Here is a 54,945-nt window from a genome sequence, read left to right on the forward strand (position 1 = left end):
TCCGCTACTCTGTGAAATCGAGAAGGACGGTTAATCGCCGACCACTTGGGTATGAGGTGAAGCTATGTTAAACCGCGAGCTCGAAGTCACCCTCAATTTAGCCTTCAAGGAGGCTCGTTCGAAACGTCATGAATTCATGACCGTCGAACATCTCCTGTTGGCCCTATTGGATAATGAGGCTGCCGCCACCGTTTTGCGTGCCTGCGGCGCAAACCTCGACAAACTCAAGCATGACCTGCAGGAGTTCATCGACTCCACCACGCCGCTGATCCCCGTACATGACGAGGATCGCGAGACCCAACCCACCCTGGGCTTCCAGCGTGTTCTGCAGCGTGCTGTCTTTCACGTACAGAGCTCGGGCAAACGCGAAGTGACTGGCGCCAACGTGCTGGTCGCAATCTTCAGTGAGCAAGAAAGCCAGGCAGTGTTCCTGCTGAAACAGCAGAGCGTTGCGCGCATTGATGTCGTCAACTACATCGCCCATGGCATTTCCAAAGTACCGGGGCACGGCGATCACTCTGAAGGTGAGCAAGATATGCAGGACGACGAGGGCGGTGAGTCTTCTTCTTCAGGCAATCCTCTGGATGCTTATGCCAGCAACCTCAACGAACTCGCGCGCCAGGGTCGCATCGATCCACTGGTAGGCCGTGAGATGGAAGTCGAGCGTGTCGCGCAGATCCTGGCGCGTCGTCGCAAAAACAATCCGCTGCTGGTGGGCGAAGCAGGCGTGGGTAAAACCGCGATTGCCGAAGGCCTGGCCAAGCGCATTGTCGACAACCAGGTACCGGACCTGCTGGCCAACAGCGTGGTGTACTCCCTTGACCTCGGCGCCTTGCTGGCCGGGACCAAATACCGCGGTGATTTCGAGAAGCGCTTCAAGGCGTTGCTCAATGAGCTGAAAAAACGTCCGCAGGCCATCCTGTTCATCGACGAGATCCACACCATCATTGGTGCGGGTGCCGCGTCGGGTGGCGTCATGGATGCCTCGAACCTGCTCAAACCGTTGCTGTCGTCCGGCGATATCCGCTGCATCGGTTCGACCACGTTCCAGGAATTCCGCGGGATCTTCGAGAAGGACCGTGCTTTGGCTCGGCGCTTCCAGAAGGTCGATGTGTCCGAGCCTTCGGTCGAAGACACCATCAGCATCCTGCGCGGCCTGAAAGGGCGTTTCGAAACGCACCACGGCATCGAATACAGCGATGAAGCGTTGCGTGCAGCAGCAGAGCTGGCCTCGCGCTACATCAATGACCGGCACATGCCGGACAAGGCCATCGACGTTATCGACGAAGCCGGTGCCTACCAGCGCCTGCAACCAATCGAGAAGCGCGTGAAACGCATCGAAGTGCCTCAGGTCGAGGACATCGTGGCGAAAATCGCGCGGATTCCGCCTAAGCACGTCACCAGCTCCGACAAAGAGCTGCTGCGTAACCTTGAGCGTGACCTGAAGCTGACCGTATTTGGCCAGGATGCCGCAATCGACTCGTTGTCGACCGCGATCAAACTGTCCCGTGCCGGCCTCAAGTCGCCTGACAAGCCTGTCGGTTCATTCCTGTTCGCCGGTCCTACCGGTGTCGGTAAAACCGAAGCGGCGCGTCAGTTGGCCAAGGCGCTGGGCATCGAACTGGTTCGCTTCGACATGTCCGAGTACATGGAGCGCCACACCGTATCGCGTCTGATCGGTGCGCCTCCAGGTTATGTCGGGTTCGATCAGGGCGGTCTGCTGACCGAAGCCATTACCAAGCAGCCTCACTGCGTGTTGTTGCTCGATGAAATCGAGAAGGCGCATCCGGAAGTCTTTAACTTGCTTCTGCAGGTCATGGACCACGGTACGCTGACCGATAACAACGGGCGCAAGGCGGATTTCCGTAACGTGATCGTCATTATGACTACCAACGCCGGTGCCGAAACTGCAGCTCGCGCTTCGATTGGTTTCACCCATCAGGATCATTCGTCTGATGCGATGGAAGTGATCAAGAAGAGCTTCACGCCAGAGTTCCGCAACCGTCTGGACACCATTATTCAGTTTGGTCGCCTCAGTCATGAGGTTATCAAAAGCGTGGTGGACAAGTTCCTTACCGAGCTTCAGGCGCAACTGGAAGACAAGCGCGTGCAGTTGGAGGTGACCGATGCGGCGCGCAGTTGGCTGGCAGCGGGTGGCTATGATTCGGCGATGGGTGCTCGACCAATGGCGCGTTTGATTCAGGATAAGATCAAGCGTCCGCTGGCGGAGGAGATTCTGTTTGGCGAACTGGCTGACCATGGTGGTGTGGTTCATATCGATCTCAAGGATGGCGAGCTGACCTTTGAGTTTGAGACCACGGCAGAAATGGCCTGACGGTTGTTGCTGTAAAGCTGAAGGCGCCGAAAGGCGTCTTTTTGCTGTGTGGGGTTTGGTGTTTGTGTGCATATCCGTTGCTGCGGTAACGGCTGATTAGGGTTTCGCCCTTACGGCGAGTCCCTTTTGGCAAACGCCCCAAAAGGAACCAAAAGGTCTCGCCCCGGCGTCCGGCCCCTCGCTTAGGCTCGGCGTTCCTTCGTTCCGGTATTCATCTGGGGGCATCGCCTACGGTCGGCTTCGCTTCGACCTCCTCTCGATGTGTGCGGCTTCGCCGCACGGCGCTACGCGCCCACCCCCAGATGAACACCTCCACTCAGCCTCCCGAAGGGGCGGGCACAGCAAGATCAAAAGCTGCAGGCGAGCTAACGCTCGGCCTGTTGAGTGGTGAGAGGCGGGTGGCGTGACCCCCTCTGTAGGAGCGAGGCTTGCCCGCGAAGGCGGCCTGATGGTCGACTCATCTCTTTCAGGGGTACTGATACCTGAGTTGCCGAAGCTACGATCTTTTGATTCGGGCCCAACCCCGGATATTACTGTGGCTGTGGCTGTGGCTGTGGCTGTGGCTGTGGCTGTGGCTGTGGCTGTGGCTGTGGCTGTGGCTGTGGCTGTGGCTGTGGCTGTGGCTTTTGACGTTGATTTTGATGTTGACCTTGATCTTGACCTTGATCTCTCGCCCCTTCGGCAGGCCGAGCGTAGGTGTTCATCAGGGGGTTAGGCGCGTAGCGCCGTGCGGCGAAGCCGCACACATCGAGAGGAGGTCGTCGCGAAGCAGACCGTAGGCGATGCCCCCTGATGGACACCGTAGCGAGGGTACATCGAGCGAAGCGAGGTGCCGTACGCCGGGGCGAAGCCTTTTGCTTACTTTTCGGCGTCTGGAAAAGTGAGTCGCTGTAAGAGCGAAACCGCCAGCCGCCATCACCGCAGCAACGGATATTCACACAACCCTCAAACCCCAATCAGCCCTCACCGCAGAAACGGATATACACACAAATCCCCAAACCGCAGACACAAAAACGCCCGGCATAACCGGGCGTTTTGTATTGACTTGATTAACGAGCGCGGTAAGTAATGCGCCCTTTGCTCAAGTCATAGGGCGTCAGCTCGACGCGCACTTTGTCACCGGTAAGAATACGAATGTAGTTCTTGCGCATCTTGCCGGAAATATGCGCGGTTACGACGTGCCCATTTTCCAACTCCTCACGAAACATGGTGTTGGGCAGGGTGTCGACGACAGTGCCTTCCATTTCGAAGCTGTCTTCTTTCGACATGCAGTAAAGCCCTCGGTATCCAATGAATGGCCCGGTGCAACTGCGCCAGGCAAAAGCGGCGTGCATTGTGCCCGAAAAATGGGGTTTACGCCAAGCGGTTTACGGATTGCCTTAGTTCAAGACAACCCAGCGCTGATTAATCAGCAGTTCGATGGGGCGATACTGGGTCTTGTAGTTCATCTTTTTGCAGTTCTTGATCCAGTAGCCGAGGTAAACCGCTTCCAGCCCCAGCCGCTGGGCTTCGCCGATTTGCCAGAGGATGGCGTAGCGTCCGAGGCTGCGATGGTCCTCGGCGGGTTCATAGAAGGTGTAGACCGCCGACAGGCCGTTGGGCAGCAAATCGGTCACCGCTACCGCGACCAACCGTCCGTCGAGACGAAACTCGTAGAACCGGGAAAACGGCAGATCACGCACCAGGAACGTCGAAAACTGATCGCGGCTTGGCGGGTACATGTCGCCGTCGGCGTGACGCTGTTCGATATAGCGTTGATAAAGATCGAAATACTCTTCGCTGAACTTGGGCCGGGCCGGGCGTACCTGCAAGTCGGCGTTGCGCTTGAAAATGCGTTTCTGCTGACGGTTGGGTGAAAACTGAGCCACGGGAATGCGCGCGGGGACGCACGCATTGCAATTCTGGCAATGAGGCCGATAGAGATGATCGCCGCTGCGACGAAAGCCCATTTCCGACAGGTCTGCGTAGACATGCACATCCATGGGCTGGCTAGGGTCGAGAAACAGGGTCGTGGCCTGCTCCTCGGGCAGATAGCTGCAAGAGTGGGGCTGAGTGGCATAGAACTTCAAACGCGCCAACTCGGTCATGATCAACCCTCGGGATAAACTTTAAATAAGTGTAAGCCACCCGCGCAAAAGTCGCTCAGCAAACCCAAGTGGCGCGATTGGGTTGATCCAGGTGTTGCGCCAGATATCCGGCAAACTCGTTGCGCGGTATCGCCCGGGCGCCGAGGCTGTGCAAGTGGTCGGTGGGCATCTGGCAATCGATCAGCACAAAGCCTGAGTCTTTCAGATGTCGCACCAATGTGGCAAAGCCATATTTGGACGCGTTGTCGGCGCGGCTGAACATCGACTCACCAAAAAACAGCTGACCCATGGCCAGGCCGTACAGCCCGCCGACCAGTTCGCCCTGGTCCCAGACTTCCACCGAATGGGCGTAGCCGCGCCGGTGCAGTTCCAGGTAGGCGTCCTGCATGGCTTCGGTGATCCAGGTGCCGTCGGCGTATTCCCGCGGTGCGGCGCAGGCGCTGATGACCGCAGCAAAATCCTGATCGAAGGTCACTTGATAGCGTTGCTGGCGCAGCAATTTGCCCAGGCTGCGAGAGACGTGCAGTTCGTCGGGAAACAGAACCGTGCGCGGATCCGGTGACCACCAGAGGATCGGCTGGCCTTCGGAAAACCAGGGGAAGCAGCCGTGGCGATACGCCTGGACCAGCCGATCGGCGGACAGATCACCGCCCGCCGCCAACAGTCCGTTGGGATCGCGCATGGCTTTTTCCAGGGGCGGAAAAGTCAGGGTGTTGCGTTGTAACCAAGTCAGCATGGCATCCGGGCTTGCAGTAGGGGAGGGCGGTGGCGGGCAGCGGGGCCCGCCGTGAAGTGGGCTTCAAACGGTCGGAATATCGTCGAGGTATTTCTCGGCGTCCAGTGCGGCCATGCAACCGGCCCCGGCAGAGGTCACGGCCTGGCGGTAAACGTGATCGGCCACGTCGCCGGCGGCGAACACGCCCGGGATTTCAGTGGCGGTGGCGTCGCCTTCATTGCCACCCCTGATCAGCAGATAGCCGTCACGCATGGGCAACTGGCCCTGAAACAGGTCGGTGTTGGGCTTGTGGCCGATGGCGATGAACACGCCGGCCAGTGGCAGTTCAGTGGTTTCGCCGGTATGGCTGTCGCGCAGCCGAGCGCCCGTCACGCCGCTGGCATCGCCCAGCACCTCGTCGAGGTTCTGGTTCCAGTGCAGGCGGATATTGCCGTTGGCGGCTTTCTCGAACAGTTTGTCCTGGAGAATCTTCTCCGAGCGCAGCTTGTCCCGTCGGTGCACCAGATGCACTTCCTTGGCGATGTTCGACAGGTACAGCGCTTCCTCAACGGCGGTGTTGCCGCCGCCGACCACGGCGACCACCTGATTGCGGTAGAAGAAGCCGTCGCACGTCGCGCAGGCCGAAACCCCTTTGCCGGCAAAGGCTTCTTCCGAAGGCAGGCCCAGGTATTGCGCCGAAGCGCCGGTGGCGATAATCAGCGCGTCGCAGGTGTAGGTGCCGCTGTCGCCGATGAGTTCGAAAGGGCGTTGCTGCAACTTGGCGGTGTGGATGTGGTCGTAAACGATCTCTGTGTCAAAGCGCTCGGCGTGTTTTTGCATGCGTTCCATCAGCACCGGGCCAGTGAGGCCTTCGACGTCGCCGGGCCAGTTGTCGACTTCGACGGTGGTGGTGAGCTGGCCACCTGCCTGTATGCCGGTAATGACCACTGGTTTGAGGTTGGCGCGGGCGGCATAAACGGCGGCGCTGTAACCGGCGGGGCCGGAACCCAGAATGATCAGGCGTGAATGCTTAGCTTCGCTCATAAAAACACCTCATAAGCCTTTGTCACAAAAGAGAATGCGTGCTCAAATTGAACCGTGTGTCATGTGCTTTTGGCTATGCTACACCCAAGGGCCGCAAGCATGGCATCGGGCGAACAAACCCGTACAATGCCTGCTTGTAACAGCGCTTGTAATAAAAAAGCAGTGCTTGCCCTGTTTTGAAACACCGGGGTGCAGTGTTAAAAGTAGTCCCAGTTGCACCTGTTAACTTTTTTACCTGCCTGGATTGGGCAGTTTTTATAGTCATTCAACAGATGGACGCGCCATAGGCGCAGGAAAAGTAGCGTTTTGAAGAAATCCACCGCAGCACCTAAACCAGCCGTCGTTCCGCTCTGGCGCCAGCATTTGCACTACCGACTCAAGGAAGGTGCATTGATCGCCATCGGCGCCTTGTGCCTGTTCCTGATGATGGCCTTGCTGACCTATGGCAAGGACGATCCGGGCTGGAGCCATAACAGCAAGATCGACGACGTGCAGAATTTCGGCGGTCCGGTGGGCTCCTACAGCGCCGATATCCTGTTCATGGTGCTGGGTTACTTCGCCTACATCTTCCCGCTGCTGCTGGCGGTCAAAATCTACCAGATCTTCCGTCAACGCCACGAACCGTGGCAGTGGAGCGGCTGGCTGTTCTCCTGGCGCCTGATCGGCCTGGTGTTCCTGGTGCTGTCGGGCGCGGCGCTGGCGCATATCCATTTCCATGCGGCGACCGGTCTTCCGGCCGGCGCAGGTGGCGCGTTGGGCGAAAGCCTCGGCGACCTGGCCCGCAATGCCCTGAACATCCAGGGCAGCACGCTGTTGTTCATCGCCCTGTTCCTGTTCGGCCTGACCGTGTTCACCGACCTGTCGTGGTTCAAGGTGATGGACCTCACTGGCAAGATCACCCTCGACCTGTTCGAACTGTTCCAGGGCGCAGCCAATCGCTGGTGGGCCGCCCGTGTCGAACGCAAGCAATTGGTCGCCCAGTTGCGTGAAGTCGACGACCGCGTGCATGACGTAGTGGCGCCGACCGTGACCGATAAACGCGAGCAGGCCAAGGTCAAGGAACGCCTGATCGAACGCGAACAAGCCCTGAGCAAGCACATGTCGGACCGCGAGAAGCAGGTTCCGCCCGTGATTGCGCCAGCGCCGTCCAAACCGGCCGCGCCGAGCAAGCGCGTGGAGAAAGAGAAACAGGCGCCGTTGTTCGTCGACAGCGCCGTGGAAGGCACCTTGCCGCCGATCTCGATTCTCGATCCTGCGGAAAAGAAACAACTCAATTACTCGCCCGAATCCCTGGCTGCGGTTGGCCATTTGCTGGAAATCAAGCTCAAGGAATTCGGCGTCGAAGTCACCGTGGATTCGATTCACCCCGGCCCGGTAATTACCCGTTACGAAATCCAGCCGGCCGCTGGCGTCAAAGTCAGCCGCATCTCCAATCTTGCGAAAGACCTGGCGCGTTCCCTGGCCGTGACCAGCGTGCGGGTGGTAGAAGTGATTCCGGGCAAGACCACCGTCGGTATCGAGATTCCCAACGAAGACCGGCAGATCGTGCGCTTCTCCGAAGTGCTGTCATCGCCTGAGTACGACAACTTCAAATCGCCGGTCACCCTGGCCCTGGGCCACGACATCGGCGGCAAGCCGGTCATCACCGACCTGGCGAAAATGCCCCACTTGCTGGTGGCCGGTACGACCGGTTCCGGTAAGTCGGTGGGTGTGAACGCGATGATCCTGTCGATCCTGTTCAAGTCTGGCCCGGAAGACGCCAAGCTGATCATGATCGACCCGAAAATGCTTGAGTTGTCGATCTACGAAGGCATTCCGCACTTGCTCTGCCCGGTGGTCACCGACATGAAGGACGCGGCCAACGCTCTGCGCTGGAGCGTGGCGGAGATGGAGCGTCGCTACAAATTGATGGCGAAGATGGGCGTGCGTAACCTGTCGGGCTTCAACCAGAAGGTCAAGGATGCGGAGGAGGCGGGTACGCCGCTGTCCGATCCGCTGTACAAGCGCGAAAGCATCCACGACGAAGCACCGCTGCTGCACAAACTGCCGACCATCGTGGTGGTCGTCGACGAATTCGCCGACATGATGATGATCGTCGGCAAGAAGGTTGAAGAGCTGATCGCGCGTATCGCCCAGAAGGCCCGTGCGGCCGGTATCCACTTGATCCTCGCGACCCAGCGTCCGTCGGTTGACGTGATCACCGGTCTGATCAAGGCCAACATTCCTACGCGCATGGCGTTCCAGGTATCGAGCAAGATCGACTCCCGGACCATCATCGACCAGGGTGGCGCCGAACAACTGCTGGGCCACGGTGACATGCTCTACATGCCGCCGGGCACCAGTCTGCCGATCCGGGTTCACGGCGCGTTCGTGTCCGATGACGAAGTTCACCGGGTGGTTGAAGCCTGGAAACTGCGCGGTGCACCGGAATACAACGACGAGATCCTGGCCGGTGTCGAAGAGCCGGGTAGCGGCTTTGAAGGCGGCAGCGGCGGCGATGAAGACAGCGAGTCCGACGCGCTCTACGACGAAGCCGTGCAGTTCGTACTGGAAAGCCGTCGCGCTTCCATCTCGGCGGTTCAGCGCAAGCTGAAAATCGGCTACAACCGCGCTGCGCGCATGATCGAAGCCATGGAAATGGCCGGGGTCGTGACGTCCATGAACACCAACGGTTCGCGCGAAGTCCTGGCCCCTGGCCCGGTGCGCGACTGATTGAACTGAAAAGCGGTGGAGCAATGACGCACCGCCGCATCCCCACGCATATCAAGAGGACTCCCATGCGTCTTATCCGCATGCTGTTGCTGCCGGTACTGGCTTTGACCACACTCTCGGCCCACGCCGATGACAAGGACGTGGCGCGCCTGACCCAATTGCTGGAAACATCCAAGACCCTGACCGCGCGTTTCTCGCAGCTGACCCTGGATGGCAGCGGCACCCAATTGCAGGAAACCGCTGGCGACATGTCGCTGCAGCGTCCGGGCCTGTTCTACTGGCACACCAATGCGCCGGCTGAACAAACCATGGTGTCCGACGGCAAGAAAGTCACCCTGTGGGACCCGGACCTGGAACAGGTCACCATCAAGACCCTCGACCTGCGCCTGACCCAGACCCCGGCCTTGCTGCTGTCCGGTGACGTGTCCAAGATCAGCCAGAGCTTCGACATCAGCGCCAAGGAAGCCGGCGGCGTGATCGACTTCACCTTGAAGCCGAAAACCAAGGACACCCTGTTCGACAGCCTGCGCCTGTCGTTCCGCAATGGCCTGGTCAATGACATGCAATTGATCGACAGCGTCGGTCAGCGCACCAACATCCTGTTCACCGGTGTGAAGGCCAACGAGCCGATCCCGGCGTCCAAGTTCAAGTTCGACATCCCCAAGGGTGCGGACGTGATCCAGGAATAAACCGCAAGCCCCTGTAGGAGCGAAGCTCGCTCGCGAAAGCGGTGTGTCAGTCGCCGTGAATATCGTCTGGAACACCGCTTTCGCGAGCAAGCTTCGCTCCTACAAGGGCTAGAGAATCAGTGAGGTTTCAGAGGTAGTGATGGACCTGTTTCGCAGTGCCCCGATTGCTCAACCCTTGGCCGCTCGCCTGCGCGCAGCCAATCTGGATGAGTACGTCGGTCAGGAACACCTGCTCGCTCGCGGCAAGCCCTTGCGTGAAGCGCTGGAGCAGGGTGCCCTGCACTCGATGATCTTCTGGGGGCCGCCGGGCGTGGGCAAAACCACCCTGGCGCGGTTGCTGGCGGAAGTCTCGGATGCGCATTTTGAAACGGTGTCGGCGGTGTTGGCCGGAGTGAAGGAAATCCGTCAGGCGGTGGAAATCGCCAAGCAGCAGGCCGGCCAGTACGGCAAGCGCACCATCCTGTTTGTCGACGAAGTGCACCGCTTCAACAAGTCCCAGCAGGACGCGTTCCTGCCGTATGTGGAAGACGGCACGCTGATTTTCATCGGCGCGACCACCGAAAACCCATCCTTCGAACTCAACAACGCCTTGCTCTCACGGGCGCGCGTCTACGTGCTCAAAAGCCTCGACGAAGCGGCCCTGCGCAAACTGGTGCACCGCGCGCTGACCGAAGAGCGTGGTCTTGGCAAACGGCAGCTGACTCTTAGCGATGAAGGCTTCCAGATGCTGCTGTCCGCTGCCGATGGTGATGGCCGGCGTCTGCTCAATCTGCTGGAAAATGCTTCCGACCTGGCCGAAGACGACAGCGAGATAGGCATTGATCTGCTGCAAAGTCTGCTCGGCGATACCCGTCGGCGTTTCGACAAGGGCGGCGAAGCGTTCTACGACCAGATTTCCGCATTGCATAAATCCGTGCGTGGCTCCAACCCCGACGGCGCGTTGTACTGGTTCGCGCGCATGATCGACGGCGGTTGCGATCCGCTGTACCTGGCTCGGCGCGTGGTGCGCATGGCCAGCGAAGACATCGGCAACGCCGACCCTCGCGCCCTGAGCCTGTGCCTGGCGGCGTGGGAAGTGCAAGAGCGCCTCGGCAGTCCCGAAGGCGAGTTGGCGGTGGCCCAGGCCATCACCTACCTGGCTTGCGCGCCGAAAAGCAACGCGGTGTACATGGGTTTCAAAGCCGCGATGCGCAGCGCCACCGAGCACGGTTCGCTGGAAGTGCCGCTGCACTTGCGCAATGCGCCGACCAAGCTGATGAAGCAATTGGGTTACGGCGATGAATATCGCTATGCGCACGATGAGCCGGACGCGTATGCCGCCGGCGAAGACTACTTCCCGGAAGAGCTCGAACCACAGCCGTTCTATCAACCGGTGCCGCGTGGCCTGGAATTGAAGATCGGCGAGAAGCTCAACCACCTCGCGCAACTTGATCGTCTGAGCCCCCGGCAGCGGAGAAAATAGTGCTTCCATTGATTGTTGCGGTTTCCGTCGGCGGGATCGCCGGCACGCTGTTGCGCTTCGCCACCGGCAACTGGATCAACGCTAATTGGCCGCGGCACTTCTATACCGCGACGCTGGCCGTTAATATCGTCGGCTGTTTGCTGATCGGCGTTCTATACGGTCTGTTTTTGATACGCCCGGAGGTGCCGATCGAGGTGCGCGCCGGGTTGATGGTCGGCTTCCTCGGGGGGCTGACGACTTTTTCATCCTTTTCACTGGATACGGTGCGCCTGCTTGAAAGCGGGCAAGTGCCGCTGGCCCTGGGCTATGCTGCCATCAGCGTATTCGGCGGGCTGCTCGCCACCTGGGCTGGCCTGTCCTTGACCAAACTTTGATAAACGAGAGACCGACATGCTCGATTCCAAACTGTTACGTAGCAACCTTCAGGACGTAGCGGACCGCCTGGCATCCCGTGGCTATACGCTGGATGTTGCGCGCATCGAAGCGCTGGAAGAACAGCGCAAGACCGTCCAGACCCGCACCGAAGCACTGCAGGCTGAACGTAATGCGCGCTCCAAATCCATCGGTCAGGCCAAGCAGCGCGGCGAAGACATCGCGCCGTTGATGGCAGACGTCGAGCGCATGGCGAACGAATTGAGCGCCGGCAAGGTTGAACTGGACCAGATCCAGACCGACCTGGACTCGATCCTGCTCGGTATCCCGAACCTGCCGCATGAATCCGTACCTATCGGCGCAGACGAAGACGGCAACGTCGAAGTGCGCCGCTGGGGCACCCCGACTGCTTTCGATTTCCCGATTCAGGACCACGTGGCCCTGGGCGAGAAGTTCGGTTGGCTGGACTTTGAAACCGCCGCCAAGCTGTCCGGCGCACGCTTTGCCTTGCTGCGTGGCCCGATCGCCCGTCTGCACCGCGCTCTGGCGCAGTTCATGATCAACCTGCACACCAGCGAACACGGTTACGAAGAGGCCTACACGCCTTATCTGGTTCAAGCGCCAGCCCTGCAAGGCACTGGCCAGTTGCCGAAATTCGAAGAAGACCTGTTCAAGATCAGCCGCGAAGGCGAAGCCGATCTGTACCTGATCCCGACCGCCGAAGTGTCGCTGACCAACATCGTTGCCGGTGAAATCGTCGATTCGAAACTGCTGCCGATCAAGTTCGTTGCCCACACCCCGTGCTTCCGCAGTGAAGCCGGTGCGTCGGGTCGCGATACGCGCGGCATGATCCGTCAGCACCAGTTCGACAAAGTCGAGATGGTCCAGATCGTTGAGCCATCGACTTCGATGGAAGCGCTGGAAAGCCTGACCGCCAACGCCGAGAAAGTCCTGCAACTGCTGGAACTGCCTTATCGCACCCTGGCGCTGTGCACCGGCGACATGGGCTTCAGCGCGGTCAAGACGTACGACCTGGAAGTGTGGATTCCGAGCCAGGACAAGTACCGCGAAATCTCGTCGTGCTCCAACTGCGGCGATTTCCAGGCGCGTCGTATGCAAGCGCGTTTCCGTAACCCGGAAACCGGCAAGCCTGAACTGGTGCACACCTTGAACGGTTCCGGCCTGGCGGTCGGTCGTACCCTGGTGGCGGTGCTGGAAAACTACCAGCAGGCCGACGGTTCGATCCGTGTGCCAGCCGTACTGAAGCCGTACATGGGTGGCCTTGAGGTCATCGGCTAAATGGACTATCTGCCGCTGTTTCATAACCTGCGCGGCAGTCGTGTGTTGGTCGTCGGCGGCGGGGAGATTGCCTTGCGCAAGTCCCGCCTGCTGGCCGAAGCCGGTGCGCTGCTGCGGGTGGTCGCACCTGAAATAGAACCGCAATTGCGCGAACTGGTGACCGGCAGCGGTGGCGAGTGCCTGTTGCGTGGCTACCTCGAAACGGATCTGGACGGTTGCGGGCTGATCATCGCCGCTACCGACGACGAACCGCTGAACGCGCAAGTCTCCGCCGACGCCCATCGGCGTTGCGTGCCGGTCAACGTGGTGGATGCGCCAGCCCTGTGCAGCGTGATCTTCCCGGCGATTGTCGACCGTTCGCCGCTGATTGTTGCGATCTCCAGCGGCGGCGATGCGCCGGTGCTGGCGCGGCTGATCCGCGCGAAAATCGAAACCTGGATTCCTTCCACCTACGGTCAACTGGCGGGTCTGGCGGCGCGTTTCCGCAATCAGGTCAAAGGCCTGTTGCCGGATGTGCAGCAGCGTCGGGCATTCTGGGAAGATGTTTTCCAAGGGCCTATTGCCGACCGGCAACTGGCCGGGCAGGGCGCGGAAGCCGAGCGCTTGCTGCTGGCGAAAATCGCTGGTGAGCCGCCGACAAAAACCGGTGAAGTGTATTTGGTCGGTGCCGGCCCGGGTGATCCGGACCTGCTGACCTTCCGCGCTTTACGTCTGATGCAACAAGCTGACGTGGTGCTCTACGACCGCTTGGTGGCTCCGGCGATTCTGGATTTGTGCCGTCGCGATGCCGAACGGGTCTACGTCGGCAAACGTCGTGCCGATCACGCCGTGCCGCAGGATCAGATCAACAAGCAATTGGTGGATCTGGCCAAGGCCGGTAAACGCGTGGTGCGATTGAAGGGCGGTGATCCGTTCATCTTCGGCCGTGGCGGTGAAGAGATCGAAGAACTGGCAGCTCATGGCATTCCGTTCCAGGTTGTGCCGGGCATTACGGCGGCCAGTGGTTGCGCGGCGTATGCCGGGATTCCGCTGACGCACCGTGATTACGCGCAATCGGTGCGATTTGTCACCGGGCATCTGAAGGACGGCTCCACCGATTTGCCTTGGGCTGACTTGGTTGCGCCAGCGCAAACCCTGGTGTTCTACATGGGCCTGGTGGGCTTGCCGATCATCTGCGAGCAGTTGATCAAGCATGGTCGCGCCTCCGATACCCCGGCGGCGTTGATTCAGCAGGGCACCACGGTCAATCAGCGGGTGTTTACCGGCACGTTGGCCGATCTTCCGCAGATGGTGGCGGAGCATGAAGTGCATGCACCGACGCTGGTGATTGTTGGAGAAGTGGTGCAACTGCGCGAGAAACTGGCGTGGTTTGAAGGCGCTCAGGCGCAGGTCTGATAGACCGAGTCGCCCCATTCGCGGGCAAGCCTCGCTCCTACAAAATCATGGTGACCTGTAGGAGCGAGGCTTGCCCGCGAAGAGGCCCTCAAAATCGAAATAAGGCTCGAATCAGACGTTGTTATTACGCCAAACCCCTTTCCCACTCAACAGCGCCCGATCATGGGCCGCTGTGAAATCCTGCGCCGGACCTTTCGGCACGACACCCGTTGGGTTGATGGTCTTGTGGCTGCCGTAGTAGTGATTCTTGATGTGCTCAAAATCCACCGTCTCGGCAATCCCCGGCCACTGGTACAACTCGCGCAACCAGTTCGACAGATTCGGATAATCGGCAATCCGCCGCAGGTTGCACTTGAAGTGCCCGTAATACACCGCGTCAAAGCGGATCAGCGTGGTGAACAACCGAATGTCCGCTTCCGTCAGGTATTCGCCAACCAAATAGCGGTTCTCGCCCAGTAACAATTCCAGTCGATCCAGCTCCGCAAACACATCATCGAACGCTTCTTCATACGCCTGCTGCGACGTGGCGAACCCGGCGCGGTATACGCCGTTGTTCACGGCCGGATAAATCCGATCATTCAAAGCATCGATCTCGCCGCGCAACGGCGCCGGGTAGAAATCCAGGTCATTGCCGGTCAAGTCATCGAACGCGCTGTTGAACATGCGGATGATCTCCGCTGATTCATTGCTGACGATGCGCTGCTGCTGTTTGTCCCACAGCACAGGCACAGTGACGCGGCCGGTGTAGTCGGCGGTGTCGGCGGTGTAGCGCTGATGCATGAAGTTGAAGTGATCGAGCTTGTCGCCGGTGGAGCCGAGGTTCTTGTCGAAGGTCCAGCCGTTTTCCAGCATCAACCAACTGACCACGGACACATCGATCAGGGATTCGAGGCCTTTGAGTTTGCGCAGGATCAGCGTGCGGTGCGCCCACGGGCAGGCGAGCGACACGTAGAGGTGATAGCGACCAGCCTCGGCGGCGAAACCACCGATACCGCTCGGGCCAGGTTGGCCATCAGCGGTCACCCAGTTGCGGCGCTGCGCCTGCTCGCGCTGGAACGCGCCGTCCTTGCTGCTTTCGTACCACTGGTCGTGCCAGCGGCCTTCAACTAACAAACCCATTTCAAGACTCCTCAACCAATAAGCGTTGGAGAGGAGTCTATGCGCATAGGTTCGATAAAATAGCGCAAAGGTTGGGCGGTTATGATCGGTTAAATCGATCTGTCCCGCGCATCCCAGTAGTGCTGGGCGGTTTCGAAGGCTTGTTCGCGGGTCTGACCGAGGCCGCGCATGGCCAGGGCTATGGTCGAAATCAGCGCCATTTGCGGGTAGCTGTCGACCACATCACCACGCCATACGGCTTTCAGATGCTCAGGATCAAGACTCGCCGGTTTGACGTGGCGCTGCGCCGACAACTGCGGCCATTCCTCGTCCCAGCTCTCGCCGCCGGTGGTGCCGTACAAATGACTGTCGGCGTCCGGGTTGATCTCGATTTCGCCGCCATCGCCCTTGACCACAATCGCAGTGTCGCCGAGCAAGCCGCTGGCATCACGATGCACGGCTTGATAGCCCGGATGGAAAATACTTTGCAGGCCACAGCGCGCGCCCAACGGATTGAGGATGCGCGTGAGGGAGTGGATCGGCGAACGCAGGCCCAAGGTATTGCGCAGGTCGATCATGCGCTGAAGCTGCGGCGCCCAATCCACCAGCGGCATAAATGCCAGACCGCCGTTATCCAGCGCTTCACCCACCTGTTGCCAGTCGCGACACAGCGGGATCTTCAATTGTTCCAGCAGTTGCTCGCTGTACAGCCGACCCGCCGTGTGCGCGCCGCCGCCGTGCATGAAAATCCGCACACCGTTTTGCGCCAGGCACTTGGCGGCCAGCAGATACCACGGCAGATGACGCTTCTTGCCGGCATACGTCGGCCAATCCAGGTCGACCTGCAAGGCCGGGGGCTGCAACCGTTCACGCAAGGCTTCGGTAAACCCGGCCATTTCCTCGGCGCTTTCTTCCTTGTGCCGCAACAGCATCAGGAAGGCGCCGAGTTGGGTGTCCTCGACCTTGTCGTCCAGCACGAAACCCATGGCTTCCCGGGCTTCGTCGCGGGTCAGGTCACGGGCGCCGCGCTTGCCTTTGCCGAGGATGCGCACGAACTGGGCGAACGGGTGCTCGGCGGGCGTTTCGAGGGTCAGTGCAGGAAAGTCGGTCATAAGCAATTCGTCGGTTTGGGCAGGCCCGCCAGTTTTGCGGCGAGTTTGGCAGGGGTGCCTTTGAACAGTCGGTTCAGGTGCAGGCTGTTGCCTTTTTCCGGGCCGAGCTTCAACGCGGTGTACTTGATCAGCGGCCGGGTCGCCGGGGACAACTGGAATTCGTCGTAGAAGCTGCGCAGCAGTGCGAGGATTTCCCAGTGCTCGGGGCTCAACTCGATGTCTTCGGCCGCAGCGAGGGCGCTGGCCACTTCGTTGGACCAGTCGCTCAGTTCGACCAGAAAGCCATCCTTGTCCAGCTCGATGGCGCGGGCGCCGACGGTCAGGGAATTCATAGCCAACTGTTGACCTTGTCGTAGTGGATCGACAGTTCGACGAAGGCCGGGTAATCGATGACTTCGGCCCAGTCCGGCACATTCAGCGCCCGGGCCTGGGCGTCTTCGGCCAGCACGAACAGTTTCAGGTTGCGAGCGATCAGCGCATTGAACGGCGCAGTGCCCGGTTGCAAGGCATACGCCGCGTCGCCGGACAGCAGCAGCGCGTCGTTGGCGCCGATCACGCGCAGGCAACTGGACAGGCGATCGTCGCCGAACGGGGAATGAGACAACACATGCAAAGTCGACATCAGAGGGTGATCACCTGGTCGTAACGGTCGATAAGGGCGGTGATTTCGGCGGCGGCCAGCACCTGGGCTTCTTCCAGCGCCAGAGCGCTCGGGTCCAGGCCACGTTCGGCGGCGCTGTCGGCGCAGACAAACAGGTCCTCGACACCAAACATCGGCAGCGCTTGCAGGTTGGCACTCAGGTCTTTCTGTTGCAGCGCCTTGGCGTCCTGTTTCGCGGCGAGCTGGAACACCCCGTCATCAAGAAACAGCAGGCCGATCGGCAAGTCGAACGCGCCGCCGGCCAGCACGATATCCAGCGCTTCCCGCGCGCTAGGGCCGGACCACGGCGCCTGACGGCTGATAATCAACAGGGATTTAGCCATCTCAAGCGCCTCCGAAACAGATCAGGCGATCGGCGTCTTGCACCGCGTCGTGCAACTGACCGAGACCGGACAATTCCCACGGCGTACCGACGGCTACTGCTTCGCGTTGATAGCGCTTGGCTTCTTCATCGTTCAACACACCACGACGCAGGGCGGCGGCGATGCACACCACGCCGTCCAGTTGATGCTCGGCGACAAATGCGCGCCATTGCTTTGGTAAATCCTGTTCATCCTGAGGCGTAACCACGCTGCCGGATGCGTTGTAGACGCCGTCCTGATAGAAAAACAGCCGGACAATCTCATGCCCGCCGGCCAGCGCAGCCTGGGCGAACAGCAAGGCACGGCGCGAGGAGGGCGCATGGGCGGCGGAAAACAGCGCGATGGCGAACTTCATGACGGACTCGATCAGCAAAACTGCGGCCATGATAAAGCTTTATCGCTGAGGCGGCGAAGGGCGTTTGCTCGTGGACCGAGTCGCCACCTTCGCGAGCAGGCTCGCTCCCACAAGGGATGTGAGGGGCACATAAAATCGGAACCCACCACAAAACCCCTGTGGGAGCGAGCCTGCTCGCGAAAGTGGAGTGTCAGGCAACCCAATCAGCGCGGCATATACCCCAACTGCCAACGCCGCGGAATCTTCAACGACAGCAACCCCACCACCCCGGCCAACAACCCGCTGACAAACAGCGCCTTGAGCCCCAGATGATGTTCCAGCACCGCACCGAGGATTGCGCCGGCGAACATACCGGTCCACGGAATCAACTGCACCCGCCAGCCATTGCGCCTTTCGCCGAGCATCCAGCGCCCCAGGCCCCGGCCAAACCGCGACAGAGCACCGGTGACGTAGGTCAGGCCGACGGGCAGGCCGTTCACTTCTTCCACGGCGGCATTGAGCATGCCCATGGCGATGATCGCCGCCAGCAGCGCCGGCAGTTGTTCGTCATACGGCCACGCGGCGGCGCCGCAGAGCAGGGTGGCGATACACAACAGCAATGGCAGCGCCCGACGCCCGCCGAGCCGGCTGACGACAATGCCCAGCGCATTGCCGACGATGAACGTTGCCACAAGAATCAACAGTCGCAGCGTCAGCCCAAAGTCGCCATCACTGATCGCCACGGCGAGGCGGGTGGTGTTGCCGCTCATGAAGGACACGAAGTCGCCGCTGGCCATGAAGCCGATGGCGTCGGTCATGCCGGCGAGCACCGACAATGTGGCGACCAGCGTCATGCCGATGCGCCCACGCCATTTCTGGATATGCAGATGACCCGGGCTGGCCCGGTGAGTCGAGGCGGATGGCAGCATCGGTGCAGGTCGTCCTCAGGCAGCGACCGAAGTGGTCACTTACTCAATCCATATAACTCGCAATACTCCAGCCAGTCCATGCCAGCCATTTCCGCCACTTCCTTGTGCACTTCCATGCGCTGCGCCTGATAGTCCTCGGCGGTGGCGGCGGTCAGTTGCAACGTCAGCTCCCAGGCAAACAAGTCCAGGCGCTCGGCCTCGGCTTCGAAGGCTTCGTGCAAGCGCTCGTCGCGGTACTGGGCCGGGGTTTCACCCTTGGCCTGGGCGAGCAGGGGGTTGAGGTTATCGAGTTCGTGGCGCAATTCCGGGCGCTCATCGAGAAACTTTTTCAGTGCCTGCTCGTGTTGCTGTTCGGTGGCTGCCATGGTCGCTCCTTGCAGGTCAGGTTACGAAGACTGCTTCTTGGCCTTGGCCGCTGCGGCCAGGCATTCGAGGGCGAACTGCTCCGGGTAGGTCATCTGGATCGGCGTGGTTTCGCCCTTGACGGTCCGTTCGCCGTCGAGAATGTAGCGAATCCGCTTGTCGGTGACGCCGATGCGCTTGGCGATCCAGGAAGGGGTCTGACCGATCTGGCTGATCAGCTTGTCCGCGTATTCGGCGGTTGGTTTGTAAAATTCGGCGTTGGGTGTCATGTGGCTTTCCAGAAAAAGAGGTGATGCGCTATTAATTGCGCGACAGGGTGCGCGAATCGTCACGCGGTGTCGCGGTATAAATGAAGTAAAGCAGAACGATACGCCGCGCCACGGTGATACAGTCCGCTTTTTCTTGATGAGCGAACACAATGCGAATTCTGATGGTGGCGCTGGCCGCAACCCTGCTGGCGGGCTGCGCGGGCTCGGTAATGGAAGACTCCCGCACCAAATCCCCGACCAAGGTCCTGAACTCGGACAAACCTGAAAAAGTCGTCGCCCAGTGCGTGCAATTCGCCTGGCAGGACGAAGCGGTATTCGGGGTAGACGCCGGGGCTTATCTGCAGCCGGGCAAGAAGGGGGGTTCGACGGTGTACACCCGGTCGGCGGAAGTGTTTGTGGACTTGAGCAGCGATGCTTCCGGGACGCAGTTGAGTTTCTACTCGCAGCACGATGATTTTGTGAGCAAGCGCCGGTTGGCTGCGTTGGCGACCTGTTTGTAACGGTTTGCGCATTCCCCCTGTGGGAGCGAGCTTGCTCGCGATAGCGGTATTTCAGTCGACATCAATAGTGAATGTCAGACCGCCATCGCGAGCAAGCTCGCTCCCACAGGGTTTTGCGGTTTAATCGAGATTGATCAGGCGCTTCTGGAAAAAGTGGCGCTTATGCCCAGGCGGGTAATCAACTATCTGCCCAAACTCGCTATACCCTAGCTTCTTGTAGAACTCCGGCGCCTGGAAACTGAAGGTATCGAGCCAGATCCCTACGCATTCCTTCTCCTGCGCCAGTTCTTCGGCCATCTGCATCAGTTTCGTGCCCAGCCCCAGTCCCCGGCCTTCTTCCGGCACCGACAACAGCTCGATAAACAGCCATTGGTAAAACACCCGGCCATAGAGTCCACCGAGGATCTCGCCGTTGTCGTCGCGCACCAGCAAGGCAACCGGCTCTGGTTTGGCGAGCCCCGCTTGCGCCGCGTTATAGGTGCGCAGCGGCGCAAGGATGGCCTCGCGCTCTTCGTTGGTGGGATCTTGCGAGCGTTCGATACGCAATCTCATGGCTATGTCCTTATGGCGGTGACCCCGGAGATTATCTGGCTCGCCGACTTTGTTCCATCCCCGAACGCCAGTGGAACCGTCGCTCGCGCGCAGATGTCTAGCCTCTAGAGCGTCAATTCAGAACGCGGCCATGAGGATAGCCAATGAACATTTTCGAAGCCTTGCGCGAAAGCCACGACCGCCAGCGCAGCTATGCGGACGCGCTGATCAAGACCAGCGGCGACACCCCGGAACGGGTCGAAGCCTACAAGCAGCTCAAAGCCGAGCTCCAGGCCCACGAGACTGCGGAGGAACGGCATTTCTACATCCCGCTGATGGAGTTCGACAACGGTGTCGACCTGAGCCGGCATGCCATCTCCGAACACCACGAGATGGACGAAATGATGGAGACCCTGGACGAGACCGAGATGTCGGATCCGACGTGGCTGGTGACGGCGAAAAAACTCTCCGAGAAGGTCCATCACCACCTGAAGGAAGAAGAGCAGAAGTTCTTCCAGATGGCCGGCAAGTTGCTCGACGACAAGCAGAAAGAATCCCTCGCCGGAAAATACGAAAAGGAATACAAGGAACAACTTTCTTGAGCTGAGAAGGGTTCCGATTGCTGCCTCGCACTGTAGGTTTTCACCTACAGGGGCTGTAGGAGTTGGCTCAAAGTACTGGCTGTATATCCAGTGTTTGCGGGAAATTACCCAAGCAGGCAGCAGCGGCAACGAGAATCCGCTCGGTGGACAAAAAAAGCAGCTCCGTTAGGTTGAAGGCCTCTCCTCGGGAAGGAGAGTTCATCAATCAACGGAGTGAAAAAAATGAACAAACCACAGACTCAACCTGAACTGCGACACGGTCGTGTCACATCCCCTTCCAGCCGCGGCGCGGTCGCTGTCGAGCTGGGACTGCTGGGTAACTGGCAGGTCAACGAAATGGAAGGCGGCAAGAACTTCCCGTCGCTGACTGCCGGCCCGTTCCCGGCGCCGTATCAAACCGACAGTGACAGCGTTACGCCTCCGGCCGATGGTTTCATCCTCAGCGGCGGCAAGACCGATGCACGTGACTGCATCAACTTCACCAACGAAGAACTGAGCAAAAAACTCAACCGACCGTTTGCCTGGCCGCTGCTGAACGTCGACCCTGGCCAGACCTTCAAGGTCACCTGGGAATACACCGCACCGCACGTCACCCGTGGTTATCGCTGGCTGATCACCAAGGATGGCTGGGATTCGAAGCAGCGCATCTCTCGCGCACAGCTTGAAGCCAAGCCGTTCGCCGAGGATTTCTACACCCAGGTCCCGTACTACAGCCATTCCGCCGAGATGAAGGCCAAGGTCAACCACGAAGTGACACTGCCGGCCAACAAAAAAGGCCATCACGTGATCGTGTTGATGTGGATCGTCGCCAACACCGGCAACGCCTTCTATCAAGCGTTCGACGTGGACTTCAAGTAAGTCCGTAGCGTTAACCCACCCCCCGTTCTGAAGGAATAGAACATGTCTAAATTCGACTTTACGTTATTGAAATCTGCCGTCAGCGACGCTGCGTCGTTGATGCCGAGCATCGCCGGCAAGAAGATCCTCATGGGTTTCTGGCACAACTGGCCTGCCGGGCCGAGCGACGGTTACCAGCGTGGCCAGTTCGCCAACATCGCGCTGCAAGATGTGCCGAAGGATTACAACGTGGTGGCCGTGGCCTTCATGAAAGGCAACGGCATCCCGACCTTCAAACCGTACAACCTGTCCGACACCGAGTTCCGTCGCCAGGTCGGAGTGCTGAACAGCCAGGGCCGCGCGGTGCTGATTTCCCTCGGTGGCGCCGATGCGCACATTGAGTTGCACAAAGGCAACGAGCAGCCACTGGCCAACGAAATCATCCGCCTGGTGGAAACCTACGGTTTCGATGGCCTGGACATCGATCTTGAACAGAGCGCGATTGATTTCGCCGACAACAAGACCGTCCTGCCTGCCGCGCTGAAACTGGTCAAGGACCACTACGCCGGTGAAGGCAAACACTTCATCATCAGCATGGCGCCGGAATTCCCGTACCTGACCACCGCTGGCAAATACGTCGGTTACCTCCAGGCCCTGGAAGGTTATTACGACTTCATCGCCCCGCAGTATTACAACCAGGGCGGTGACGGGATCTGGGTGCAAGAAGCCAACAACGGCAACGGTGCGTGGATCGCCCAGAACAATGACGCGATGAAAGAAGACTTCCTGTTCTACCTGACCGAAAGTCTGGTGAGCGGGACTCGCGGGTTCACCAGGATCCCGGCGGACAAGTTTGTCATCGGCCTGCCGGCCAACGTCGACGCGGCGGCCACCGGTTACGTGATCAACCCGGCGGCAGTGGTGAATGCCTTCAAGCGTCTGGACGCCAAAGGGCTCTCGATCAAAGGCCTGATGACCTGGTCGGTGAACTGGGACAATGGCGTCAACAAGGACCACGTGCCGTACAACTGGGAATTCAGTCGTCGCTACGGGCCGTTGATCAACGGCAAGCGGTTGTCTTCCCATGAAGAGGCGCTCGCGGCAACCGAAGTCGCTAACAAGCTGTAAAAAAGAAGCCCGGCAGAGATGCCGGGCTTTTCGGTTTTCGCCTACCATGGGGGTCCTCTCACGAAAAAAGGATGCGTTGTGATGGCGAATACAGCCGACCGGGTCAACCTCATCGACTCCCAGGTGTTGTCCCACGACTGGTACCTGCTGAAGAAAATCACCTTCGACTATCAGCGTAACAACGGCGAATGGCAGCGCCAGACCCGCGAGGTCTATGACCGTGGCAATGGCGCGGCGATTCTGCTGTTCAACCGTGAGAAGCGGACCGTGGTGCTGACGCGTCAGTTTCGGCTGCCGGTGTTCGTCAACGGTCACGATGGTTTGCTGATCGAAGTGGCCGCCGGACTGCTGGAGGGCGCCGATCCCGAAGAACGCATCCGAGCTGAAGCCGAAGAAGAAACCGGCTATCGCGTTCATCACGTGCAGAAAGTATTCGAGTCCTACATGAGCCCCGGCTCGGTGACCGAGAAGCTGCATTTTTTTATCGCCGAATACGACGCTGCGTCGAAAGTCAGTGATGGCGGCGGGCTGGAGGAAGAGACCGAAGAGATGGAAGTGCTGGAGTGGAAATTCGACGAGGCACTTGAGGCGTTTTATCGCGGGGAGATCTGCGATGCGAAGACCATCATGCTGCTGCAATATGCGGCGATGAAGAACCTCTTCGCCGTTACCTGAGAGAGCTGGGCTTTTGTGGCGAGGGGGCTTGCCCCCGTTCGGCTGCGCAGCAGTCGTCGACTTATTAATCAGGTTCTTCTGACACCCTCCGGTGGCAGGTTTTGGGGCCGCTTCGCTGCCCAACGGGAGCAAGCTCCCTCGCCACAATGGGCAGTTCAGTCAGAACAAATCACCCGTCCGGCCAACCCCCGACCACTCGCAACCTTCCAGCGTCAGCAACCGCTCCTTGGCCTCAAGCCCACCCGCAAAACCGGTCAACTTCCCCGACGCCCCGATCACCCGATGGCACGGCGCCACAATCGAGATCGGGTTCTTGCCATTCGCCGCGCCCACTGCCCGAACCGCGCTGGGACTGCCGATCTGCTCGGCAATCTGGCTGTAACTGCGGGTCTCGCCAAACGGAATGGTCAGCAGCGCCTGCCAGACCTTTTTCTGAAAGTCGGTCCCGACAAAATCCAGCTCCAGGTCGAAGCGGTTTCGCGTGCCGGCAAAGTATTCCTGCAACTGTTGAACGGTGCGCAGCAGGATCGGGTTGTCCGGCGCTTCATCCATCGGCCCGAGTCGCACCCGGTTCGGTTTGTCGTTTTCCCAGAGGATGGCCGCCAGTCTCGAACCGTTCGCGACCAGCTTCAACTCGCCAACCGGGGAGGCCATGGTGGTGAAGGTGTAGCGCATGCCGGCGAACTCCGAAAACGGCTGAATAGAGGGCAAGCATACTGCCTGATCGGGGAGGCGCAATACGTAATCCCAGCCATACTGGCTACTGCTCTTGAAGCGTTCCCTCTGTTATTGCAGAGCCTAAAAACAAAAAAGAGACCGAATCATGAAGTTCGAACCTTTTGCCAAATCGCTGATGGCGACCACATTGGCGCTCAGCTGCCTCAGTGCTTACGCAGCCTCCGTGGCCCCGGTTGCGGCCGAAAACGGCATGGTGGTCACGGCCCAGCATCTGGCCAGCCACGTCGGCGTGGATGAACTGAAGAACGGCGGTAATGCGGTGGATGCCGCGGTGGCGGTCGCCTATGCGCTGGCGGTGGTCTATCCCGCAGCGGGCAACCTGGGCGGCGGCGGTTTCATGACCATTCAACTGGCGGACGGGCGCAAGACCTTCCTCGATTTCCGCGAAAAAGCCCCGCTGGCCGCTACCGCCAATATGTACCTGGACAAGGACGGCAACGTCGTTCCGGACCTGAGCACCCGTGGCCACCTGGCCGTTGGCGTGCCGGGCACCGTGTCCGGCATGGAGCTGGCCCTGAGCAAATACGGGACCAAGCCGCGCAAGGAAGTGATAGCGCCAGCCATCAAACTGGCTGAAGACGGTTTTGAGCTGGAGCAGGGCGATGTTGATCTGCTGGAGTACGCCACCGATGTCTTCAAAAAAGACATGCGCGACTCGGGCTCGATCTTCCTGAGCAACGGCGAACCGATGCAGGTCGGGCAGAAACTGGTGCAAAAAGACCTCGCGAAGACCCTGCGGGAAATCTCCGAGAAGGGCGCCGACGGTTTCTATAAAGGTTGGGTCGCTGACGCCATCGTCACGTCCAGCCAGGCCAACAAAGGCATCATCACCCAGGCCGACCTCGACAAATACAAGACCCGCGAACTGGCCCCGGTCGAGTGCGATTACCGTGGCTACCACGTGGTCTCGGCGCCACCGCCAAGCTCCGGCGGGGTGGTGATCTGCGAGATCATGAACATCCTCGACGGCTACCCGATGAAAGACTTGGGCTACCACTCGGCCCAAGGCATGCACTATCAGATTGAAGCGATGCGTCACGCTTATGTGGACCGCAACAGCTACCTCGGCGACCCGGATTTCGTGAAGAACCCGATTGCCCATCTGCTGGACAAAAACTACGCGACCAAACTGCGCGCCGCGATTCAACCGCAAAAGGCCGGCGTGTCCCGCGAGATCAAACCCGGCGTAGCGCCGCATGAAGGCAGCAACACCACGCACTTCTCCATCGTCGACAAATGGGGCAACGCGGTGTCGATGACCTACACCCTCAACGACTGGTTCGGCGCCGGGGTCATGGCGAGTAAAACCGGGGTCATCCTCAACGATGAAATGGACGACTTTACCTCGAAAATCGGTGTGCCGAACATGTACGGCCTGGTGCAAGGCGAGGCCAACGCCATCGCGCCCGGCAAGGCGCCGCTGTCGTCCATGAGCCCGACCATCGTGACCAAGGACGGCAAAGTGGTGATGGTGGTCGGCACGCCGGGAGGCAGCCGCATCATTACCGCGACCTTGTTGACCATACTCAACGTGATCGACTACGGCATGAACATCCAGGAAGCCGTGGACGCGCCGCGTTTCCATCAGCAGTGGCTGCCGGAAGAAACCAACCTGGAGACCTTCACCACCAGCCCGGACACGGTGAAGCTGCTCGAAAGTTGGGGGCATAAGTTCGCCGGGCCGCAGGATGCCAACCATGTGGCGGCGATCCTGGTCGGCGCGCCTTCACTGGGCGGCAAACCGGTGGGCAAGAACCGCTACTACGGGGCGAATGATCCGCGCCGCAATACGGGGCTGTCGCTCGGTTATTGAAGGTTGTCATCAGAGGGGGACGGAGGTATTTTCCGTCCCCTGGCTCACTGATTAAAATCGAGGAAGGACCCCATGACCACCGCATTACTCATCATCGACGTCCAACAAGCCCTGTGCAGCGGCGAGTACGAGTGCTTTGAGGTCAAACGCGTCATCGAGAACATCAATGGCCTGAGCGCCAAGGCCAGGGAAACCGGGGTTCCTGTCGTGTTGATCCAGCACGAAGAAAAGGGCGACCTGCTGCAACACGGCTCCAAGGGCTGGCAGTTGGCCGATGGCCTGGAGACTTCATCGCAAGATTTGCGTGTGCGTAAAACCACCCGGGATTCGTTCTACCAGACCCACCTGCAAGCATTGCTGCAAGACCAGGGCACTGATCGCCTGATTATCTGCGGCCTGCAAACCGACTATTGCGTCAACGCCACCGTGCGCCAGGCCCTGAACCTGGGCTACGACGTGGTGCTCGCCGCCGACGCGCATTCCACCGTCGACAACGGTAACGTCGCGGCCGAAGAAATCATCGCCGAACACAATGCCGACCTGGCCCATTTGACGGGGCCTGTGGCGCGGATCGATGTCCTGCCGACCGCGCAAATACGCATCTAAACCGCTGCTTTCAATCAGAAAAACACCCGAGGCGACTCATGGTTGTCGCCCCGCGGCCGATCTTTAGTGATCGCGCGGGTGCGCGATCGCGCCTGCCTTCCAGAAACGAATAGTGGACTGATCACAATGACCGGAGTTGTCATGAAACACCTCAAGCTCGCCTGCCTGTTACTGGCAACCACTGCGCTGTTCGGCTGCGCAACCAGCCGCTCGGTGGTCGACATCAATACGCCGCCTGCTGCAAACGGCAATGGCCAGAAAGTGTTTATCAGCGTGTTGGACGAACGCCGTTTCGAGCTCAAGCCTGAACTCCCCGAGATCCCGTCCCTCAAGGAAGGCGAAATCACCGATAAATCCATCACCGAACGCGCCATCGCCCGTAAACGCAACGGCTACGGCAAAGGGCTGGGCGACGTGTTGCTGCCAGAAGGCACCAAACTCAGCGATCTGATCGCCAAGAGCATCGCCGCCGCCTACGGTCAGGCGGGATATCGGGTAGTGCCGAGCAGCGAAAAAACCGTCGATACCCAAGCGGTGACCGTGCATGTCATCGAATTCTGGTCGTGGATGTCCCCAGGCTTCCTGACAGTCGGCGTGAACAACAAAGTGCACTTGAAAGTGGATACCGGCACCTCGAAGCCAGTGGTCGAAATCTTCGGGCAGAATCGCGAAGGCGTTCAAGCCGTGACCGACAACGACTGGAAGGAAAGCACTGAACAGGCGCTGAAAACCGTCACTGACACCATGGCCAAGAATCTGTAAGCCTTGGAGTCAACGAAACGGGCGCCATGAGGCGCCCGTTTTCATTAACGTCTGTGCTCAAATCAAGAATGGAATCTGCCCATGCCCCTCACGTTCTCTCCTGTCATCGTCACAACGTTGCTTTTAGCCGCCTCCGGCGTTGCCCACGCCAGCAGCTTCGACTGCACCAGCGCTACCAGCCCCACCGAAAAAGCCATCTGCGCTGACGCCTACACCTCGAATCTCGACCAGAAGCTGGGTGAGCTATGGACCACGACGCTGCCGAAAGTCGCAGATCCCAAGGCGCTGAAGACCGACCAGCGCCAGTGGCTGAAACAGCGCAATCAGTGCTCGGATAACCTCAGTTGCTTGCGGCAGAAGTACCAGATGCGCATCACCGAACTCGGGCACATGACCACGCCGTTCTCGTGGGACGCCACTTGGCAGATGATTGCGTGGGGTGTTTCGACCGGTGGCGAGTTGAAGACCAAGCGTAAGGATTCGACTCACATAACGTTCGACGTCTTGGGGGCGAGTGGCGCCAACATGGGCAATCTGGACGGTATCGCCACGCTCAACGGTACGACGGCGCATTACTCCGAGGGCGATTGCGCGCTGACCTTCATCGCCATGAATGGCGTGCTCGATGTCAATCAAGAGGGCAGTGATGCCGATTGCGGGGCGGGGATGGGCGTATTTTATGCCGGACGATACGTGGCATCGGAGCAATCCCTGGCAGCGGAAAACGACTTGCTCAGCGTAGGATTAGTGCGTACTCGGCAAGAAGACGACGTGCTGCACAACTTGCTCAAGGACGACTACCAACGGTTGGTCGAGAGCAGCAGTTCGAGGACCATTGGCGACGCATCCAGCGATGTGCCAGACGCTGAAGTCGATGAAATGTGGGTACGCGGGCTCGGCGGTATCAACGCTTCCATTTTCATGCACACCACAGACTCGCGCTTCTGGCTGGTGCTGATAGTCAGCGACTCGCGGGGCAACCTCCGCGCCCGTTACTACACCAATGTCCCAAGCTGGAAAGGGCGCCTGCCCGAAACACTCAAGCGTTGGTATGACAAACGAGCGGCGGCCGGGTCGTTGCCGCTGGATCTGATGCCTTAGCCGGTTGATTGGTATCAATGGCGTGACCGAGGTGGGATTTTGTTCGTTTTTTGCCGCGTTTAAACATGTTTTTGAGTGAGTGTTTAAGGACACCCGGTGTTACGTCATAAACGGCTACAACGCCTTGCGCCTTTACCTACGCGTACGCCAGAATCCGCTGGCTTGTGCGCTTTGACCCCGGCCTCTATCGTTTACCTGCCACTGCTTATCAGTGGTCGGGTTTAGTAGCCCGGTGGTTATTAGTAAGGTGCATGAGCGCCATTCAGTCAGGTCATTCTATGCCTGCACTTGATGGTGGTTGTGCGCAGGGCGCCCTTGGGCGCGCCGGGCTTGCTGATTCCACCGGTCTACTAACCTGCGTACAGCCGCCACCCTTCTTTTAGTAGAGAACGGTTGCGGCCCCAATTTTGGAATCTGATCTATGTTCAAAGTAACGCCGAATCCCCCGCATACACGTCCAGTACCCTACGACGCGTCTCTCGATCTTGACCCCAAGAAAATGAAAGAGGCCGCCGACCGCGCACTCAACTTCTACCTGAACCCCGGGGCGACGAAAACGCAGATACCGCCCCGCAGTCCCAGCACCATCTTCACCATCGAGGCCGCGGTGGATGACGAAGCGTTGCTGGTCCAGGCCTATGACTCGTTTTCATTGGCCAGCGTCATGGCCAGCGATTTCGCCGAGCAGATGGAAGGCCCGCAACGCAAGAGGATGCTGCTGTTGTTGCAGGTGATCACAATGGGTGAGTTAGCGGTCAATCGAGTACTGGATAACCACAAGCCTGGGTAGCAGCCAGGCACATCCCTGTAGGAGCGAAGCTTGCTCGCGAAGGCGTCTCGCCTGACACACCGCGTTATCGTTCTTCGCGAGCAAGCTTTGCTCCTACGGTTAACTCGTCAGGCCTGATACACCGCGTCATCGTTCTTCGCGGGCAAGCCTCGCTCCTACACACAGATCCAAATCATGCCCAGGAACGACGCTCACCTGTGGCGAGGGGGCTTGCCCCCGTTGGGCTGCGCAGCAGCCCCCCAAAAAACTCAAGTAGCAAACAAAACCCCACCAATCGCCCCGACCCGCTCCGGCACCACACCCCCCAACACCAACCGGGTAATCGTCGCCGCTGCTTGCTGATAATCCCCATCCTCCGGCACTTGCCGCCCGGTGATATGCGCCATCTGCCAGCCGAGGTTGGTATAGGTGCGCGTCGCCGACCAGATAAACAGCATCAAATGCTCCGGATCCACCGGCGCCAGCAATCCGCGTTCGATCCAGCTGCGCAGGCAGTCGACATTGCGCTGCGCCTCGGCATACAACAAATCGCGACACTCCTCAGGCAACTGCCGTCCCCCCAGCAACAACTCGTCACTGAACACCTTGGCAATGTGCGGATGCTCGCGCGCGATGCGGATCCGCGCCGCGATGTACGCCTGCAATCCCACCACCGGATCATCGCTCTCGCGCAACACCGCCGACGCTTCCAGCAACGGCTCGACAAACCCGAGCAGCACCTTGGCGTAGAGGTTTTCCTTGCTCTGGAAGTAGTAATACAGATTCGCCTTCGGCACCCCGGCGCGCGCCGCAATGTCCCGGGTCTGGGTGGCGTCGAAACCTTTGGCGGCAAATTCCTCGCTGGCGGCGGCCAGGATCAGTTGCAGATTGCGTTGACGAATACTGGTCATGAGGCAGGAACAAAGGAGGAGGGCATGAGGGCGTCTTGAAAAATCGGTTTCGTAATATATAAAACTATACAGCGTATGGGCCAGACGCGAGTCGTCGGATTGCAGGGGCGGTTGCCCAAATCAAAAGGGCAGGCCGGCAATCGTGTCCTAAACTGAATGGGGCTTCGGCCCTGCATAGTCAAACGCCGACAGATGCACCATCCAACTGGAGGCATTCCCATGAAAATTGTCGTCATCGGCGGAACTGGCCTGATTGGCACCCAGCTCTGCAATAACCTTCGCCAGCGCGGACACGACGTCCTCGCCGGCTCACCCAGCACCGGCATCAACGCCCTGACCGGCGAAGGCCTCGACGCGGCGCTGGCCGGCGCCGAGGTGGTGGTCGACGTCGCAAACTCGCCGTCCTTCGAAGATACCGCCGTGCTGGAATTCTTCGAAACCTCCGGCCGCAACCTGTTCGCCGCCGAGAAAGCCGCCGGCGTGAAACACCACGTTGCCCTGTCCGTCGTCGGCACGGAACGCATGCTCGACAGCGGTTACTTCCGCGCCAAAATGGCCCAGGAAAAACTGATCAAGGATTCGGGCATTCCCTACTCGATCCTGCGCGCCACGCAATTCTTTGAGTTCATCGGCGCCATCGCCCAATCCGGCGAGCAGGGCAACAGCACGCGTTTGCCCTCAGCCGACCTGCAACCGATCGCTTCGGCGGATGTTGCGGCGGCACTGGCTGACATTGCCGAGCAACCACCGACGAACCAGACGCAAGAAGTGGCCGGGCCAGATCGGCTGCCGATCGCCTCGTTCGTCCAAACCTACCTGCAACACAACGATGATCCGCGAGAGGTGATTTCGGACGCCGAAGCCACCTATTTCGGCGCGCCCATCGACGACCGCTCACTGACCCCCGGCGCGAATCCGATCGTCGGCGCGACCCACTTCGACGCATGGCTCAAAGGTAATTAGTGGATAGACGGGTGGCGGTCGCCCGTACGGGATCGCCACCCATCTGCTTTTGGCCATCCAGATGAGGAAACCCTCATGCACCTCCATTCTCTCTTCGCCTTACTGCCTGTGTTGTGCGCCGGACTGGCAATGGCTGCCCCCGAGCCACCGGTCGTCAAACCCGTGATGGAACAGGCGCTGCCCGACTACCCCGGAAAAGAAGTGCTGATGATCACCGTCGAGTACCCGCCCGGCGGCGCGGACCCCGTGCATCGCCACGACGCGCATGGCTTTATCTACGTGCTCGAAGGCTCCATCGTCATGGGCGTGAAGGGCGGCAAGGAGGTCACGTTGACGCCGGGACAGAGTTTCCATGAAGGGCCGGACGATGTGCACACGGTGGGACGCAATGCCAGTCAGGACAAACCGGCGAAGTTTTTGGTTTTTCTTTTGAAGGAGAAGGGGAAACCAGCAGTAATTCCGGTGGAATGACCGAAAGTACTGCCAGGTCAATGCTTGCACTCCGCCAGCACCACCTGGCAAGTGTCCGGCGTGCCACCGGAGCGGCCGGCATAACGCATGCAATTATCCAAAGACTTCTTGCGCGCCATACTCAAGGTGTCACCCCAGGCCAGTCCGCCCTCGCCAGCAGTCGGCAGTGCTTTCGCATAGCAACTTGAGCCTATGCTTGAAGCCGAATAACGCGCCTTGGCCGATTTGCCGGCACATCCCGACATCTGCGCCAGGCTGATCGCGAGCAGGGAAAGCAGGATCCATGACGAGCATTGGCGTGCAGTGTGTCCGGTCATCCCGATTCCCCTGTGGCAAGAGGCTGAGGCAGGTTGGTGCGCGTGTTCTCTTAATATTAGACGGTGTACGGGGAGTGCCTTTCCTTTAATAGACCTGAGCTGGACGCGATTCCTGCGTCTATGGCATGGTCGAATGAATACGCCATGTCGCCAACAGGATAAGAATAATGGGGGAGGGTAACGACGTTACTTCCATGGCCACGCTTAACGCCTTCAACCGCTGTGTGCTGCACCTCGGTCGCTTGGCCCGGGAGCGTGGCGCTTCGCAGTTCATCGAAGAGGGCCTGCAAGCGTTCAGCGAACTGGTGCCGTTCGCTTCGGCGTGGTGGGGCGAGATGTCCGCCTCTGCCGCCGATGCGCCGCCCAAGAGCTGGATGCACGGGCGCATCAATCTGCCGGAGTCGTTTGCCGCCGAATGGTACAAAGGGGCCGACAGTGACAGCTTCTCCCATGACACCTTGAGTCAGCCCGGCGAGGTCGTGCGCGAAAGCGGATTCGACAATCTGAACGATGTGGTGGACGCGTTTGCGCGGCGCCACGATCTGTACCACGCAATGTGCATCACCTTCGAATTGCCCGAAAGCGGCTTGATGTTTTTCGTCTGTCTCTACCGTGGGGAACACGCGCCAGTGTTCAACGACAGCGAAGCCGATTTGTTTTCGGCGTTCTGCGATCACTTGCTGCAACTCTGGCGATTCCAGGTGCAGGACATGATTCGTTTCCACACCGGCAGCGGGGCGACTGATTTTGGCATCGCGCGACCGGACGGCAGTCTGCTGTATGTCGGCGCCAGTCTGTGCGCCGCCATCCAGCGCGAGTTGCCAGGGTGGAGCGGCTCGACGCTGCCGTTTGAGGTGATCGCGCAACTGCCGAAAGCGCCGTGCGTGATCCGTCTCGGTCGCTGCGCGTTGACGCTGAGTCCGAATGCCGAGCACGTGATTCTGTCTCTCGAAACGCAAGCGCGCGGGGCGGTGCTGGCGCCACGGGAACGCACGGCGGCGATGCTGTTCGCCGCGGGCCATTCCTACAAAGAGATCGCCAAAACCCTCGGGCTGAGCCCGGCCACCGTGCGCACTTACCTGCGCAACTGCTATTTGCAGCTCGGCGTGAAGAGCAAGGTGGAACTGGGTTCTGTCCTGCGTTCGCCGTCGCACGATACCCGTCGTACTCCTCATTAATTGCCTGACCCTCCTCATTTGTGGAGGTCCGGATTTCGACTGCGCGCTATAGGGTAGGCCCTGCCTGCCACGGGCTGGCGCGACAGTCTGTTCGGGCACTTCAAAACTATAAAAACAGAGGTGAGGCAGTTGAAACTTTCCAGGCTATTTATCGCGGTTGCCGCGACGACGGCATTCGCCAGTGTGGGGGTGGTGGGGTGTCAGACCCAGGGTTCGAGCGGCGCCGACATAGTGATGCGCAACGGCTATGTCTACACCGTCGATGGCAAGAATTCGGTACAACAGGCGATTGCCGTGACCGGCGGCAAGATCGTGTATGTCGGCAGCGATGCAGGCGTTGCTGCCTACATCGGCAAGCAGACGCAATTGATCGACCTGGCCGGGCGCATGCTGATGCCGGGCTTCATCGATGGGCACATGCATCCCGGTGATGGCGGCCGCGCGATGACCTTGTGCGACCTGAAATACCAGACCATGACCCGCAAAGTCTTTCAGGAAACCATTCAGGCCTGTCTCGATGCGGACAAGGACAAAGGCCCCGACGTGTGGCTCGAAGTCGGCAGTTGGGATCGCATGGGCATGGACGGCCTCGACGGCGACCCGGACAAATCGACCCTGGACGCGCTCAAGACCAAACGACCGATTCAAGTGCGCTCCACCGATTTCCACACCGTGTTGACCAACTCCCGAGGCCTGGAAGTGGCCGGCATCACCAAACAAACGCCCAACCCGAGTGACGGCAAGTACGTGCGTGACAAGGCCGGCAACCCGAACGGCATCTGCGAAGACGGCGCCGCCGACACCATGGCCGCCGTGGTGCCCCCGGCCACCGACGCCGAGAAACTGACCCAGACCCGCGCCGCCCTCGACGCCATGCGCCAGCAAGGCATCACCAGTTTCTTCGACGCCTTGTCCGGGCCGGAAAATGGCAAAGCCTTCACCACGCTTCAGCAGTCCGGCGAACTGACCGCCCGCGCTTTGCTGGCGATCAAACTCGACCCGGCCGCCGCCGCGGCAGACCCGACGAAAACCATCGCCGAGGCCAAGGCCCTGGCCAATACCTACGACCAGGGCGAAACCAAAGTCGCGCCGGGCGTGAGCATGCGCCACGTCAAATTGTTCATGGACGGCATCATCAATGCGCCGGCGGATACCGGGGCGATGTTGACGCCGTATCTGCACAACGCTGGCACCGACAAGGCACCGAAGTGGGCGCCGGGCAAAAACGTCGGCGAGCTGTACTTCCCGCCACAAGTGCTCAATCCGCTGCTGCTGAAAGCGGTCGAGGCCGGTTTCGATCCGCACCTTCACGCCACGGGCGACCGGGCGGTGCGCGACTCCTTGGACAGCATCGAATACGTGCGTCATCAGCTGCCGGGCAACGCATTCCGCCCGACCATTACCCACAACGAATCCGTGGACCCGGCCGACTATCCGCGCTTCAAAGCGCTGGACGTGACCGCCAACATGTCCTTCCAGTGGGCCCAGCAAGCGCCGTCTACCGTCGATGGCACCAGTGATCACCTCGGGGCCGCACGTTTTGCGCGCATGGAACCGTCGGGCAGCATCGCCCGTGCGGGTGGCCGCATCGCCTATGGCAGCGATTGGCCGGTGGACCCGCTGGATGAATTCCTTGCACTGAAGATCGGCGTCACCCGCTCGGGCGATCCGCTGAACCCGCACAGCTACGGCCCCAAGTACGCCGGCAAGGTGAATGGCGACCCGGGGCTGTCGCGCTCGGAAGTCCTGCGTGCCATCACCCAAAACGCTGCCGAGCAGTTGAAACTGGACGCGGTGGTCGGTTCGGTCGAGGTCGGCAAGTTCGCGGACTTGATCGTGCTGGACAAGAATTTCATGCAGGTGCCCGAGGATGAACTGGCGCGCAACAACGTGCTGTTGACCATGGTCGGCGGCAAAGTGGTGTGGGCCAAGGCGCCGTTCGTGGGCGTTGTACAACAACAATAAAAAAACACCACCCGCCATTAATACCGATCAGTGCGAATCGTGGTGGCAGCCGAACGCATCGCGTCATGTAGCAGCTGGCGTAGCCTGCGTTCGGCTGCGAAGCAGTCGTCAATTCAGCTCACGCGGTTTACCTGATGTACCGCGTTCCCTGGTTTCACGACTGCTTCGCAGCCGAACGCAGGCTTCGCCAGCTGCTACGCCGGACGCCGCTTCGCTTGCTCGGTATTGGCGTCTACCTTTTCTGAAGAGCACGTCGCAATGACTCAACAACGAAGTCCCTTGATCGAGACCCGTTCGATTGATTACATCCCCGAGGCCGAGCGCCATGGCAGCCTCTATAGCCAGTTCACCTTGTGGCTCGGTGCCAACCTGCAAATCACCGCCATCGTCACCGGCGCACTGGCGGTGGTGCTCGGCGGTGATGTGTTCTGGTCGCTGATTGGCTTGCTGATCGGCCAGTTGCTCGGCGGCGCGGTGGTCGCCCTGCATGCCGCGCAAGGGCCGAAGCTCGGGCTGCCGCAGATGATCTCCAGCCGGGTGCAATTCGGCGTCTACGGCGCGGCGATTCCGATTGTGCTGGTGTGCCTGATGTACCTCGGTTTCAGCGCGACCGGCGCGGTGTTGTCGGGGCAGGCGATTGCGCAGTTGATCAGTGTCAGCGACAGCACCGGCATCCTGATTTTCGCCGCGTGCATCGCGTTCCTGACGATCTTCGGCTATCGCGTGATCCACTGGGTGGGCAGGGCGGCGAGCGTGCTGGGCATCATTGCCTTCGCCTATCTGTTTACCCGGCTGATGACCGTCAACGATATCGGCCTGTTGCTGGAAAACCGCCACTTCGGCTGGAGCACTTTCTTGCTGGCGGTATCGCTTTCGGCGTCCTGGCAGATCGCGTTTGGGCCTTACGTGGCCGACTACTCGCGTTACCTGCCGAGCAAGACATCTTCGTGGAAAACCTTTGCCGCCGTCGGCCTCGGCACGGTGCTGGGCGCGCAGGCTTCCATGGTGCTCGGGGTGTTCGCGGCGGCATTGGCCGGTGCGAACTTTCGCGGTCATGAGGTGGCGACCATCGTCGGGTTGGGCAGTACCGGCGTGATGGCGTCGCTGCTGTATTTGAGCGTGGTGTTCGGCAAGGTTACAGTGTCGACGCTCAACGCCTACGGCAGCTTCATGTGCGTGGCGACGATTATCAGCGGCTTTCGCAGTCGCCTGGAAATCACCGCCCGGCAGCGCATGGTGTTTGTGCTGCTGATTGTCGCCGCGTCCACCACGTTGGCGCTGCTGGGGCAGTACTCGTTCCTGAACTCGTTCAAGTACTTCATCCTGTTTCTGCTGACGTTCTTCACGCCGTGGAGCGCGATCAACCTGGTGGATTACTACTTCATCAACAAGGAGCGTTATGACATCCCGGCGCTGTCTGACCCGACGGGGCGCTATGGTCGGTGGAACTGGCGGGGGATCGGCGTGTATGTGATCGGGGTGTTGATCCAGTTGCCGTTTGTGGACACGCATTTCTACTCAGGACCGATGGTGGCGCAGCTCGGCGGTGTGGACATTTCGTGGATTGTGGGGCTGGTGGTGCCGGGGGTGCTCTATTACGGGTTGGCGAGGAACTCGGCGATGGCGGTGTCTTCGGAGCAGCAATCGAAAGCGTGATCCTTGCACTCCTTGCTGAACGAGTAATCTGTGGCGAGGGAGCTCGCTCCCGCTGGACTGCGCAGCAAGCCCCTGCTTTTCAGGAAAGAGCGGGGCCGCTGCGCAGCCCAGCGCGAGCAAGCTCGCTCGCCACAGGACGGTGTTTTAGTCTTGAAGGCCGATGTTGTTCTTCAACCCATCGCGAAAGACGATGGAGCTATGAAGATAGCCCCGTCACTTCCTGTCACTGTCGATTTTTGCTTTCGTATCCTGATCGATGATGTTGCGCAGAGCCTCAAAAATCGGTTGGGCACTGGTGTGTTTTTTGCCGTACGCCAGATTGAACGCGTAGTCGAAGCCCGGCGGGTTCAGGCCCTGATTGTGTTGTAGCAGGGTCTCCAGTTTGTCCAGTGCCTTGACCGCCTGCGCCTCGGGGGACAACGCGTTTTCGTAGTCATCCCAGAGCGCCAATATCTCTGTTTTCAACGCGTCATCAAGGGTGCTGGTCAAGAGCAAAAGATCGCGTCGTTCATGCTCGCTCTTGTCGGGGAACGAGGCTTGGCTGACGGCCGGAATGTCGCCGTTGATGGCTTCGCCCAGGTCATGAATGACACACATCTTGAGGACTTTCAGAAGGTCTAGGCTGGCCAGTTCGTCCGCGAACACAATGGCCATCAGGCACAGGCGCCAGCTATGTTCAGCCGTACTTTCGGTGCGCCCGGAGGTGGTATGCGCACTCCTGAGTACATCCTTGAGCTTTTCTGCTTCGCGCAGGAAGTCGAGGCGTCCTTTGATTTTTTCGATATCCATACATCCGCCCAGTAGGTTGACCGGCGTTTGCCTGGCAGCATAACGTCCCGGTTACTGGCGCCAGACTAGGCCCGGCGAGGCACATCGTCCACGCATAAAATATGCGCGGCCGTGCTGTCAGAGTGTTTCCACCAGACGTGCCGCCGAGCCGTCGGAGAGGGGGATGCGCGTCCAGCGACACAGGCTATGGCGGATGGGGACGAGCGCGGAATCATTGCTGCCGGTGAGAAATTCCAGAGCGGGTGGGGCGAGGGTTTCCCGCCAACCCGACTCATCGAGCGCGGCCTCAGTGCTCAGGATTTCTGGCGTTGCGAAGCGCCAGAGCGAGTGCCCCAGAAGATCGCCCAGCGGGCTGGCAAACTCGGCGGCACGAGACGGGGAGCAGGCCAGCAGACGATGGGTCAGGTCGCAAATAAGATGAACCGGCCGCGGGCTTTCCGCGACCAGCCTGGCGAGGACGTGATCGGCGGCGGAATCGAGACGAGCGGCCAGCAACCGTTCAAGTTGCTGGTGTGCGGCGCGATCCATTGCTTGTACGCCACTCTCCCACCGGGAAATCGTCGATTGGGTGACGCTGAACATCTGCGCGGCATGGGCTTGTTTGACGCGGTGCAGCAAACGCCATCGCCGGAGCGCGATGCCGGGCAGGGCTGGCTTCAGCAATAGGTCAGGCATTTTGGGTTCCCAGGGGGCGGCGGGCGGGTTCTCCAGTTTGATGAGTGCGGGAGCGCCCTGCAAATTGGCTGGATAATGGGCGTACGTGAAACACCAGACCTGATGGCGGCCCGCTACACTCGGACCCAATCCTAAGGAGGGAACAGCATGACCATCCAGGCCCAACGCGCCGACGTCAGCCACCTCGACCCAGTCGCCCGACTCTTCGACGCCTATCGAGGTTTCTACGGCCAGCCTTCGAACCTGCAGCAGTCCCGAGACTTCATCGCCGAACGCATCGCCCAGGATGAATCCGCGATCTTCCTCGCCCTGGACGACAACGGCGACGCGCTGGGCTTCGTCCAGCTCTACCCGACGTTTTCCTCCATCGATGCCCATCGCACCTGGCTGCTCAGCGACCTCTTCACCACACCTGCTGCTCGGGGTCGCGGGGTAGGGACCTTGCTGATGAACACTGCCCGCGCGTTTGCGCTGTCGACGGGCGCGAAGGGGTTGGTCCTGGAAACGGCGACGGACAACTTTGGTGCGCAGCGGTTGTATGAGTCGTTGGGGTATGTGCGGGATACGGGGTATTACACGTATTGCCTGGATTTGAAGCAGGTTTGATTAATGTGTAGGAGCGAGGCTTGCCCGCGAAGAACGATAACGCGGTGTGTCAGGTCCGACGCCTTCGCGAGCAAGCTTTGCTCCTACAGGGGACGGCGATGGCTGCAAATCCTGTGAACAACACCCAACCAATGTGGGAGCGAGCCTGCTCGCGAAAGCGGCGTGTCAGGCGACATCGTTATTGACTGTGCCACCGCCTTCGCGAGCAGGCTCGCTCCCACAGGGGACGGTGTTGGCTGCAAATCCTGTGAACAACACCCAACCAATGTGGGAGCGAGCCTGCTCGCGAAAGCGGCGTGAACACGATGCTGATTGAATCTACTAAATCCGATAGCGCCAAATCCCCCAACCACTGGCCCCAAACGCCCCAATTCCGTAACATCCCCACCCCTCATTCCCCGCAACTCCCGCGGCCAGTTCCATCGGTCCGCTTTTCAGGTAAGTCATGAAACCACAACGTCTGCGCGCCGATGCCCTGGCCGGGCTCACTACATCCTTTGCGTTGCTGCCCGAATGCATCGCCTTCGCCCTGGTCGCTCATCTCAATCCGCTGATGGGCCTGTACGGTGCGTTCATCATTTGCACCCTGACCGCATTGTTCGGCGGGCGGCCGGGGATGGTGTCCGGTGCGGCCGGGTCGATGGCGGTGGTGATTGTGGCGTTGGTGGTGCAACACGGCGTGCAGTACTTGCTGGCCACGGTGCTGCTCGGCGGGTTGATCATGATGGCGTTCGGGTTGCTGCGATTGGGCAAGCTGGTGCGCATGGTGCCGCACCCGGTGATGCTCGGTTTCGTGAATGGCCTGGCGATCATCATTGCCCTGGCGCAACTGGAGCATTTCAAGAGTGGCGACACCTGGCTCACTGGCACGCCGCTGTATGTGATGAGCGGGTTGGTGGCGCTGACGATGGCGATTGTCTATTTGCTGCCGCGCCTGACTCGCGCGGTGCCGCCGGCATTGGTGGCGATTCTGGGGGTCGGGTTGGCGGTGTATCTGCTGGGCTTGCCGACGCGCACCTTGGGCGACATGGCGCACATTGCCGGTGGCTTGCCGAGCTTCGCGCTGCCGGACATTCCCTGGAGCCTGGACACCCTGCGCATCATCGCGCCTTACGCGATTCTGATGGCGCTGGTCGGTCTGCTGGAAACCCTGCTGACCCTGAACCTCACCGACGAAATCACCGAAAGTCGCGGCTACCCGGATCGCGAATGCGTGGCGCTGGGTGCGGCGAATATGGTGTCGGGTGCGTTCGGCGGCATGGGCGGTTGCGCGATGATCGGCCAGACCGTGATCAACCTCAGTTCCGGTGGTCGTGGCCGACTTTCAGGCGTGGTCGCCGGGGTGATGATTCTGTTGTTCGTGCTGTTTCTGTCGCCGCTGATCGAGCGTATTCCGCTGGCGGCGCTGGTCGGCGTGATGTTCGTGGTGTCGCAGCAGACTTTCGCCTGGGCCTCGCTGCGGGTAATCAACAAAGTGCCGCTCAACGATGTGCTGGTGATCATCGCCGTGACCACCATCACGGTGTTCACCGACCTGGCGACGGCCGTGCTCTGCGGCATCATCATTGCCGCGCTCAACTTCGCCTGGCAGCAGGCCCGCGAGCTGTACGCCGACACCTATCTGGAATCCGACGGCAGCAAACTCTATCGCTTGCACGGCACGTTGTTCTTCGCCTCGACCACGCCTTTTCTTGACCAGTTCGACCCCGCCAACGACCCCGCTCAAGTGACCCTCGATTGCCGTCACCTGAGCTTTGTCGACTACTCGGCCATCGCCGCGTTGAAGACGTTGCGTGAGCGCTACGACAAGGCTGGCAAGCACCTGCGGGTGTTTCACTTGTCGGAGCGCTGCAAGCAAATGCTCAAACGTGCGGGCGGGGATTACCACTGATGAGCTTCAGCGATCCCGCAGAAGCTCATCGACCACGCCCATAAACGCCTCGACCAGCAGCGAGCGTCCTTGGGTTCGCGTGAGTATCAGCAATTGTGCGCACGCTTCGGGGTCAGCCAGTGGGCGGTAGGTCACGCCCTTTTTGGCCAGGGTCTTGGTGCACTGGGGCACCAGCGCGACGCCTCTGCCGGCAGCCACCAGGGCGATGATCGAGGTGATCTGGCGGCCGGACGGACCGGGTCGCATGGGCAACCCGTTACGTCGGTACAGATGCTCGATGGACTCATTGAGCCCGGAGCCATAATCTGCCGGAAACTGAATTAACGGGTGCGCACTGAGTTCGGCCAAGGTGACTTCGTCCTGGCTGGCCAGCGGGTTGTCGCTGGACAGGGCGGCCACCAAAGGCTCACCGCCCAGCGACAAGACCTGCACCTCGGTTTGTCCGCTTTCAGGCAGCAATCGGCTCATGCCGATGTCGATGCGGCCATCGATTACTTGCGAATACAGACTGCTGGACGCACTTTCCACCAGGGTCAACTGGACATCCGGGAAGCGTTGGGCGAAGGCCTGGATGGTCTGGCTGAACAGATCCGACAGCGCAATCGAACTGGCATACCCCAGCGCCAATTGCCCGGCCGTTCCGGCAGCCAGCTTGCCGGCGATGACTTCGGTCAGGCTGGCCTGGTCCAGCACGGCGCGGGCGTACGGCAGGAAATGCCGGCCCTGTGCAGTGAGCGTGACCGTGCGGCTGGTGCGATCGAACAGGCGAAAGCCCAGCTCGGATTCCAGGGCCGAAATCTGTCGGGTCAGGGGTGGCTGGGCGAGGTGCAGGCGCAACGCTGCGCGGCCAAAGTGCAGCTCTTCGGCGACCGTCAAAAAGTAACGTAACTTGCGTAGGTCAAGCATCCTGTTCCTTGGGTATTGATCGGTCCGAATTCGGTATTGGTGTTCGGCAGGGTGCGTATTCTATAAAGACCTCCGAGGAGAAAACGAGAGGTCTCATGAATTCGCGCCTGCACAGTGCTCGCGTCGCCCTGTTCCTGTGTGGCTGTGCGGCTTTTCTCAACCTCTATTCAACCCAGAGCATCCTCCAGGAGTTTGCCCTGAGTTTTCAGGTGAGCGCCCGCCAGGCGGGATGGAGCATCACGGTCACCACCCTGGCAGTCGCCATCACCGCCCCCTTTATCAGTCGCCTGACCGGTCGATTCGAGCAACGCTCGGTGATTGTCATCGCGTCGCTGCTGTTGGCGGTGCCCGCACTGCTGACCGCGCATGCGGGCAGCTTCGCCGAATTACTGGTCTGGCGCTTCGTTGAAGGCATGCTGATCCCGGTGGTTTTCGCCACCAGCGTAGCCTACATCGGCGACCGCTGGAGCGGTGGCACCGTCACCGAAATCACCAGCCTTTATGTAGCGGGCACAGTGCTGGGCGGTTTTGCCGGGCGCTTCGTGTCGGGGATCATGACCGAGTACGTGGGCTGGCGTGAAGCCTTTGAGCTGCTGACGGCGATAAGTGTGCTGGTTGGCGTGGCCATCTATTTCCTGTTGCCGGCTAATCCAGTGTTGGTGGCCAAGGCCTCGCCTGTTCGCCTGCGAGGGTTTCGCGAGCTGTGCAGCAAACCCTTGCTGGCCGCGTATGGCGTCGGTTTCTGTGTGTTGTTCTCCCAAGTGGCGACCTTTACTTATGCGGGGCTGTACCTCAGTCAGGCGCCGTTCAACCTGGGCGCGGCGGCGCTGGGGACGATTTATGCGGTGTTCCTGTTGGCGCTGGTGGTCATCCCGATTGCCGGACGCCTGAGCAAAGCCCGGCCGCAAGCCGAATTGCTGACCGGCGCGGTTTTGCTCGGCGTCTGTGGCTCGGTCCTGACCTTGCTGCCGTCGCTGTGGCTGATCGTGCTGGGCCTGGCCCTGAGTTCGACCGGGGTGTTTCTCGCCCAGGCGTCCGCGAATGCCTTCATCACCGCAACGACCCCGCACAACAAGGGCGGGGCAGTGGGGCTGTACCTGACGGGTTATTACCTGGGCGGCAGTTTCGGCGCGGTCGTCCCCGCGATGATCTGGAGTCGTTGGGGCTGGCAAGGCTGTGTGGCGCTGATTATCGGCTTCCAGTTGTTGTCGTTGCTGATCGCCTTGACTGGCTGGAAACCCCTCAAACCCGATACACCGGTCGCGCGCGGCCGCAGCGGTGAACCTGCCTGATTCATCATCCAATAATGGAATATAAGAGGTGACCATGAGTAACGTAATAGCCCGGCACAGCCAGTTGTTGAAGATCGTCGAGCCGGTGTTGAACGACATGCCGGCCAGTGTCTTGAAGCATGCGTTGTTCGAGGCGTTCTGGAGTGAAGAAGAGGCCCTGGTGGACATCGAAGAGGCTTTCGAGCAACTCACCTCGCGTCGTCATTCACCGGTGGCACTGCGCAAGTTTTTCGCCAGTTGGTCCAAGACCAACAACTCGGCGACCAGTGTGTCCGGCCTGGCCAATCGGATTACCTTGCTGGCGCGTTCCGAACAGGGTTCGGTGGCGGCCGAGCAGCTCTATCGCGCCTGCGGCAGCCTGCAACGGATTACCGATGAAGACCTCGGCGCGTTGGGCAATACCCTGCACTCGGACCTGTTCTACAACATGGCGACGCCGTTGTGCGGCGATGACCAGTGGCTGTTGAAGGAAAATTGCCTGCCGTCGGCCCAGGCGTTCAAGGACTGGACTGACACCCGCCGCCTGCGCGATCGCGATTTGTTGCAAGGTCTGCTGACAACCCTGATCCATGAGGTCTACACCCACGGTGAAGTGGAGTTTATCCACCCGTTGTACAAGCAGTGGTTCGTCCGCGACATGGGCGTGCCAGAGTCCAAGGCCCGCGCGACGGTGGCCTGGGTGACCGTGCACACCGGCGGCACCGAGAGCAATCATTTCGCGCATGCCGTGGCGGCAGTCAGTGAGTTTGTCGATGCGATGCAGATTGCCATCGACCACAACACCGCGCGGGAGATTTTCGCTGAGTACCTGCGCCGCAAGGCCAGCGTGATGAAGGATTGCGCGCAGGTATTGCAGTGATCGGGAACTCCGCCGACCGGTGCAACCCCGGTGCGATCCTGCTTAACTATCAACGTCAACTTCGTAACTGCTCAAGCCAATGAACGATCTGAAACACGCATCAGCTTCCTTGCCGACGGTGAAATCTGCCGACGCTTCTGTACGTCGCCGATCCCTGGTGGCGGGTTGCGGCGCCCACGCCGTTCACGACGGGCTGACCGACGTGATTTATGTGCTGTTGCCAATCTGGCAGGCACAGTTCGGCTTGAGTTTCGCCCAGATCGGCCTGTTGCGCGGTGCCTATGCCGGGATGATGGCCGGCTTTCAACTGTTGGCGAGCCGGGCCGCCAAACGCTGGGGGCGCGAACGCATGTTGGTGGGCGGCACGGCACTCGCCGGCCTGGCCTATCTGCTGGCGGGGCAGGCGGGCGGGTTGACGGTGTTGTTGCTGGCGCTGCTGTTGGGCGGATTGGGCGCGAGTACCCAGCACCCGCTGGCCTCTTCGTTGATCACCGATACTCACGAGGCTGGCGGTGGGGTCAAGCAAGCGCTGTCGCAGTACAACTTCTCCGGTGACATCGGCAAAACCTTGATTCCGGGGTTGATCGGTTTGTTGCTGACGGTCATCAGCTGGCGCGCCAGCGTCACGCTGCTGGGCCTGCTCGGACTGGCCGCCGCAGGTTTGTTGTGGTGGCTGATTCCGGCGCGTTCGGAATCTTTGTCCAGCCAGGGCAAAGCCTCCAAGGCGATCACGGGCAGCGGTTCTGCCAGCGGATTGCGCGCGCTGATCCTGACCGGAACCCTGGACAGCGCGGTGCGCATGGGTTTTCTCACGTTCTTGCCCTTTCTGTTGAAAGACAAGGGCGCCGGGACGGCAGGTATCGGCCTGGCGCTGACGATGCTGTTTGTCGGCGGCGCGTTCGGCAAGTTGTTGTGCGGCTATCTGGGCGCGCGCATCGGCATGGTCAAAACCGTGTGGCTGACCGAGTTCACCACCGCGGTGTTGATCGTCATGGCGGTGTACTTGCCGTTTCTTGGCCTGATGGTGATGTTGCCGCTGCTGGGCCTGGCGCTTAATGGCACCTCGTCGGTGCTGTACGGCGCGGTGCCGGATCTGGCGGGGCCGGGGAAACGCGAGCAGGCGTTTGCGGTGTTTTACACCGGCACCATTGGCGGTGGCGCGCTGGCGCCGGTGTTGTTTGGCAGCCTCGGCGACGTCACCGGCGTCCCCATCGCGGTGATCCTGTTGGCGGCCACGTTGTTGCTGACACTGCCGCTGTCCTGGTTGGTGCAACGAGGCCTCGACGCGGATGCGCGGCTTTATCAGGGCGCGAGTTGATCGCCGGTTCCTGAGTTGATCGAGACGTTGTTGCTCGAACTTTCCTGAATACCTATTTCACTTCAGGCACGTTGCGACGGGCAGTTTGCTCAGTCGCGATGCTGCGTGGACGAAGTGCAACTCATCGGCAAAGCTCCCGAAATAACCCAAGTGATGCAGCCCCGGTATTTGTTGTTTTTCCAGTATCAATAACGACGTAAACGGTATTGGCCGGTGTTTAAACCGGTGGTCAGAATGTGAGAAGACCCGTTCGGTAAAGGTGCCCGGTTTTGGACTTGCGGGGGAACTGCATGTCACCCGGTCGCCTGGTTTTCAAATCGTTTTCGCAGGTAAAACAATGAATAACAGCAATACCTCTGCAATCCGATTGTCGTTATCCCATCGTGCGTTGAATCTCAGTGCACCGGGCACTTCCAGCATGCGCAGTAAAGCCAATGCGTTGAAGGAAAAGGGCGTCAAAGTCATCAACTTTGCGGCCGGCGAATTATCATTCGACGCTTGCCAGGAAATGAAAGCAGGCGCCATCGAAGCCATTGAAGGTGCACGCAATCGTTATACCCCGCCGATTGGCTTGCCCCAACTTCGGGAGAAACTGGCGCAACAGGTCAGTCAGCGTTGCGGTGTTTCATACGCCGCCAATGAAGTGGCTGTAACAGCGGGCGCCAAACAGGCGCTGTATAACGCGGCAATGGTGCTGCTCGATCCCGGTGACGAGGTCATCGTCGCGACGCCTTATTGGGAAACCTTTCCAACGCAAATCCTGCTGGCCGGTGGCATTCCGGTGCTAGTCGATACCAGGGCCGATGACTACCGACTGACCTGCAAGGCCGTCGAAAGAGCTTTGACCCCGCGCACTAAAATGATCGTGATCAACACGCCCAATAACCCGACGGGCACGGTCTATCAACGGGAACAGCTACTGGGGATTGCCCAACTCGCATTCGATCATCAACTCTGGGTGGTGTTCGACGAGTGTTATCGCAAACTGGTGCGCGAGCCCCACGAACATCACAACATCGTGTCGCTGTTTCCGGCGCTCAAACACCAGACCATCCTGGTTGATTCGTTCTCCAAGAGCCAGGCCGTCACCGGTTGGCGCATAGGTTATGCCTGCGCCCCGGCGCATGTGATCGCGGCCATGCATAACTTGCAAGGGCACACGACTTCCAACCCCAGCAGTCTTTCGCAATATGCCGCGTTGAACACGTTGACCGCCGATTCCCCGGACTTTGCCCGCAAGGTAAACACCTTTCTCGATCAACAACTGGTGGCGGCGTGCACGTGCCTTGGTTATGTCGACGGCATTACGTGCGCGCCACCGGAAGGTGCGTTTTATCTGTTTGTCGATGTCTCGCGTTATCTGGGTCGCTATTACCTCGGTACAAAGATCCGCGACGTCGATCACCTCGCCGATTTGTTATTGACCGAAGCGCATATCGCCGTGGTCCCCGGCTCGGGTTGCGGTGATCCCAACAGCATTCGTATTTCGTACGCCGTCGAGCGTGCAGAGTTGATCGAAGGGCTGACGCGCTTCGGGCAATTCATGTCGGAAGTCGTCGCGGATTGATGGCTGTTATTCATCTTGTTGTAGCGCAGTGACCCACTAAACAAGGAGAACAATGTGGAGAAGTTAAGCCGGAATTTCATCGAGTACGTCAATCAGGCCCTGGTTGATGTCGAGGACAGGAATCTTGTTGAAGCACTGCTGAGTGGTTTTCACAGCCATCCCGACAAGTTGGATAAATACTGCGAGACCTATGTCGAGATGACGTCCAACAACTGGACCGAGTCTTCTCTGTGCACGTTCTTTTGTGGCTGGCGCAGCCCCGACGGTGCGGCCCATGCGGTCTCCAGCATTATCGTGCGAATCCTTCAGGAGTCCGAGTCGCTGACCGACGATGCCAAGTTGAAGATGCTGGAAGCGGCGCGGCACTGTGGCGAGATCATCATTGAAGATGTGGGCCTGGGTGAAATGCACGGGCATCCGCATCATTCGAAGTTGTATTACCGCATGGCGTCGGCCATTTGCGGCTCCGATGACTGGCGTCTTCAGGACCGGTACCTGGACCCGATCACCAAAGAGTTTTCCAGTTGGGTCGGGGAAACCAGGCCACTGGCACCGAACCTCATCGAAGCCCTTGAGATGATGGCCATGACCGAGCTGTTCAACACCGGGGAATACAACTTGATGACCCCGATGTGGAAACAATGGCTGCGCGAGGTTCGGGGTTATCCGTCGGGTGAAGCCAATCGGGTCGCTGCCTTCCTCAGCGTGCATTGTGGCAGCGTCGAGGCGCGTCATTTCAAGCACGCGGCAGAGGCGTTGAAACTCTACGCCAGCGCGACTCGGCAACCGATCAACTATTCCCGTATCGAGCGTCTGTCCAAGGATTACGTAGCCAGGGCCTGCGTGCACCTCGGCAAAATGGCGTCGGTGTTGAAGAGCGAAGTACCTGCCTGGGACTGACAGGGGCGTCAGGCAACACGGGCCTCGGGCCATACCTTTCCATGCTGACGGATCCCGCCGTCAGCGGTTTTCTACAGGTTGAATAAACATGCGTGTCGAGTCTGATTCAATGGGGTCCATCGAGGTGCCTTCCGACAAGTATTGGGGTGCCCAAACCGAACGTTCCATCCACAATTTCCCGATTGGCCGGGCACGCTTTCAGTGGGGCACGCCGATGATCAAGGCGATGGGGATCCTGAAAAAATCCGCAGCGCTGGCCAATCTCAAACTGGGTGAGTTGCCCGAGTCCATCGCGTTGCCGATTGTCGCGGCGGCGGATGAAGTGATTGCCGGGCATCTCGACGATCACTTTCCCCTGGTGGTGTTCCAGACCGGCTCCGGCACCCAGTCCAACATGAATGCCAACGAAGTCATTTCCAACCGCGCCATCGAGATGGCCGGCGGTGTGATGGGCAGCAAGGCGCCGGTCCATCCCAATGACCATGTGAATCGCGGGCAATCCTCCAACGACACCTTTCCGACCGCGATGTACATGGCGGTGGTCAGCGAGGTCTTCGAAACGCTGCTGCCTGACGTCTCTCTACTGCGCGACACCCTGGCTGACAAATCGCTGCAGTTTTGCGAAGTGGTGAAAGTCGGGCGCACTCACTTGCAAGACGCGACGCCGATTACCCTGGGGCAAGAGATCGGCGGTTGGGTCGAGCAGATTGATTATGCGTTGGCGTCGATTCAGCACAATTTGGCCGGCCTCTATGACCTGGCGATTGGCGGCACGGCAGTCGGCACGGGGTTGAACGCCCACCCGTTGTTTGGTGACGAGTGTGCCAGGGTGATTGCCGAGTTGACCGGTTATCCGTTCAAATCCTGCGCGAACAAGTTCTTTGCCTTGTCGGCCCACGATGCATTGGTAAACACCTCGGCCGCAATCCGCACGCTGGCCATGGCGTTGCTCAAGATCGCCAACGATGTGCGCTGGCTGGCCAGCGGACCTCGATGCGGCATCGGCGAAATCGATATTCCGGAGAACGAACCGGGCTCGTCCATCATGCCGGGCAAGGTCAACCCGACCCAGTGCGAGGCGCTGACGATGGTCTGCACTCAAGTCTTCGGCAACGATGCGACCGTGGCTTTCGCCGGCAGCCAGGGCAATTTCCAGCTCAATGTCTATAAGCCGGTGATGGTCCACAACGTGCTGGAGAGCATCACGTTATTGGCGGACGCGTGCCGGGCCTTCAACGATAACTGCGCGGTTGGCATCGAGCCGAACCTGAGCAAAATCCACGAAAACCTCGAAAAAAACCTGATGTTGGTGACCGCACTCAATCGGCATATCGGTTACGACAAGGCGGCCGTCATCGCCAAGACCGCTCACCACAACGGCAAGTCATTGCGGGAGGTAGCAGCGGAGTTGGGCCTGGTTTCCACACAGGATTTCGACCGATACGTGGTGCCGCTGGACATGACTCATCCTTGACTATCGCGCCGTTGCTCGCCTAATTATAAAAATGGAGCCTGGATTTGTATGGATACTGAAACCCGCCGAACCCACCTGGCAACACTGTTCAACAGCAAGCGTTGCCTGCGTGTCCTCGAAGCCCACAGTCCGATATCTGCGCTATTGGCACAGCGGGCCAAACTTGAAGTGGCTCCGGGGCAAAGCGTGTCGTATGACGCCATTTGGTCGAGTTCGTTGACGGACTCGACCCAGCGCGGCTTGCCGGACATTGAAATTCTCTCGCCGAGTAACCGGTTGCACGGTATCCGCGAGATTTTTGATGTCTGCTCGATGCCGTTGATTTTCGATGCCGATACCGGCGGCAAATCCGAGCATTTTGCGATTCATATCAAAATGCTCGAGCGGGCCGGCGTCTCGGCGGTGGTCATCGAAGATAAATGCGGGCTGAAGAAGAACTCGTTGTTCGGCACTGCGGTCAACCAGGAGCAAGAGTCCATCGAAGAGTTCTGCGAAAAGATTCGGGCCGGCTGTGCCAGCCGCGACAGCCAGGGACTGATGATCATCGCGCGGTGTGAAAGCCTGATTCTCGACAAGGGCATGCAAGACGCCCTTGAGCGTTGCATGGCGTACGTCGACGCAGGCGCCGACGGCATCATGATTCACAGCCGCAAAAAGGACGGTCTGGAAATCCTCGAGTTTGCCCGGTTGTTCCGTCTGCAATGCCCGCAGGTGCCGCTGATTTGCGTGCCGACCAGCTACTCCCATCTGCGATTTGAGGTCTTGGAGAAAGCCGGATTCAACGCGGTGATTTACGCCAATCACATGTTGCGCAGCGCGTACCTGGCGATGCGGGATATTGCCGATGGCATCCTGGCCAACGGACGAACCCTGGAGATGGAACCGCGTTGCCTGGGGATCGATGAAATACTCGATCTGGTTCCTGGCACCCGTTAAGTCTTTTGGACAGCGCTTCATCCTGTGGCGAGGGGGTTTACCCCCGTTCGAGTGCGCAGCGCTCGCTTTTTTTTTCGGGTCGCTTCGCAACCCAACGGGGGTAAACCCCCTCGCCACAGCAAGCTCCCTCGCCACAGATTCAGTGTCAGGCTGTGGATTTACCGTTCGGGAAGTCCCCAGCTCTCACGCAGCTGCGCATATTCCGACTCCGGCAACTGCACCAGCAACGGCCCCTGGCGCGGGTCCAGCCAGCTCAATAGCCGATTGATATCCGCCGGATCCATCGCCGTACACCCCAACGTCCCCGACGTCGGCCCTCGCCAGATATGCAAGAAAATGCACGAACCTGCGCCAGCCACCGCCGGTGTGTTGTGCTCGATGAAAATACCGTTGCGGTACATGTCATCGTCGCGGCGCATGCGTTCGGAGCTGTTCCAGTCCTTGGTCACCGTGGCCCCATCGACCAGTTCGTTGTAGCGCCTGGACTGGCCGTCATCCACGCATTCTATGGTCGGGCTCAGCGACTGGTAGGGCAGTCGGGTGTCAGCGGTGCTGGCGTAACCGAAGGCTGTGCCCAGCTTGAACATCCCGGCCGGTGCCTTGCCGTCGCCTTCGCGTTTGACCGGTCCTGCACGTTGCTCGACAACGGTCAGGCCTTTACCCCAGGCCAGTCCGCTTTTACCGACCACCACTGCAAACGGTTCGCCGACTTTTTCAAAGGTTTGTCCGTGGCGCTCATAGCGTTGGGCGGTGCCCTGGATGTCGGTCCAGTTCTTAGTGGTGACGATGATCAACTGATGACTGCTGCTGAGTTCCATCGGGGTAATGGGAAAATCCATCACTTGGTTCAACGCCGGATTGCCGGTGTAAGTGAAGTGCCACCACTCTTTCGAGTAACCGACAAACCCTTCTTTTTGCATGGCGCTGGTGAGTCGCTGGCGATTGGCTTTGGCGGTCGCGTTGATCGCCGTGCTGTCGGCGTGTGCCGGTTCGTCGAAGCAGTCGAAACCGGTGCCCATGTCCAGCGCGCCGTCCTGCCAGCGCTGGCCATACGGGGCGGTGCAATCGACTTGCCTGGCCGAGGCTGACCCAGTGGCGGCGGGCAGGGCATTCGGGCCGGTCAGGGTCAGGTCCATCGTGCTGCCTTTGGAGTGACCCGAGACTCGGGCCACATACCCCAGGCGCCAGAAGTCTTGCTTGTCCACGCGGGGATAGAATTCGGCTTTGGTCGGATCGCCCGGCACCTTGGCGAAGTTGCCCATGTCGGCGACCGCACGGGCCGGTCGATAGCAGTCGAACACCTTCAGCCCGTAGCCCTGCGCGTGCAGTGCGGTTTGCACTCGGGCCAGGGCTTTGGCCGCGTCCACTGACAACAGGCACTCGGGCGCCTCGTACCCGTCGAGCGGGTGGCCGGTGAAGTTGTGGGCCGTGGCGTAGCGGATGTCCTGCTGAATGCTCGGGTCGATCGAGCGCAAGTAGACCATGTGCTCGGGCCGTGGCTCGGCGCTCGCCAGGCATGGCACGACGAGGCACAGGGTGGACAGGATTTTGCTCAGAGTGCCCATGGCAGGTCTCCAAAAAGTCAGGTGCGACGGGCGATGTACACGAGGCTTTGCGGTTGCCCCGGTACGTCATCGAGCTCACTGAAACGCTGCATGCCGATTTTCTCCAGCACGCCGATGGAAGCCAGATGACTCGGCCGGACCAGCGCAAACACTTGCTCGGCCTTCAGTTCTTTGAAGGCGTACGCCAGCGCAGTGGTGCCTAATTCCGTGGCAAACCCCTTGCCCCACGCTGCGGAATCAAACCGATAACCGAGGTTGAGGCGCTCGACGTCGAGGTAGTTGTACAACGCAATGCCGCCGAATCCGATGACATGCTCCGGTGCTTCCCGGGTGGCAATCGCCCATTGTCCGTAGGCGTTTTTGTCCCAGTGGCGGAGCCAGCCTTCGAGCAGGTTTTCAGCTTGATGGATGTCGGTCAGCGGTCCGGCGGGGTTGAATTGATTGGTCGCCGGGTCGCCGTAGATGGCAAACAGGCGAGCCAGGTCTTCGGCCATCGGTGGCCTTAATATCAATCGCGCGGTGGTTTGTTGCATGGTCCGGTCAGTCCTTGGTCGGCACAGAAAGCGCCTGATGGGCGAGGCGCCAGGTCAGGGCATCGGTTGGCCCCGAGTGTATCGCCAACACGGAATTGAAGCGCCCGGGCTAACGAGCTTTTTTATCGCTCCCAAACATATTTTTAATATTTTTCCTCTGCAGAGGGATGTCGCACTATCGAGCCATACCCCGCGTGGTTCGGCTTTCCCGGATGAAGGCCTGTTACACAACGATGTCGGCCCAAGAGCCCGTCACGATGGAACTGTTATTGGTCTCTGGCCAGCACTGCCCGGCTTTACCCTAATTTTAAAAAACAGCTGTGGGAGCGTTCCATGTCTTTATCTTTGCGTACCTGTGTCCCGTTTACCCTGGCCCTGTTGTGCACCAGCGTGTTCGCCGCGCCTCAGGATCTGACCGTCATATCGTTTGGCGGCGTCACCAAGCAGGCTCAGGACAAAGCCTACTTCCAACCCTTCAATGCCAGTGGCGCCGGGCGCATCGTCGCCGGTGAATACAATGGCGAGTTGTCGAAAATCAAGGCGATGGTCGATGTCGGCCATACCAGTTGGGACGTGGTCGAGGTCGAGAGCCCGGAATTGCTGCGCGGCTGTGATGCCGGTTTGTTCGAGAAACTCGACCCGGCCAGTTTTGGCGACCAGAGCCAGTTCGTGCCGGGGACGTTTACCGAGTGCGGCGTGGCCACTTACGTCTGGTCGATGGTCATGGCGTTCGACCAGAACAAGCTGACCAAGACCCCGTCCTCGTGGGCGGATTTCTGGAACGTCAACGACTTCCCGGGCAAGCGCGGATTGCGCAAAGGCGCCAAGTACACCCTGGAAATCGCGCTGCTGGCTGACGGTGTCGCGCCGGATCAACTCTACAAAGTGCTGAACACCCCAGAGGGTGTGAGCCGTGCGTTTGCCAAGCTCGACAAGATCAAGTCGAACATCCAGTGGTGGGAGGCCGGTGCCCAACCGGCGCAGTGGTTGATTGCCGGTGACGTAGTGATGAGCGCCGCCTACAACGGCCGGATCGCCTCGGCGCAGAAGGAGGGCATGAACCTGAGCATCGTCTGGCCTCAAAGCCTCTACGACCCGGAATACTGGGCCGTGGTCAAAGGCACGCCGAACAAGGCCCTGGCCGAGCGCTTCATCGCATTCGCCAGCCAGCCGCAGACCCAGAAAGTGTTCTCGGAAAACATCCCTTACGGCCCGGTTCACCGCCAGGCGCTGGCACTCTTGCCGCCGCAAGTGCAGCAGCAACTGCCGACCGCCGACGCCAACATGGCCAAGGCCCGGGCGGTGGATGCGGAGTTCTGGGTGGATCATGGCGAGGAGCTGGAAGAACGCTTTAATGCGTGGGCGGCTCGTTAACTCCGTCGTTAACCTGTAGCGAGCAAACTTACTGTGGCGAGGGGGCTTTTGTGGTGAGGGGGTTTACCCCCGTTGGGTCGCGAAGCGTCCCCCGCTTTTAAGGGGACTGCTACGCAGTCCAACGGGGGTGAACCCCCTCGCCACAAAAGCTCCCTCGCCACAGGTCGGTGTTATGCCTTGGGCGCCACCAACCGCAACGCACTCGCCACACTCCCCACCGCCGCAAATCCCGCACCAATGCTCAGCGCCAGCACCGGGCCATGGGTGCCCGACATCCCGAAACTCAACGCGACCAACGCAGCGCCGGTCGCCTGGCCGATCAGCCGGGCCATGGCGATGGTGCCGCTGGCGCCGCTGCTGCGTTCGCGTGGGGCGCTGGTCATCAGGGCTTTCTGGTTCGGGGCCTGGAAGAAGCCGAACCCAATCCCGCAGATGATCATCCGAATCACGATCCCGGTAGCACTGAGATCTGCCGGCATGATCGCCAGGGACACCATCCCTGCACTGAGAATCGCCAGGCCGATACCACCAAGCAGGCCCGGCGGATAGGTATCGGACAAACGCCCGGCCATCGGTGCGATCAGCGCCACGACGATGGACCATGGGGTCATCAGAAAACCGGTCTGAATCGGATCGCGGCCCAGGGTGGTTTCGAAGAAGAAGGGCAACGAGACGAACGCCAACCCTTGAGTCGCGAAAGAACAGAACGCTGTCAGCGTCGACAGGGCAAACATCGGGCGCTTGAGCAAATCCAGCGGAAACATCGGTGCTGGATGCCCGGCTTCGCGGCGCAACATCAACGCCCCGGCGACCAGGAACACTGCCAGGGCGATCACCACGCTACTCATTGAACCCAGTTGCGCGGCTTGGCTCAACGCGAAAATCAATGCACCGAAAGTGATGACATTGAGCACAGCGGTCAGCCGGTCAAACACCACGGCTTTGGGCTGGCTGGTCGGCAAGGAACTCCAGGCGAAGCTCAGGGCAAACAACCCAAGGGGCAGGTTGATCGCAAACAGCCAGGGCCAATTGGCCACCGACAACACCAGTGATGCGATGGTCGGGCCGGCGGCGAAGCAGGTGCCGACCACCAGCGCGTTCAACCCCAGGCCTCGGCCCATGCGTTCCGGCGGGAAGATCAAACCGATCAGTGCGGCGTTCACGCTCATGATCGCACTGGCCCCGACGCCCTGGAGCACGCGGGCAACGGTCAGGGTCGGCAGCGACCACGCGAGCGCACACAACCCCGACGCCACCACGAACAGGATGATGCCGCTGAGGAATACTTTGCGGTGCCCGATGATACCGCCCAGCGCGGCGAACGGCAGTAATGTGGCCACGGCCGCCAGTTGGTAGGCGTTGATGATCCACACGGAGGCGGCGGGGGAGGCGTTGAGGTCTGCGGCAATAGTCGGGAGCGCGGTGTTGGCGATGGCGGTGTCGAGTACCGCCAGGGCAATCGACACCAGAATCGCCACCAGCCCGCGCAACTCGCGGGA

Annotated in this window: 55 protein-coding genes and 1 pseudogene (1 of these 56 only partly in view); 33 read left to right on the plus strand and 23 right to left on the minus strand. The window is 60.0% G+C overall.

The window, feature by feature from the left end; genetic code table 11:
* The first annotated feature begins 64 nt into the window (after positions 1-64).
* Both clpA and ACIOYV_RS00010 read left to right on the plus strand, forming a co-directional pair.
* A complete protein-coding gene (gene clpA, locus ACIOYV_RS00005; protein WP_054053653.1) occupies positions 65-2,335 on the plus strand; it encodes an ATP-dependent Clp protease ATP-binding subunit ClpA in 2,271 nt (756 codons plus the stop codon).
* A 403-nt stretch (positions 2,336-2,738) separates the two neighbouring features.
* Complete coding sequence (locus tag ACIOYV_RS00010; RefSeq protein WP_401319737.1) at positions 2,739-3,050, plus strand: hypothetical protein; 312 nt, start codon at positions 2,739-2,741, stop codon at positions 3,048-3,050.
* A 334-nt stretch (positions 3,051-3,384) separates the two neighbouring features.
* Here the strand turns inward: ACIOYV_RS00010 and infA are convergent, their stop codons facing one another.
* The 4 genes from infA to trxB form a co-directional block, all read right to left on the minus strand.
* Positions 3,385-3,603, minus strand: coding sequence for a translation initiation factor IF-1 (gene infA, locus ACIOYV_RS00015; RefSeq protein WP_401319739.1), 219 nt, complete (start codon positions 3,601-3,603; stop codon positions 3,385-3,387).
* A 111-nt stretch (positions 3,604-3,714) separates the two neighbouring features.
* The gene (locus ACIOYV_RS00020) at positions 3,715-4,422 is read right to left on the minus strand and encodes an arginyltransferase (RefSeq protein WP_054053650.1); all 708 of its coding nucleotides are present in this window, start codon (positions 4,420-4,422) and stop codon (positions 3,715-3,717) included.
* 55 nt (positions 4,423-4,477) lie between these two features.
* Positions 4,478-5,158: a leucyl/phenylalanyl-tRNA--protein transferase gene (gene aat, locus ACIOYV_RS00025; protein ID WP_054614121.1), complete on the minus strand. Its 681-nt coding sequence runs from the start codon at positions 5,156-5,158 to the stop codon at positions 4,478-4,480.
* A gap of 63 nt (positions 5,159-5,221) precedes the next feature.
* Entirely contained in the window at positions 5,222-6,181 is a 960-nt protein-coding gene (gene trxB / locus ACIOYV_RS00030; protein WP_290026485.1) for a thioredoxin-disulfide reductase, read from the minus strand.
* Positions 6,182-6,487: 306 nt separating this feature from the next.
* Here trxB and ACIOYV_RS00035 point away from each other — a divergent pair, with 306 nt between their 5' ends.
* The 6 genes from ACIOYV_RS00035 to cysG all read left to right on the plus strand — a co-directional run bounded on the left by ACIOYV_RS00035 (position 6,488) and on the right by cysG (position 14,110).
* On the plus strand, positions 6,488-8,893 hold the full coding sequence (locus tag ACIOYV_RS00035) for a DNA translocase FtsK (RefSeq protein WP_083471288.1): 2,406 nt from the start codon (positions 6,488-6,490) through the stop codon (positions 8,891-8,893).
* A 65-nt stretch (positions 8,894-8,958) separates the two neighbouring features.
* Positions 8,959-9,582 carry an outer membrane lipoprotein chaperone LolA gene (gene lolA / locus ACIOYV_RS00040; protein ID WP_054053642.1) on the plus strand — a complete coding sequence of 208 codons (624 nt, stop codon included), beginning with the start codon at positions 8,959-8,961 and terminating at the stop codon, positions 9,580-9,582.
* Positions 9,583-9,721: 139 nt separating this feature from the next.
* Positions 9,722-11,044 (plus strand): replication-associated recombination protein A, encoded by a 1,323-nt coding sequence (locus ACIOYV_RS00045; RefSeq protein ID WP_054053640.1) that lies wholly within the window; start codon positions 9,722-9,724, stop codon positions 11,042-11,044.
* Positions 11,044-11,418, plus strand: coding sequence for a fluoride efflux transporter CrcB (gene crcB, locus ACIOYV_RS00050; protein ID WP_054053639.1), 375 nt, complete (start codon positions 11,044-11,046; stop codon positions 11,416-11,418). Before ACIOYV_RS00045 ends, crcB begins: the two co-directional genes overlap by 1 nt.
* Before the next feature lie 16 nt (positions 11,419-11,434).
* Positions 11,435-12,715, plus strand: a complete 1,281-nt coding sequence (gene serS, locus ACIOYV_RS00055; RefSeq protein ID WP_163913783.1) for a serine--tRNA ligase — start codon at positions 11,435-11,437, stop codon at positions 12,713-12,715.
* The gene (cysG, locus tag ACIOYV_RS00060) at positions 12,716-14,110 is read left to right on the plus strand and encodes a siroheme synthase CysG (protein WP_265039479.1); all 1,395 of its coding nucleotides are present in this window, start codon (positions 12,716-12,718) and stop codon (positions 14,108-14,110) included.
* A 111-nt stretch (positions 14,111-14,221) separates the two neighbouring features.
* Here the strand turns inward: cysG and ACIOYV_RS00065 are convergent, their stop codons facing one another.
* The 9 genes from ACIOYV_RS00065 to ACIOYV_RS00105 all read right to left on the minus strand — a co-directional run bounded on the left by ACIOYV_RS00065 (position 14,222) and on the right by ACIOYV_RS00105 (position 19,238).
* Complete coding sequence (locus tag ACIOYV_RS00065) at positions 14,222-15,229, minus strand: glutathione S-transferase family protein (protein WP_401319745.1); 1,008 nt, start codon at positions 15,227-15,229, stop codon at positions 14,222-14,224.
* 89 nt (positions 15,230-15,318) lie between these two features.
* Entirely contained in the window at positions 15,319-16,320 is a 1,002-nt protein-coding gene (locus tag ACIOYV_RS00070; RefSeq protein ID WP_401319747.1) for a glycosyl transferase family protein, read from the minus strand.
* Positions 16,317-16,652: a TusE/DsrC/DsvC family sulfur relay protein gene (locus ACIOYV_RS00075; protein ID WP_401319750.1), complete on the minus strand. Its 336-nt coding sequence runs from the start codon at positions 16,650-16,652 to the stop codon at positions 16,317-16,319. The genes ACIOYV_RS00070 and ACIOYV_RS00075 overlap by 4 nt, the downstream gene beginning before the upstream one ends.
* Positions 16,649-16,942, minus strand: a complete 294-nt coding sequence (gene tusB, locus ACIOYV_RS00080; protein WP_401319752.1) for a sulfurtransferase complex subunit TusB — start codon at positions 16,940-16,942, stop codon at positions 16,649-16,651. Before tusB ends, ACIOYV_RS00075 begins: the two co-directional genes overlap by 4 nt.
* Positions 16,942-17,304 carry a sulfurtransferase complex subunit TusC gene (gene tusC, locus ACIOYV_RS00085; protein WP_054614131.1) on the minus strand — a complete coding sequence of 121 codons (363 nt, stop codon included), beginning with the start codon at positions 17,302-17,304 and terminating at the stop codon, positions 16,942-16,944. The genes tusB and tusC overlap by 1 nt, the downstream gene beginning before the upstream one ends.
* A gap of 1 nt (position 17,305) precedes the next feature.
* Positions 17,306-17,698 carry a sulfurtransferase complex subunit TusD gene (gene tusD, locus ACIOYV_RS00090; protein WP_401322513.1) on the minus strand — a complete coding sequence of 131 codons (393 nt, stop codon included), beginning with the start codon at positions 17,696-17,698 and terminating at the stop codon, positions 17,306-17,308.
* A 203-nt stretch (positions 17,699-17,901) separates the two neighbouring features.
* On the minus strand, positions 17,902-18,606 hold the full coding sequence (locus ACIOYV_RS00095; RefSeq protein WP_163913797.1) for a YoaK family protein: 705 nt from the start codon (positions 18,604-18,606) through the stop codon (positions 17,902-17,904).
* Positions 18,607-18,641: 35 nt separating this feature from the next.
* Positions 18,642-18,971: a DUF6388 family protein gene (locus tag ACIOYV_RS00100; protein WP_054053622.1), complete on the minus strand. Its 330-nt coding sequence runs from the start codon at positions 18,969-18,971 to the stop codon at positions 18,642-18,644.
* Between the two features lie 21 nt (positions 18,972-18,992).
* On the minus strand, positions 18,993-19,238 hold the full coding sequence (locus ACIOYV_RS00105) for a hypothetical protein (protein WP_054053620.1): 246 nt from the start codon (positions 19,236-19,238) through the stop codon (positions 18,993-18,995).
* A gap of 149 nt (positions 19,239-19,387) precedes the next feature.
* Between ACIOYV_RS00105 and ACIOYV_RS00110 the strand changes: the two genes are divergently transcribed.
* Positions 19,388-19,738 carry a hypothetical protein gene (locus ACIOYV_RS00110; RefSeq protein ID WP_054614135.1) on the plus strand — a complete coding sequence of 117 codons (351 nt, stop codon included), beginning with the start codon at positions 19,388-19,390 and terminating at the stop codon, positions 19,736-19,738.
* A 120-nt stretch (positions 19,739-19,858) separates the two neighbouring features.
* On the opposite strand, the gene ACIOYV_RS00115 is transcribed toward ACIOYV_RS00110, so the two are convergent.
* Positions 19,859-20,290, minus strand: a complete 432-nt coding sequence (locus ACIOYV_RS00115) for a GNAT family N-acetyltransferase (protein WP_401319757.1) — start codon at positions 20,288-20,290, stop codon at positions 19,859-19,861.
* Positions 20,291-20,433: 143 nt separating this feature from the next.
* On the opposite strand from ACIOYV_RS00115, the gene ACIOYV_RS00120 reads away from it, so the two are divergent.
* The 4 genes and pseudogenes from ACIOYV_RS00120 (at position 20,434) to ACIOYV_RS00135 (ending at position 23,511) form a co-directional block, all read left to right on the plus strand.
* Positions 20,434-20,871 carry a hemerythrin domain-containing protein gene (locus ACIOYV_RS00120; RefSeq protein WP_054614137.1) on the plus strand — a complete coding sequence of 146 codons (438 nt, stop codon included), beginning with the start codon at positions 20,434-20,436 and terminating at the stop codon, positions 20,869-20,871.
* 222 nt (positions 20,872-21,093) lie between these two features.
* Positions 21,094-21,729 (plus strand): lytic polysaccharide monooxygenase auxiliary activity family 9 protein, encoded by a 636-nt coding sequence (locus tag ACIOYV_RS00125; protein ID WP_163913803.1) that lies wholly within the window; start codon positions 21,094-21,096, stop codon positions 21,727-21,729.
* A 42-nt stretch (positions 21,730-21,771) separates the two neighbouring features.
* Positions 21,772-22,773 (plus strand): annotated as a pseudogene (locus ACIOYV_RS00130) (chitinase); the annotation flags it as partial.
* Between the two features lie 144 nt (positions 22,774-22,917).
* A complete protein-coding gene (locus ACIOYV_RS00135) occupies positions 22,918-23,511 on the plus strand; it encodes an NUDIX domain-containing protein (protein ID WP_401319760.1) in 594 nt (197 codons plus the stop codon).
* A gap of 159 nt (positions 23,512-23,670) precedes the next feature.
* Here the strand turns inward: ACIOYV_RS00135 and ACIOYV_RS00140 are convergent, their stop codons facing one another.
* Positions 23,671-24,186, minus strand: a complete 516-nt coding sequence (locus tag ACIOYV_RS00140; protein ID WP_401322514.1) for a methylated-DNA--[protein]-cysteine S-methyltransferase — start codon at positions 24,184-24,186, stop codon at positions 23,671-23,673.
* A gap of 148 nt (positions 24,187-24,334) precedes the next feature.
* On the opposite strand from ACIOYV_RS00140, the gene ggt reads away from it, so the two are divergent.
* The 5 genes from ggt (at position 24,335) to ACIOYV_RS00165 (ending at position 29,321) form a co-directional block, all read left to right on the plus strand.
* The gene (gene ggt / locus ACIOYV_RS00145) at positions 24,335-26,062 is read left to right on the plus strand and encodes a gamma-glutamyltransferase (protein ID WP_290026503.1); all 1,728 of its coding nucleotides are present in this window, start codon (positions 24,335-24,337) and stop codon (positions 26,060-26,062) included.
* Positions 26,063-26,134: 72 nt separating this feature from the next.
* Positions 26,135-26,668 (plus strand): cysteine hydrolase family protein, encoded by a 534-nt coding sequence (locus ACIOYV_RS00150; protein ID WP_163913810.1) that lies wholly within the window; start codon positions 26,135-26,137, stop codon positions 26,666-26,668.
* Positions 26,669-26,809: 141 nt separating this feature from the next.
* Positions 26,810-27,430 (plus strand): flagellar biosynthesis protein, encoded by a 621-nt coding sequence (locus ACIOYV_RS00155; protein WP_401319764.1) that lies wholly within the window; start codon positions 26,810-26,812, stop codon positions 27,428-27,430.
* An 81-nt stretch (positions 27,431-27,511) separates the two neighbouring features.
* The gene (locus ACIOYV_RS00160) at positions 27,512-28,531 is read left to right on the plus strand and encodes a lysozyme inhibitor LprI family protein (RefSeq protein WP_401319767.1); all 1,020 of its coding nucleotides are present in this window, start codon (positions 27,512-27,514) and stop codon (positions 28,529-28,531) included.
* Positions 28,532-28,952: 421 nt separating this feature from the next.
* Complete coding sequence (locus ACIOYV_RS00165) at positions 28,953-29,321, plus strand: DUF6124 family protein (RefSeq protein ID WP_401319770.1); 369 nt, start codon at positions 28,953-28,955, stop codon at positions 29,319-29,321.
* 248 nt (positions 29,322-29,569) lie between these two features.
* On the opposite strand, the gene ACIOYV_RS00170 is transcribed toward ACIOYV_RS00165, so the two are convergent.
* Positions 29,570-30,211, minus strand: coding sequence for a TetR/AcrR family transcriptional regulator (locus tag ACIOYV_RS00170; RefSeq protein WP_401319773.1), 642 nt, complete (start codon positions 30,209-30,211; stop codon positions 29,570-29,572).
* Between the two features lie 219 nt (positions 30,212-30,430).
* On the opposite strand from ACIOYV_RS00170, the gene ACIOYV_RS00175 reads away from it, so the two are divergent.
* Complete coding sequence (locus tag ACIOYV_RS00175; RefSeq protein WP_401319776.1) at positions 30,431-31,174, plus strand: SDR family oxidoreductase; 744 nt, start codon at positions 30,431-30,433, stop codon at positions 31,172-31,174.
* Positions 31,175-31,249: 75 nt separating this feature from the next.
* Positions 31,250-31,645 carry a cupin domain-containing protein gene (locus tag ACIOYV_RS00180; protein ID WP_401319778.1) on the plus strand — a complete coding sequence of 132 codons (396 nt, stop codon included), beginning with the start codon at positions 31,250-31,252 and terminating at the stop codon, positions 31,643-31,645.
* A gap of 17 nt (positions 31,646-31,662) precedes the next feature.
* On the opposite strand, the gene ACIOYV_RS00185 is transcribed toward ACIOYV_RS00180, so the two are convergent.
* Positions 31,663-31,962 carry a hypothetical protein gene (locus tag ACIOYV_RS00185; protein WP_290026511.1) on the minus strand — a complete coding sequence of 100 codons (300 nt, stop codon included), beginning with the start codon at positions 31,960-31,962 and terminating at the stop codon, positions 31,663-31,665.
* Positions 31,963-32,129: 167 nt separating this feature from the next.
* On the opposite strand from ACIOYV_RS00185, the gene ACIOYV_RS00190 reads away from it, so the two are divergent.
* From ACIOYV_RS00190 to ACIOYV_RS00200, 3 genes are all read left to right on the plus strand, one after another.
* The gene (locus tag ACIOYV_RS00190) at positions 32,130-33,140 is read left to right on the plus strand and encodes a helix-turn-helix transcriptional regulator (RefSeq protein WP_401319781.1); all 1,011 of its coding nucleotides are present in this window, start codon (positions 32,130-32,132) and stop codon (positions 33,138-33,140) included.
* Positions 33,141-33,269: 129 nt separating this feature from the next.
* Positions 33,270-35,105: an amidohydrolase gene (locus ACIOYV_RS00195; RefSeq protein ID WP_401319784.1), complete on the plus strand. Its 1,836-nt coding sequence runs from the start codon at positions 33,270-33,272 to the stop codon at positions 35,103-35,105.
* A 258-nt stretch (positions 35,106-35,363) separates the two neighbouring features.
* Positions 35,364-36,761, plus strand: a complete 1,398-nt coding sequence (locus ACIOYV_RS00200) for a purine-cytosine permease family protein (protein ID WP_401319786.1) — start codon at positions 35,364-35,366, stop codon at positions 36,759-36,761.
* 213 nt (positions 36,762-36,974) lie between these two features.
* Here ACIOYV_RS00200 and ACIOYV_RS00205 read toward each other — a convergent pair whose 3' ends face one another.
* Together ACIOYV_RS00205 and ACIOYV_RS00210 are read right to left on the minus strand one after the other, a co-directional pair.
* The gene (locus ACIOYV_RS00205) at positions 36,975-37,550 is read right to left on the minus strand and encodes an HD family hydrolase (protein WP_401319789.1); all 576 of its coding nucleotides are present in this window, start codon (positions 37,548-37,550) and stop codon (positions 36,975-36,977) included.
* A 117-nt stretch (positions 37,551-37,667) separates the two neighbouring features.
* Complete coding sequence (locus tag ACIOYV_RS00210) at positions 37,668-38,225, minus strand: helix-turn-helix domain-containing protein (RefSeq protein ID WP_401319792.1); 558 nt, start codon at positions 38,223-38,225, stop codon at positions 37,668-37,670.
* Positions 38,226-38,372: 147 nt separating this feature from the next.
* Here ACIOYV_RS00210 and ACIOYV_RS00215 point away from each other — a divergent pair, with 147 nt between their 5' ends.
* On the plus strand, positions 38,373-38,831 hold the full coding sequence (locus ACIOYV_RS00215) for a GNAT family N-acetyltransferase (protein WP_401319794.1): 459 nt from the start codon (positions 38,373-38,375) through the stop codon (positions 38,829-38,831).
* A gap of 445 nt (positions 38,832-39,276) precedes the next feature.
* Complete coding sequence (locus ACIOYV_RS00220) at positions 39,277-40,722, plus strand: SulP family inorganic anion transporter (protein WP_401319796.1); 1,446 nt, start codon at positions 39,277-39,279, stop codon at positions 40,720-40,722.
* Positions 40,723-40,728: 6 nt separating this feature from the next.
* Here the strand turns inward: ACIOYV_RS00220 and ACIOYV_RS00225 are convergent, their stop codons facing one another.
* Positions 40,729-41,628: a LysR family transcriptional regulator gene (locus ACIOYV_RS00225; RefSeq protein ID WP_290026521.1), complete on the minus strand. Its 900-nt coding sequence runs from the start codon at positions 41,626-41,628 to the stop codon at positions 40,729-40,731.
* Positions 41,629-41,723: 95 nt separating this feature from the next.
* Between ACIOYV_RS00225 and ACIOYV_RS00230 the strand changes: the two genes are divergently transcribed.
* From ACIOYV_RS00230 to aepX, 7 genes are all read left to right on the plus strand, one after another.
* Positions 41,724-42,920 carry an MFS transporter gene (locus tag ACIOYV_RS00230; protein WP_401319799.1) on the plus strand — a complete coding sequence of 399 codons (1,197 nt, stop codon included), beginning with the start codon at positions 41,724-41,726 and terminating at the stop codon, positions 42,918-42,920.
* Positions 42,921-42,954: 34 nt separating this feature from the next.
* Complete coding sequence (locus tag ACIOYV_RS00235; protein ID WP_401319802.1) at positions 42,955-43,779, plus strand: hypothetical protein; 825 nt, start codon at positions 42,955-42,957, stop codon at positions 43,777-43,779.
* 79 nt (positions 43,780-43,858) lie between these two features.
* On the plus strand, positions 43,859-45,097 hold the full coding sequence (locus tag ACIOYV_RS00240) for an MFS transporter (RefSeq protein ID WP_401319804.1): 1,239 nt from the start codon (positions 43,859-43,861) through the stop codon (positions 45,095-45,097).
* A gap of 337 nt (positions 45,098-45,434) precedes the next feature.
* Positions 45,435-46,664, plus strand: coding sequence for a pyridoxal phosphate-dependent aminotransferase (locus ACIOYV_RS00245; RefSeq protein WP_401319806.1), 1,230 nt, complete (start codon positions 45,435-45,437; stop codon positions 46,662-46,664).
* Between the two features lie 54 nt (positions 46,665-46,718).
* On the plus strand, positions 46,719-47,564 hold the full coding sequence (locus tag ACIOYV_RS00250) for a hypothetical protein (protein WP_163913842.1): 846 nt from the start codon (positions 46,719-46,721) through the stop codon (positions 47,562-47,564).
* A gap of 88 nt (positions 47,565-47,652) precedes the next feature.
* Positions 47,653-49,038, plus strand: a complete 1,386-nt coding sequence (fumC, locus tag ACIOYV_RS00255) for a class II fumarate hydratase (protein ID WP_401319809.1) — start codon at positions 47,653-47,655, stop codon at positions 49,036-49,038.
* Between the two features lie 48 nt (positions 49,039-49,086).
* Positions 49,087-49,974 (plus strand): phosphoenolpyruvate mutase, encoded by an 888-nt coding sequence (aepX, locus tag ACIOYV_RS00260; protein ID WP_163913845.1) that lies wholly within the window; start codon positions 49,087-49,089, stop codon positions 49,972-49,974.
* Between the two features lie 158 nt (positions 49,975-50,132).
* Here the strand turns inward: aepX and ACIOYV_RS00265 are convergent, their stop codons facing one another.
* Entirely contained in the window at positions 50,133-51,539 is a 1,407-nt protein-coding gene (locus ACIOYV_RS00265) for a M15 family metallopeptidase (RefSeq protein ID WP_401319811.1), read from the minus strand.
* A gap of 17 nt (positions 51,540-51,556) precedes the next feature.
* On the minus strand, positions 51,557-52,072 hold the full coding sequence (locus tag ACIOYV_RS00270; protein ID WP_401319813.1) for a GNAT family N-acetyltransferase: 516 nt from the start codon (positions 52,070-52,072) through the stop codon (positions 51,557-51,559).
* Between the two features lie 333 nt (positions 52,073-52,405).
* Between ACIOYV_RS00270 and ACIOYV_RS00275 the strand changes: the two genes are divergently transcribed.
* Positions 52,406-53,446, plus strand: coding sequence for an ABC transporter substrate-binding protein (locus ACIOYV_RS00275; RefSeq protein ID WP_054053554.1), 1,041 nt, complete (start codon positions 52,406-52,408; stop codon positions 53,444-53,446).
* A gap of 170 nt (positions 53,447-53,616) precedes the next feature.
* On the opposite strand, the gene ACIOYV_RS00280 is transcribed toward ACIOYV_RS00275, so the two are convergent.
* Positions 53,617-54,945: the 3' portion of an MFS transporter gene (locus tag ACIOYV_RS00280; protein ID WP_401319815.1), read on the minus strand. 51 nt of this gene lie beyond the right edge of the window; only the last 1,329 of its 1,380 coding nucleotides appear in the window; its start codon lies off the right edge, out of view — the gene reads right to left on this strand; its stop codon occupies positions 53,617-53,619.

This window comes from Pseudomonas sp. NPDC087342 (assembly GCF_044744265.1).
GTDB classification, from domain to species: Bacteria; Pseudomonadota; Gammaproteobacteria; order Pseudomonadales; family Pseudomonadaceae; genus Aquipseudomonas; species Aquipseudomonas nunensis.

What these genes read in the sequence shown, in the direction of transcription:
- clpA (WP_054053653.1), top strand. Translation starts at nt 65, where the DNA reads ATGTTAAACCGCGAGCTCGAAGTCACCCTCAATTTAGCCTTCAAGGAG.
- infA (WP_401319739.1), bottom strand. Translation starts at nt 3,603, where the DNA reads ATGTCGAAAGAAGACAGCTTCGAAATGGAAGGCACTGTCGTCGACACC.
- ACIOYV_RS00020 (WP_054053650.1), bottom strand. Translation starts at nt 4,422, where the DNA reads ATGACCGAGTTGGCGCGTTTGAAGTTCTATGCCACTCAGCCCCACTCT.
- aat (WP_054614121.1), bottom strand. Translation starts at nt 5,158, where the DNA reads ATGCTGACTTGGTTACAACGCAACACCCTGACTTTTCCGCCCCTGGAA.
- trxB (WP_290026485.1), bottom strand. Translation starts at nt 6,181, where the DNA reads ATGAGCGAAGCTAAGCATTCACGCCTGATCATTCTGGGTTCCGGCCCC.
- lolA (WP_054053642.1), top strand. Translation starts at nt 8,959, where the DNA reads ATGCGTCTTATCCGCATGCTGTTGCTGCCGGTACTGGCTTTGACCACA.
- ACIOYV_RS00045 (WP_054053640.1), top strand. Translation starts at nt 9,722, where the DNA reads ATGGACCTGTTTCGCAGTGCCCCGATTGCTCAACCCTTGGCCGCTCGC.
- serS (WP_163913783.1), top strand. Translation starts at nt 11,435, where the DNA reads ATGCTCGATTCCAAACTGTTACGTAGCAACCTTCAGGACGTAGCGGAC.
- cysG (WP_265039479.1), top strand. Translation starts at nt 12,716, where the DNA reads ATGGACTATCTGCCGCTGTTTCATAACCTGCGCGGCAGTCGTGTGTTG.
- ACIOYV_RS00065 (WP_401319745.1), bottom strand. Translation starts at nt 15,229, where the DNA reads ATGGGTTTGTTAGTTGAAGGCCGCTGGCACGACCAGTGGTACGAAAGC.
- ACIOYV_RS00070 (WP_401319747.1), bottom strand. Translation starts at nt 16,320, where the DNA reads ATGACCGACTTTCCTGCACTGACCCTCGAAACGCCCGCCGAGCACCCG.
- ACIOYV_RS00075 (WP_401319750.1), bottom strand. Translation starts at nt 16,652, where the DNA reads ATGAATTCCCTGACCGTCGGCGCCCGCGCCATCGAGCTGGACAAGGAT.
- tusB (WP_401319752.1), bottom strand. Translation starts at nt 16,942, where the DNA reads ATGTCGACTTTGCATGTGTTGTCTCATTCCCCGTTCGGCGACGATCGC.
- tusC (WP_054614131.1), bottom strand. Translation starts at nt 17,304, where the DNA reads ATGGCTAAATCCCTGTTGATTATCAGCCGTCAGGCGCCGTGGTCCGGC.
- tusD (WP_401322513.1), bottom strand. Translation starts at nt 17,698, where the DNA reads ATGAAGTTCGCCATCGCGCTGTTTTCCGCCGCCCATGCGCCCTCCTCG.
- ACIOYV_RS00095 (WP_163913797.1), bottom strand. Translation starts at nt 18,606, where the DNA reads ATGCTGCCATCCGCCTCGACTCACCGGGCCAGCCCGGGTCATCTGCAT.
- ACIOYV_RS00100 (WP_054053622.1), bottom strand. Translation starts at nt 18,971, where the DNA reads ATGGCAGCCACCGAACAGCAACACGAGCAGGCACTGAAAAAGTTTCTC.
- ACIOYV_RS00105 (WP_054053620.1), bottom strand. Translation starts at nt 19,238, where the DNA reads ATGACACCCAACGCCGAATTTTACAAACCAACCGCCGAATACGCGGAC.
- ACIOYV_RS00110 (WP_054614135.1), top strand. Translation starts at nt 19,388, where the DNA reads ATGCGAATTCTGATGGTGGCGCTGGCCGCAACCCTGCTGGCGGGCTGC.
- ACIOYV_RS00115 (WP_401319757.1), bottom strand. Translation starts at nt 20,290, where the DNA reads ATGAGATTGCGTATCGAACGCTCGCAAGATCCCACCAACGAAGAGCGC.
- ACIOYV_RS00120 (WP_054614137.1), top strand. Translation starts at nt 20,434, where the DNA reads ATGAACATTTTCGAAGCCTTGCGCGAAAGCCACGACCGCCAGCGCAGC.
- ACIOYV_RS00125 (WP_163913803.1), top strand. Translation starts at nt 21,094, where the DNA reads ATGAACAAACCACAGACTCAACCTGAACTGCGACACGGTCGTGTCACA.
- ACIOYV_RS00135 (WP_401319760.1), top strand. Translation starts at nt 22,918, where the DNA reads ATGGCGAATACAGCCGACCGGGTCAACCTCATCGACTCCCAGGTGTTG.
- ACIOYV_RS00140 (WP_401322514.1), bottom strand. Translation starts at nt 24,186, where the DNA reads ATGCGCTACACCTTCACCACCATGGCCTCCCCGGTTGGCGAGTTGAAG.
- ggt (WP_290026503.1), top strand. Translation starts at nt 24,335, where the DNA reads ATGAAGTTCGAACCTTTTGCCAAATCGCTGATGGCGACCACATTGGCG.
- ACIOYV_RS00150 (WP_163913810.1), top strand. Translation starts at nt 26,135, where the DNA reads ATGACCACCGCATTACTCATCATCGACGTCCAACAAGCCCTGTGCAGC.
- ACIOYV_RS00155 (WP_401319764.1), top strand. Translation starts at nt 26,810, where the DNA reads ATGAAACACCTCAAGCTCGCCTGCCTGTTACTGGCAACCACTGCGCTG.
- ACIOYV_RS00160 (WP_401319767.1), top strand. Translation starts at nt 27,512, where the DNA reads ATGCCCCTCACGTTCTCTCCTGTCATCGTCACAACGTTGCTTTTAGCC.
- ACIOYV_RS00165 (WP_401319770.1), top strand. Translation starts at nt 28,953, where the DNA reads ATGTTCAAAGTAACGCCGAATCCCCCGCATACACGTCCAGTACCCTAC.
- ACIOYV_RS00170 (WP_401319773.1), bottom strand. Translation starts at nt 30,211, where the DNA reads ATGACCAGTATTCGTCAACGCAATCTGCAACTGATCCTGGCCGCCGCC.
- ACIOYV_RS00175 (WP_401319776.1), top strand. Translation starts at nt 30,431, where the DNA reads ATGAAAATTGTCGTCATCGGCGGAACTGGCCTGATTGGCACCCAGCTC.
- ACIOYV_RS00180 (WP_401319778.1), top strand. Translation starts at nt 31,250, where the DNA reads ATGCACCTCCATTCTCTCTTCGCCTTACTGCCTGTGTTGTGCGCCGGA.
- ACIOYV_RS00185 (WP_290026511.1), bottom strand. Translation starts at nt 31,962, where the DNA reads ATGACCGGACACACTGCACGCCAATGCTCGTCATGGATCCTGCTTTCC.
- ACIOYV_RS00190 (WP_401319781.1), top strand. Translation starts at nt 32,130, where the DNA reads ATGGGGGAGGGTAACGACGTTACTTCCATGGCCACGCTTAACGCCTTC.
- ACIOYV_RS00200 (WP_401319786.1), top strand. Translation starts at nt 35,364, where the DNA reads ATGACTCAACAACGAAGTCCCTTGATCGAGACCCGTTCGATTGATTAC.
- ACIOYV_RS00205 (WP_401319789.1), bottom strand. Translation starts at nt 37,550, where the DNA reads ATGGATATCGAAAAAATCAAAGGACGCCTCGACTTCCTGCGCGAAGCA.
- ACIOYV_RS00210 (WP_401319792.1), bottom strand. Translation starts at nt 38,225, where the DNA reads ATGCCTGACCTATTGCTGAAGCCAGCCCTGCCCGGCATCGCGCTCCGG.
- ACIOYV_RS00215 (WP_401319794.1), top strand. Translation starts at nt 38,373, where the DNA reads ATGACCATCCAGGCCCAACGCGCCGACGTCAGCCACCTCGACCCAGTC.
- ACIOYV_RS00220 (WP_401319796.1), top strand. Translation starts at nt 39,277, where the DNA reads ATGAAACCACAACGTCTGCGCGCCGATGCCCTGGCCGGGCTCACTACA.
- ACIOYV_RS00225 (WP_290026521.1), bottom strand. Translation starts at nt 41,628, where the DNA reads ATGCTTGACCTACGCAAGTTACGTTACTTTTTGACGGTCGCCGAAGAG.
- ACIOYV_RS00230 (WP_401319799.1), top strand. Translation starts at nt 41,724, where the DNA reads ATGAATTCGCGCCTGCACAGTGCTCGCGTCGCCCTGTTCCTGTGTGGC.
- ACIOYV_RS00235 (WP_401319802.1), top strand. Translation starts at nt 42,955, where the DNA reads ATGAGTAACGTAATAGCCCGGCACAGCCAGTTGTTGAAGATCGTCGAG.
- ACIOYV_RS00240 (WP_401319804.1), top strand. Translation starts at nt 43,859, where the DNA reads ATGAACGATCTGAAACACGCATCAGCTTCCTTGCCGACGGTGAAATCT.
- ACIOYV_RS00245 (WP_401319806.1), top strand. Translation starts at nt 45,435, where the DNA reads ATGAATAACAGCAATACCTCTGCAATCCGATTGTCGTTATCCCATCGT.
- fumC (WP_401319809.1), top strand. Translation starts at nt 47,653, where the DNA reads ATGCGTGTCGAGTCTGATTCAATGGGGTCCATCGAGGTGCCTTCCGAC.
- aepX (WP_163913845.1), top strand. Translation starts at nt 49,087, where the DNA reads ATGGATACTGAAACCCGCCGAACCCACCTGGCAACACTGTTCAACAGC.
- ACIOYV_RS00265 (WP_401319811.1), bottom strand. Translation starts at nt 51,539, where the DNA reads ATGGGCACTCTGAGCAAAATCCTGTCCACCCTGTGCCTCGTCGTGCCA.
- ACIOYV_RS00270 (WP_401319813.1), bottom strand. Translation starts at nt 52,072, where the DNA reads ATGCAACAAACCACCGCGCGATTGATATTAAGGCCACCGATGGCCGAA.
- ACIOYV_RS00275 (WP_054053554.1), top strand. Translation starts at nt 52,406, where the DNA reads ATGTCTTTATCTTTGCGTACCTGTGTCCCGTTTACCCTGGCCCTGTTG.